We start from the raw sequence: 57,039 nt of genomic DNA, 5'->3' as shown, positions 1-57,039 counted from the left end.
TTGCAAAGTAATTCTCCATCCACAAATGTTGCAGGCAAGGCTTCCATTCCTTCTGACATTAATAGTTGATTGATTGCTTCGTTTTCTACAAAAGCATTTGGCTCGTTTGTAAGATTAAATCTTTTTGCTTCTATGTTTGTTTTCTTTAAATTATTCATAATAAATGACATACGCAATAATTCTGGGTCTATAGAGGGTCCACATAAGCCTGTAGAACAGCACATTGCTGGCTCATAGATATGAATTTTTTTCAATTTATTTCAGCTCCTCAGCTACAAATTGTTCAATGCGTTTACCAATTGCATCACGAACATTTTGGAATACAGCCCACTTCTCTTCATCAGTACCTGTCGCTTTCGCTGGATCTTCAAATCCCCAATGCTCACGACGAACGTTAGGAGGTGTCATTGGGCATTTATCAGCTGCATCCCCACATAAAGTGACAACTAATGTGGCGTTGTTTAATGTCTCAAAATCAATTAAATCGGATGTATGATTTGAAATATCAACCCCTACCTCCGCCATCGCTTTAATAGCATTCGGATTGACGCCATGTGCTTCAATACCAGCACTTTTAACTGTCCAATTGGTAGGGAGTAATTTCTTTGCCCATCCTTCAGCCATCTGGCTTCGACATGAGTTTCCTGTACATAAGAAATAAAGTGTATTTGTCATAGTAATTGCTCCTTATAATTTAATGGTTTTAAAGTATTTTTTCTGCCAACGTAAGGCAACCCATACAAGTCCAATGAGGACTAGTACTTCCACTAGTGGTCCAATAACAGCGGCAAATGCCACGCCACTATGCAGACCAAACACACCCACTGAAACAGCAATTGCTAACTCGAAGTTGTTGCTAGCAGCTGTAAAAGAAAGAGCTGCTGTGACAGGATAAGATGCCCCAACTTTACGGGAAGAGAAGAATGACACAGTAAACATGATCACAAAGTAAATAAATAATGGAATAGCAATCCGCACTACATCAAGTGGCAGTTCTACTAATTGCTCTCCCTTTAAAGCAAACATCATCACAATCGTGAACAGCAGTGCAATTAGAGTCAGTGGTGAAATTTTCGGTAAGAACTTTTCCTCATACCACTGTTTTCCTTTTGTTTTAATCCCTACCCATCGTGTGAGGAACCCTGCAGCAAATGGTATTCCTAAGTAAATTAGAACGCTCTTTGTAATCTCCCACATAGAAATAGATACATGGAAATTCTCTAGACCAAACCAACCAGGTAATACATTTAAGAAAAAGTAAGCAAAAATAGAATATGTTAAAATTTGAAAAATAGAGTTAAATGCAACTAAACCAGCTACATATTCACGGTCTCCACGCGCTAAAACATTCCACACAATCACCATGGCAATACATCGAGCTAAGCCAATCATAATGAGTCCAGCCATATATTCTGGGTAATCATGTAAAAAGATAATCGCTAAAAAGAACATGAGGAACGGGCCTAGTAACCAGTTTTGTAAAAGTGATAGTAATAGCACTTTCCAATCCTTAAACACTCGCCACATTTCTTCATACTTTACTTTTGCTAATGGGGGATACATCATGACAATTAACCCGATAGCAATCGGTATAGACGTTGTGCCAATAGACATGGACTCTAACGCTTCACCAACATTAGGCATGGTGATACTTAATACAACACCTATTCCCATCGCAACGAATATCCAAAGGGTAAGGTAACGATCTAAAAAAGAAAGCTGTTTGGTTAATGATTCATTACTCATTTGTATTTCCCCCTACATGGCAGCAATCTGTGCCACAGTTGCACCCGTTTAAAGGCTGAATTTGTTCTAAAATCCCCTTCATCAGTGGCGTTTGTTCCTCTACTAAACGGTAATGTTTCCAAGTCCCTACTTTTCGTTCCGTAATAATGCCTGCCTCCTTTAATTTTCGTAGATGCTGACTAACGGCTGGTTGTGATATTCCTAGCACATCCACCAAATCACATACACATACCTCCCCATTTTTCATGCATGCAAGTAATTTAATACGATTTAAATCAGCTGCTGCTTTTAGTTGTTTTTCAATTAGTGTGTTTTCCATTTATCTGAGCTCCTTATATAATTATTTGCTTATATATCAATTTATATAAAATCACCTCGTTAAGGAAAGGTGAATTAATATGTATATAACTATATTCTTATATTATGTTTTAAAGTTTTGAATTGCAACAGAAATTTGCCCAATTTGAAAATTTCTTATTTCAACTCTCTTAAAACAAATTCATTAGAATTAGGATTTGTTTACTTTGCCTTATTTATCGATATTACTGTATCTTTATGAAATATAGTTTGATTAAAAAATATCTCTCAATCCTTATCTAATAGAAACCTCAAAAGCTCCATTTTAAATAAGTATGAGAGTTTAAGTACTTTTCTTCACAACCTCCGCGTACTATTTAATTATTGTATTTTATTCAAATTATGGCCCTATAACAAGAAAACACCCATTTCTACATGAGTGTCTTAATTGAATGATATCTGTATCCATTATCTTTAAAAGTTTTTCTACATATTTTTGCTTTGTTGTAGAAGTTTAGATTCCCCTGTCCGTTCCCATTCTTCCACTGTCTCATATGCCTTTTCTGGAGAATATCCTTTTCCTACTAGAACCCCCATAAGAATAAATTCCTGAAGAATGTGTGTTGGATTTATTCCTCTTTGAACATCCTCTAATCCTTCATTTACCAAGAATTCCGTGTACCGCACCCATTCATCTGGAGTCTTGCCAGAAATAACGGTATTTCCATTACTGTTATTGTTACCCTTTTCTCCAGCCGTTGCTGCAGCTTTAGTAGGGTGAACGGTTCCAAACGGATGGTTAGGCGGGGAATAGATTGAATACAGTTTTAGTGGAATACTTCCTGTATTTGTTAAGTTATGCCATGTTCCGGCAGGGATAAAAATGGAAAAATCATCATGGACATTTCTTTTAAAGGTTAAATTATCTTTACTCTCGCCCATTTGAGTTACCCCTTGACCCTGCTCTATACGTAAGAATTGATCGACATTAGGATGCATTTCTAGTCCAATATCTTCTCCTGGATTTAGACTCATTAATGTTAGCTGTAAATGCTTTCCTGTCCATAAAGCTGTACGATACGTATTGTTTTGCTTTGACGCCTCGTTAATATTAATGACAAATGGGTTAGCCCCATAATCTTTTAACATTATTTCATTATTACCATTGGTAGCATGATAAGGATTTAATTGATTTGCAGGAATTGCCCCATAAGGGTATGTCCAGTAATTCGGGTATTCCATATAATGATGCATTGATGCATTTCCATAATAAGGGGTTTGATATGGATACCCGTTAGATTGATAATACATTTAATCATTCCCTTCACAGATTCATCGTATTATCATATGCAATTGTTTTAGAAACGTCTTTCATTGAAAATTAGTTGTATGTTTATCCGTAAAAATAAGAAATATTATCAAAGTAGCAGTGATTACTGTTTAAAGAAAATTTCCGAATGCATCTATTAGCTATATTTATTGCACAATCTGGCCCTTTCTATGAATAAAGACGCTTTCCTTATTACGGAAAGCGGCCGATTGTTGAACAAGATTCCTAATTTTCGGAATTAATAATAACTTCTGTTTTCGATCACATTTCACTCTTAGATATAGTCAAGCCACGAATGACCAGTTGGAAATTGTCTTTTCAAAGTCATTTTTAACCAATCCCTTTGTTCAGGCAGTAAATGTGGAAGCATAATTTGTAAATCTTTAAAATCTTTTTCTCTAACCTTTGAACTACCACCTTTATAAAGGAGTTGAATTTCGGGTCTCAGGTAAGGTATCTCATCATCTGTTCTTAAAAATATATCCTCTAATCTTCTTCGAATAGATTTTTCTCTCCTGTAAATCCAGGATTGTTGCTCTGTCTCTACTAACATAATTTGAAAAGCCCAGGGAGAACTACTGCTTTTTGTAACCCAGATATCATTTGTGGTTTTTAAAAACTCACCTTCTTGCCAAGGAACAAGTTTCCCATTCTCTGCTTTGTATAACATCCAATCACTTGACAAATGATTATAGGCGGTCAATTGTTCCTCTCGAAGTAATATTACATCAATATCATCATGTGCCCTTGACTGTTCGCCTAAATATAAATCTAAAGCCCATCCCCCTCCAATACCCCATTTAATCGGAATAATAGAAAAGAGCTTATTAATTTCTGTTGTGGTGATTGATTCCCAATTATCTATATCTGTCCGCAAATAAATCTCCTCCGGTAGCGTTGAAATAATATTTGAATAAAAGTATCCTGTAACCTTTTAATTTCGTTATAAAATCCACCGTTTTAAAATTAACGGTGGAATTCTATTGATTAAATAGGTTTCTTAAAAAGTGGAACAAGATTTTTAAGAAAGTTATCCTATTATCTAAATGATTCGTATCATTTAGAATGTGAATTACCTTTTCCTTTTCGTAAGTTCAATTAGGCTAATTCCCGTATCTCCAATTTTAAAATAATAATCCATATTGATTGGCATTTGGTAAAAAGCACGTAATATATTATTAATTACTCCACCATGAGCAACAATCGCTATACTTTCATATGTATCTCCTATCACAATCTTTGAAAATATCGTTTCTATTCTCATTCGAAATTCTATGAATGTCTCTCCATTCTCAAAACTCTCCCTTCATGTACGTTTAAAATATCTGCTTCACATTCTCAGTGGCGAATTAACAGTATTTGCATGCCTTTTCCTCCTTATATCTTTAAATCCCAAAAATATAAAACTAAACTGCTTCCTTTAATTGGATAGACAGTTCTCTCAAAGATTGTTGCTTCGGGGTTTTGCTATCCTTTTCAATTAAGGCGCCCGTTTGTGGAAAAACATTGACTTATAATCTTACTTTCGTTTCGTTTGAACCAGAAATTTACACTTTCGAAGAACTTTGCGCCATTTTCAATCATACCTAAAGCATCATTAACCGATATTTCATCAGGGTAATACCTTTTAGCACATTCATAAAATTGAATTGCAAATTTTTTCATTTCTTCGGGTAATAAGTGTATTGCCTTATTTTTTGGCATCTGCCATATTGCAATGGCATCTTGATGTATTAAAGTGAGGACGTGATAAATGGTTGGAGAAACTTGTGTATTGAGTAAACGTACAACTCTCGTTAGTCTCTCTTTTCCGTGGTCTAATAGTGTAGAAAAATACTTAGGAACATCAGTTAAATCATTTAATGATTGTAATGCCGTTTGCTTCAATTGTCCATTTGATGCTTCCTCTACTGGTAGCCTTCCAGCCACAATTTGATAAGTGCCAGGAACTGGACCAATAAATCCCTCTGGCAATTTATCTGTTAATGCATCACATTGAATATACCTAAATGGTTTTATATCAATTTTGCTTAAGTCTCGATGAATTTTTAGATATAATTCCAATGGCAGTATACCTTGTTTTTCAAAAGCCGTTTCCTTCAAATAAAGATGAAAATCAATATCGCTTGAACCTGGAATAATGCCACCTTTTACAACGGAACCGTGAACAATTAAACCTATAAAATCCTCTCTTGTATGATATTGATAAATATAAGCAACTTTTTCTACAATTTTTTTTGCTTCCTCTTGTATATTTAAAATATTTGTCTTCATATATACCTCCTAATTATCTCAAATACATAATTATACCAGAAAGTGACCTTACTTCCTTTATTATTTATTTTTTGGAATTATATATGCATTGAACTAACCTGGACATTAGTGGAAATCTTCGCTTCTATTGAACAATCACACCCGTTAGTTGCACAACATTTATAATTTGCTTTCTAAATTTGACTTTTAGACGAAGAAAGACGCATTCCAGAAGAAAGGATTGCGCCATTTACAGTATAATAATAAATATTTTTTATTCAAATTTCACTTATTTTTTTACAATTGAATTTTCTATTACGCTAACCATATCATCGTTAAAAACATCAATAAGATATTGCTTCGTTTCTCGCATTGTCGTTTACGCAACATACATCCCTTCTATTTCTTTACAAGGTTCAATCTTGTGCAAATAGTACTATAAGAAGATTGTAATTCCACTATGATTTCAGGTCTTTATCTTCGTATTCTTCGATAACACCGTTCCTCTATTTTATCGCCTCTTACTTCGTGTAATTCCGAGATAAACAAATACCATACATACTATAAGACCAAATGTTGCTGGAATAATTATAGATTTGCCAGAGTTCCCTACAAATAGGATACTCCATCCTACTTTCCCTATTGCTATAAAGGCCATAATCGAGAAGCCGAACCAAATGTTTCGTTGCCAGAAAGCAAGAGCTAAGAGGGTTAAAGATAGTGGTACCATTAATGTAAGCAAAATTTTACCCAATTCCCAATCCCCAGTTAAATAATCGACTTCATATTGAAGAAATTCTTGCACTATTGTATCTACAGTAGTCGGTTCAGGGAACCAAAACATGGATGTGAAAATGCAGAACAGAGTAAAGGAGATTCCGGCAAGGCTCCTTTTGAAGGCAAAAAAACAAAAAGGAATTATAAATATAGGTCTAATATACCAAGAAAACTGATTGTGATGTCTTGCAAAAGCCCAATCAAGTAAATCGTGATTAAATATAAATGCAATCAGTAAACTGGTGGAGCATAGAGCAAAGAAAATAGCCAAAGGCGTATCATATTTACGCATCAGAAGTTTTCTCCTTCCCTTGTATTGGGATTAATAGACCTCACTATTTCACAATTAACGCTGGGCAATGAACATGTTTCATAACTTTATGGCTTACACTTCCTAACACCATCTCTTGTAATGAATTTAAGCCTCGGCTACCAATGATAACTATATCAACTTGCTTTTCATCTGCGTACTTTACAATTTTAGGACCAGGTGTACCATGTAAAATCATTAATTTTGTATTACTACCAGCAACTCTTAAAACTTCTTCTACTGGTGCTACCTTTCGTTTACGTTCTTTCACTAGATGCAGCATGTAACACTTCTGTTTTTGCCTTTTCAAAATCTGCCACATACACCATTTCAATCAATGAATTCTCAGAAGCAATTTTGACTGCCTCTTTTGCGGCACGCACTGAATTCTCAGAACCATCAACAGCCAATAAAATATGCTTATACATAAAGTATCCCCCTTAATGTGATACACTTACATTTAATAGTTGGTTATATAATTTTTCACTCGCTGGGTTCATGCCAATGACTTTGACTGTTTTCCCCTGCTCTTCTAACTTCGTGACGACTTTTACGACTGCACCAACTGCTGATTCATCCCATAAATGGCTACTTGTTAAGTCGATTGTAATGATATCAGCCTTAACTGCTTCAAGTGTTTGGACAAATTTTTGTGTAGAGGCAAAGAATAATGGACCTTCTACAATAAATGTACCGTTATCTTGATGTATTCGTACCTTTGAAATCGTTGCTACAAAGAATAATGAACTTAAAATTACTCCTAATACTACTCCAATCGCCAAGTTATCTGTATAAACAACTACAGCTACCGTTGCGAGCATAACGAATGCCTCACTTTTAGGTGCTTTGACAATATATTTAAACGATCCCCAATCAAATGTACCGATACTTACCATGATCATAATCCCAACAAGTACTGGCATTGGAATATCGATCACGATTTTGCCAAGTACTAGGATTAAGAACATTAGGAACATCCCAGCCACAAGTGTTGATAGGCGTCCTCGTCCACCTGATTTTACGTTAATCATCGACTGTCCGATCATTGCACATCCCGCCATACCTCCAAAGAAACCATTAACGATGTTTGCAATTCCTTGTCCACGTGCCTCGATATTTTTATTGGATTTTGTATCCGTCATATCATCAACAATTTGTGCAGTCATTAGTGATTCCATTAATCCAACAAGTGCTAATGCTAGTGCGTAAGGGAAAATAATCGCTAACGTTTCAAAATTGATTGGTACGTCTGGAATGATAAAATGCGGTAAGCTCTGTGAAATCGCTCCTAAATCACCTATTGTTTTTAGTTCAAAATTAAAAATGAACGTTACAGCCGTTAACAGGATAATCGCAATCAAAGGTGCAGGTATTGCTTTAATGAATCGAGGTAAAATGTAAACGATACATAATGTGACCACGATAAATAAATACGTTATATACCCTTCCCGTAAAAAGTGTGGTACTTGAGCCATGAAAATTAAGATTGCTAGTGCATTAACAAAGCCAATCATGACGGAATTCGGTATAAAACGCATGAGTTTAGCAATTCCAAATACACCAAATAAAACTTGAATAATTCCTGTTAAAATTGTTGCTACTAATAAATATTGTAACCCATGGTCTGCCACCAGATCTGCAATCACGAGTGCCATTGCTCCTGTTGCGGCAGAAATCATTCCCGGTCTTCCCCCAACAAATGCTATAATAACAGCAATAGAAAAGGACGCATAAAGTCCGACCATTGGATCGACACCAGCAATAATAGAAAAGGCTATTGCTTCTGGTATAAGTGCTAAGGCGACGACAATCCCTGACAAGATGTCACCACGCACATTACCAAACCATTGTTGCTTTAAACTTTGCATGATATTCTCCTTCTTGACTACAATATAATCTTTGAAAATATCATAGCACACTTTTCCCAAAAAGGAACCTTTATGGAACTGAAATGGAGTGAAATTATATGATTTACGGTTATCAACGACCCTTATATAATGATGAGGATATGCAAATTCAAACTGCTGCTTTAAAGAATTGTGACCATCTATTTACTGAAAATCATGGTCGTGCGAAAAAGCGATTAGTTCTTGAAGAATTACTCATGACCATAGAAAAAGACGATACCATTCAGGTACTTCGTTTCTTTAGCATCGCAGATACAACTAGGCATTTAGAAGACTTACTAAAAATTTGTAAAAGAGATCAAGTAACAATTCATTTTATGGAGGAAAATATTACGTCCAAACAAATTCTTGAAATGCAACTAGGACAAGTTTTACAATTCTTTTTAACATTTCAACGTGATATCATAAAGCAATCAACTACTTTGGGAATGGCTGAAGCGAAAGCAAAAGGAAAGTCAATTGGGAGACCTAAGAAGTCAGATGAAAATGTAAAAAAGGCAATTGAGATGTATCAGTCTGGAAATAGCACATTACTGGATATTAAGAATGAAACAGGTATTAGTAAATCAACACTTTATCGTTATCTAGAGTCAATAGAATAAAACAACAGAAAACTGAAATCTTTATAACCACTTTTAATTAAATTAAAAACAAGCCTGCTTATGCGTTAATTTGAGCAGGCTTGTTTTTTGAGTGAATTAAAAATCCTTCGTTTTTACTTCCCAAAAAGTCATACAAGAATGGTATTCAATAATAGGCTCGTTACAACTACGTGTTCTTCAAGTAAAGCACCGGTTAGCCTAAATATACTCTTTCACAAACTTTTGCTTGGTGTTTAACCGATGTAATAACCTTTTGTTCAATTCCCATAACGCCGTTTTATTGCTATCCCATTTCAAAAGCGTTACTGCCTCTTCAAAACATAACCATTTATAGTGAAGGTGCTCTTTGGATAAAGATATATCTTTTGTAGGAACTTTAACACCAAAAGAAAATTCTTTTAATACATAAACGTCTTCTCCCCAAAGGAAATTCCCAACTACATCTTCTACTGGTAGTGAAGACATAGAATCTAATTCAATATATGGATGATCTCTGGTAATGCCAGCCTCTTCAAATGCTTCTCTTTTAGCTGATTCGATAGGAGTCTCACCCTCTTCTCCACCACCAGCTAACCCCTGCCAATACCCATAATCACTTCTCTTAAAAATTGCATATTCAACGGAATTGTCAGTGATTGTATAAGGAAATACCAAAACTTGGTAAGGTGCCCTCATTGCTTATCTCCTCCCCAAAATAACCTTAAAATAAATTTGACCTTTCTTTAACCAACTAATTTACATATGTATCGAACTAACCTAGACATTAGTGAAAATCTATTCAATTGAACAATCACACCCGTTAGTTATGTCTTCTTTATTGTAACTTTTCCCTCTTTATTTTCTGCATGATTCCATTCAACTTGTATTTCAAATGTCCCTTCTTTAAAGAATAAAGGGAATCTTCTTCGAATAGATTCCTGCATCGGAAGGTTATATGCTTCCCTTATATTTACCCAAACTGCCTTTCCTTCTGGTGCATCTTCAAGTAATTCTCCTTTGAAATCTTTTGTGATGTAGTTAAAAATCATATATCTATCCATAGCAACTGGATTTACATATTCATAGAGACCTTTAAAGATAAGGTTATTTACTTCTAAACCCGTTTCTTCTTTTACTTCTCTAATTGCACTTTCCACAATACTTTCTGGAAATTCAACTTTTCCACCAGGTGGAATAAACCCTTTGAAATGATCATGTTGTCTATCAAGTAGTAAAACCTTGTCTTCTTTTTGAATCATGCAAACAGTCCATATTTTAACATTTACATAATTACCCATTTATTCACCCACTAATTTTTGTTTTAATTTTACCATATATTTCTTAGGTCTTTTACATGTAAATGGCCTGTTCGTTGAACTGTATAATAACCTCTATTAGACTACATTAAAATTCTATTTTTTTATATAGATATCTAAAAAGACCAAGCATATTTATCAAATAAAATATGTTGATTTTTTAATTTATTTAACATTTTTCGGTTTTAGTCTTGATAAGAAAGATAGTAAATATATTTACATTTAGCTAAAGGTTTGAACAAACAATCCATCATTTTCTAACCATTCAGCTATAAAAACATCTCTAATATCCATTACGTTTTGGGTCTTAAGTTGAACCTTCAACCATTCCTCATTTTTCCCAATATCCCTTAATTCATTGACTAACAATTTACCGTCTCTAATTATGGTAACTGGAACATGCACTTTTTTTAATGGTTTATTAAAATCTTCTCTTGTAGTTTTTTGATAAGGTGATTTCTTCAATATACTAATAGAACCATTGGATTCTAAATAACAATAAGCTACTTCTCGTATAGAAAATGTTTCGGATTGACGCAATAGACTTTGAAGTTGATTAATATTCATCCTATTTTTTTTCAACTGTTCCCTATTTATAACTCCATCTCGTATTAAAACAGATGGTTTTCCTTCAAATATTAGATGCAGCTTTAGAAATTTCTGACCTAAAATTTCAACAATTAACAAAAGTAATGCCCATAATACCATAGAGTAAATAATGTAAAGAACTCCTACTTTTTCATCATAAAGAGCATTACCTAATAATTCTCCAAGTACTATAGCAGCTATGAATGTAAAAGGAGATACTTGATTTATTATTTTCTTCCCCACGATTTTCACAAGAATGAATAACAGAAAAAAACCAATAACAATTTCTATTGTTAAATAAAAGACGTTCAAAATTTAACTCCCTTCTAAAAAAGAACTATTGACATTATTAACTTCTTTTTAGGGATTAAATCATTTAAAGCTATAAATCACTGCTCTTTTTTAAAGGGATTTTATTTTTTCTTTATACTGCACAATATCTATTTCAAGTTTTCTTTACCTAAGTGTGTATAGGGGCTCACTAAATAACAATTGTCATTATAGCAAGACTGTAAATAAAGGGAATCACTCCTAAGCATTCCGCCTTCATTATTGTACAAAGTATTATAAATCCTTAATTTAAAATCAAACGAGTTACTTATAGTGATCCTCTATTTTCTCTCTACGCAATATTTATCAGTATCAGCCTCATTAAGCTGTTGACTTGTACAATTCAACCCACTTTAATACATCTTCCTTGGAAGAAGATTTATGTAGTGATTCTTTCGACATTTTTTTCCACTTGCTCCCTAGTGACATACTTTGTCATAAAGACAGTTACGCCACCATCGTTATTGATCATCACCTCATCCATCAAAGTTTCCATTAAATAAAGTCCTAACCCACCTTCTCTTAGCCCAGCAATATTTTCCTCAGGATGGTACGGTCCAATCTTAGTCTTAATTTCCTCGAAATTAAAACTATTGCCGTAGTCAGCAATCATCAATTCCATTTTATTGTCGTATAACGCACATCCGATGACGATTTCACCTTCTTCATCTTCTTTATAAGCGTGATGGACGACATTAGTGACAGCCTCACTTGCAGCAATTTTTAAGTCTTCGATATCATTATAATTAAAGTCAATCCGGCTTGCAAAACCAGAGACAGTTAACCGAATAACACTGACAAATTGTGGTTTAGCAGGAACCCTAATTTCAATATAGTCAAATTTCTTCATTATCTTAATCCCACCTTTTTATAGTTTCGAAATCCATCAAACACTTAGTTCAGTAATTTCAAATAATTTTTGTAATCTAGTCGATAAACCAACTAGCTTCACTTTGCCATTTTTACGTAATGTTCTTTTGTAAAAAGCTTTGTTCACTTAATCGCAAAGGATGATGATAAAATGTTATTCACTAATGAAACAACTAAGGCAGCAGTACGTGACTACATTAAACAATCAGTTGATAAAAAGAAAATCGATAAGTCATTGCTTGATAAATTCGACCAAGGTACGATGACCAATGGTGATTTGAAGGATTAAAGATTATCATTACACAACGTAGCACCTAATAGCAAAAACCCGGAATTAAAACCGATTATTGTGAAGTATAATTCGAATTCACAACACTAAACCTATTAGAAGTCTTCAATGAAGTAATATAAATGAGGTGAATAAATGAAAAAAATTGTTTTTAGCGCACTTACATTAATACTTTGTACGGGATTATTGTTTGGATGTGGAAAAGATAATGATGAAAAGGAAATGGATTCGTCTGAAGAGTCTCGTAAAAAAGAACATAAAGACGATCCACAAAAATCATATTTTTAGTAAAGTATTTTTTAATATTGCCCAGATACTCATTAATTTGAGTCTAGGCTTTTTTTATTTCCACAAATTAATACTTGTCAAAACGCAAAGGCGTGTTCTGAAATAATACAAACGAAAGTTCTTATCGAGAGGATGGGGTTGTATGTTGAATCCTGAACAACGGCGACTATTTCATAAATTTTTAATTCTAGAAATGGAAGTTCAATCATCTCAACGTGACTTCTCTGTAATTGAAAATTTGAAAATGAGTAAGGTTTATTTACCAATCCTTGATAAGTTACTAAAAGACAACACCCAAGATTATTACAATTCAAAAAGATTATTGGTGAAAGAGAAAATAAGGTTATTTAAAGTAGAAAATATTGATGAGTATTTCAGTAACATGCATATAGTTATAGCAGGAAATGACGTAGTGCTACGCTATGATAATATGGCTTTAAAATCACAGGTAGAAAAATTATTTTTCAGTCAACCAGGCGCTCAATGATAGTGAGTACCTGTTTTTTTATTCCCCAACACTATCTTGAAAAACCTTTCTCCCTGAAAGTATTTTATTTACATTTATAGTTATTTTACTAATCGAATCTTTAGTCAGAGGTATTTTTCCATCTTTCTCTATTATTTTCCATATTTTTACGTTATCTCGATAGAGATATTCTGATAATCGGTAAATATCTATGTCTAAATTTAATCCTTCTTCATATGTTGTCTTTATTTCTTCTTTGACTTTTTTTTCTATGCCTTTTTCTAACTCATTTACATTTAAATTACCTTTAAAACCATTGAGTATAGCTTCAAAATCAATTTTTATTTCAAATGTTACTTCATTTCCTTTTACAATTGGTATTACTTCAAGGTTTAATTTTTCAATATCAACAGTAATGTAATTACTTTCGTTATTGTCTAAATTAAAGGTTATATTTCCAAGGTTTTTTTGACCTGTCATCCAGCGATTCCCACCAACAAGATTATTAGTTATAGCACCTTTAAATCCATCCTTTGAAATTACGCAGACACCATTTATGGCTGTTTCGGTTGAGGGATTCTCTTTTTCAGATACCCAATTTTTATTGATAGAAACCAATGATAAAGCTACCTCATGACTTGGTTCATTCAACCCTATAATTAATTTTCTTAAATCAACTGGTTTTGTAAATGCCTCTAATGTATTTGTGTTCAAGGGGGTGCTTAATTTTGAATTATCAAGTGGCTTATTTAATATAGGGATAACTAGAAGAATTTCTTCAATAAAGTCCGATGTACAATGTACGTAAATTTGATATCTTGTCTCCCTAAATCTTGTGAAAGTGTCTAGTACCGAATTAGCAAGTTCACTTTTTAAAGCATCCTCAGATAATAGTAAATAAGTCATATGCCCCAATAAATTTCTTGGTCAGCTGATAGATATAATTTATAAATAGCTTCTTCAATAGTTTTTCCATTAGCATGTGCAATTTCAGATGGGGTGGCATCAGGACTGGTTTTTTCAGATTTCGCAACATTGGAGAAGTTAATGAACTGTAAATAAATTACATACTGATTATCTATATAATCTACCCCGACTCCATAGACATAGTACATTTTCTGTCCAACAGCCTGTAAGTAGAAAAAGAGTAAAAGGGGAAATTAATAAAAATACTCTAATCATCGGCATTTTTCTCCTGATTTTTAAATTGTACACAAGTAAATAATTAACATTATAAAGATGTTCTATGCAATTATAAGTAACTTAATGCTTGTATCATTCTTGGATAGTATAAACTCCTCTTAGATAGAACAAAATAATGAGAAGAAAAAGGATAAGGAGTAAAGAATTGCCGATTAGAAGATTTTATTTCATGTTATTTTTATTCGTATACGGTCTAATATTCTAGATAAAGTGGGGTTAACTTCATTAATGAGTTACCATATTGGACAAGAAGAAAAGTACAGGCTGCACTAGAAAAGGACATTGAAAAGAAGCTTAAAAAAGAAATATCTAGAGTAATTGATCGTATTCAAGAGTTAGAGTCAGATATTTTTGGGTTTTGGGGAAAATATAGAAGAACTGTGAGACAATCAAAACTAACAAAAGAAGTATAAAAATATGAAAGTAAATTTACATATTGCCTTTATTCGAATAAGTATTCAAATACTATATAAGATATATTCAAAAAAATCTAAGCATTCATTATTAAAAATGATTACCATTGTTGACTATAAACCGAAAATGGGTGAACTACGTTTGTGCGCAAATAATAATTCAAATATATTGAATCGCTACCATGTTATCATATTAGGTCAAAATATAATGATGGGCACAAGTATCCTTACTTTACCACAGAACCTTAGTTCAATGGGATATAGTCAGGCACTTATGCCACTTTTATTTGGGATTATTGCAAGTGTGAATTTATGGCAGATAATTTGGCTTTGTTCAAAGTTCCCAAATGATAATTTATTTCGTATAAATGAAATTTTGTTAGGAAAATCTTTTGGTAAAATAATTAACCTATTTCTTATTATTCAATTCATTGTTTTTAGCGCAGGAATAATAAGTGATTATATGCATCTTATACAAAGTTCAGCACTACAAGAGCAAACAATTACTTTACCAGTTATTTGTTTTTTATTAATTCTTGTTTACATTGTTAATGGAGGTATAAAATCTATTGCAAGATTTAGCATATTTTCCTTCTTTTTATCAATTGCTTTATTCTATTTTTTACATTGGGCTATTGAAAAAGGGAATATAAGTCATTTATTTCCATTATTTAATTTCAATACTAAAGAATTTCTTACTGCTTTTAAAGAAGGCTACCTTTCTATTCTAGGTTATGAACTAATCATGTTTTATTTCCCTTATATTATAAATCAGAAAAAAGCATTCCGCGATTCTTTGATAGGAATTTGGATAAGTATACTCTTATTCTTTTTTACAACTGCTATAAGTATAATGTACTATTCAGAATGGCAATTGAAAAACGTAGAATTTTCCGTTTTAAATTTATTTAAAGCAGGGGAACTGTCTTTTGTAGAAAGAATCGATATTATTGGCATTACAATGTGGGTATTTCTAATTTTATCAACGGTTGGTGCTTATGTATGGTGTGCAAAAAAAGGACTAGATTCACTTTTAGTAAAGCGAAGTAAATATAAACTTATATATATTGCAGTGATTATTTTTTGCCTTATAAAATTACCACTCTCAAAGGAAATTCAAACAAAACTTATTATGGCTAGTAACTATATTGGATATATTGTAATTCTTTGGCCAGTCTTTTTAGGAATTATATTTTTGTTACGAAGAAACCACATACCTCATGGAAGTTAAAAGGCAAAAGCATTAGAAGTTAGGGAACTTTAGGGAACCATGGAGATTGATGTTACGCGAACAAGCTATTTTCTCTGTACAAGATGTACAATATGCATAACTTGAGACAGATGGTAAACTTAGTGTTTTACAAAAAACTTCTGAACAGGTTGCGACGAAACTGGACGTGAAAGCAGGTGTATCACCACTAACCTACCAACAGAAGTAATTTCAGTTGGCCAGCTTATTTACGAAAACCTAGTGGAACTTGATTTGACAGAAGATTGGCTAATGAAAAAGTTAAAAAAGCAAAAGATGTCTATTTTGCACAGATTCAAACGAATGGCTCCTTATACATCAGTTTGAAGGACAAAGCTAGACCATCAAATCCTTAACACTTAACTAAGTTCTCCCTCTCTCCATAATTTTTATGAAATGCAATTGACCAGGGACTCACAATATAATTTGCTCTTCATTAATAAACTAGTTTAATTTGGTTCGGTTCCTACTTTTTATCAACATCTTTTTGTATTGTGTCACCAGAGGCAATTTATTTTTGTGAATCCCCTATACCTTCGATTTTTCAAGAAAAGTACCTCATTTTTTGGATAGGAAGACTTAAATTTATGTTATGTTCCAACAACACACCGATATAGTTAAATTCATTAACTAATAGGAATTTTACCCCTTTTCTCGCCACCTGATTGTATAATTATCTATTAAAAAGAAGTACCCAATGGGCTACTTCTTCACTTTTTCAAGATATTGTTCTGATTTCTAAAGATTGTTGTGCTCGATATTTTCATGTGCTTTCCAATCGCAGGCATGCTATTTCTATACTATGAAGTACCATATTTCTCTGTAACCTTGCACTTAGTGCTATTTTTGCAAGTTTTTCAGAAGACGTAATTTATTGCTTCTTCAAAAATACAAGTTAAGTTTAAATTTAATTGTAAAAATTATTCGTTGAAGTAGTAATACTTTCCTCTTAATGAATACTTTTAAATAGATAAAACTTAAAAAGTTGTAAAAGCTTTTTAGATTAATCATTTATAGTGCATTACTCCCTTTCTAAATGTATAAGAATGTTCTTATTGGGAAATCTTTATTTATACCCTATTGTAGAAGGTGTTTTAACAATGAGTGATCAAAATCAAGTTCCTAAAAAGATTCAGAATGAGAAAATGGGATTAGATCAAGGAGCCGTTCTCACTACCATACAGAAAGAAAAGTACATCCAAGATGGATTACATCACACAGATGATTTATTTATAAGAGAGTTAAAAATAAATGGAAAATTAATCAAAATCTTTTTTTTAGATTCTCTTACTGATAAAACAAGCTTGGAAACTAATATCATAAAACCGTTAATTGACTCAACTTTGAATGACTTTAAACATGTGATCACGAGCGCAAAGTTAGTGACGACAACAAATCTTGACATTGCAATTGAAATGATCCCTGAAGGCTATTGTGTCATCATGGAAGATTTATCAGATACCCTATTGCTGGTTCCTTTTCCTAACGAGCATTCTGGTAGAATAGAACCAGAAAATGAAAGAATCATTAGAGGTTCACATCAAGGGTTTGGAGAAAAAATTTCGGAAAACATTCAATTCATTCGTGAAAGGATCTCTAGTTCAAAACTTACGATTACACTTTCCACTATTGGTGAAACATCAAAATCCAAATATGCTTTGATCTATTTATCTGATATAACAGATCCCGAAATCTTGAAAAAAATTGAAAATCGAATCAGTTATATCCAGACTGATTCGATTCAAGCACCAGGTGGATTTGAAGAATATATTCAAGACAATACTTATTCTCCTTTTCCACAATTTCTTAATACCGAGCGAGTTGACCGTGTCGTGTCCAATCTGATGGAAGGAAGAGTCGCACTTATTATGGATGGTAGTCCAACGGCATTGATTTTTCCAGTTACATTTTTTAGTTTCTTTCAAACGGCTGAGGACTACAATTCCAGAACCACAATTAGCTCTTTTTTTAGAATGATTAGAATTTTTAGTTTCATCACAACCGTGTGTCTTCCTGCTTTTTACATTGCTTTAATTTCTTTCAACTACGAAATTATTCCAGTAGAGATTGTGTTTTCTATTAAGAGTTCTTTGGAATTCGTCCCCTTCCCTCCCCTATTAGAAGCAGCGATTATGCAATTAACGCTTGAGTTGCTTCGAGAAGCCGCCATCAGGTTACCTAATCCGATTGCACAAACCATAGGGATAGTAGGAGGACTGGTTATAGGAACGGCAGTTGTAGAAGCTAATTTCGTATCCAACACAATGGTCATTGTGGTGGCCATCACGGCTATTTCTTCATTTGTCATTCCATCAAATGAATTAAGTACTTCTAGTCGGATATTGGGATTTCCTCTCATGATAGGGGCAGCACTGTTTGGGGTTTTTGGAATTGTTATAGGGTTGACACTTATATTGATTCATATGTGTAAACTAAAATCATTAAGTCATCCCTATCTATACCCTTTGGCACCTTTTGATTTTTCTGCTTTAAAAGATACAATTATTAGAGGCCCTATATGGTCGATGAAGGCAAGACCGAAAGATTTGAACACCCAAAACCGCTGGAAGACGTCTCATGAAAGAGGATGGAAAAAAGATGAAAAGTCTGACTAACCTAACCACTTTGACTACCTTTCAGTTAACATTTTTAATTATGCAGGCACAAATTGGAGTAGGGATACTTGGTTTACCATCTGATGTTTTTTCTATGTCAAAGCAAGACAGCTGGATGTCAGTCTTGGTTTCAGGGATTGTAATCCAAATTTTAATTCTAATGATTTGGAGTCTTGGAAGAAGATTCCCTTCTAAGTCACTGTTTCACTATTCTACCCAATTAGTTGGAAAAGTTGCGGGAAACAGCATAAACATTGTTTATATTATTTATGCGGTAATGGTCGCTAGCCTCGTATTGATGTACTCATCTGCCATCATTAAAATGTGGGTTTTACCTCTTACCCCTAGATGGATTGTGATAGTGCTTCTAACACTAACTGCTATTTATATAGGAAAAGGAACTGTGTCAGAAATCAGCAATTTTTTTGTTATGGTTTCCACCCTCATCATCTTATTGATTATTATTTCCTTTATTGTTATGTTAACTTATCCAGCAGAGTGGAGGTTTTTATTTCCTATTGGGCATTCTGGATTTGGAAATATTCTTAAAGGGGCCAAGGAAGCTTACTTTTCAATGCTTGGATTTGAGTTATTACTCATTCTGTACCCATACTTTCAACATATAGGAGAAAAAAAGATTTTATTCTCAGCATCAATAGCTAATCTTTGTGTAACATTGTTATACACCTTCCTAACAGTAGTCACAGTGGTGATTTTTAGTCCAGAGGAGTTGTTAAGTATCCCACAACCCGTTTTATATTATGTAAAATCATTATATCTACAAATTGTTGAGAGGATTGATCTCTTGTTCATCTCTCTTTGGGTTATCAATGTCATTACTTCATTAACAAGCTACATTTTTTTAGCTACCGAAGGATGTTCAATCACTTTTTCAAAAAAAAGACGTACAGTATTTATCTTCTTAATAGGTATCATAGCGAGTGGGGTCTCTATAATTCCTAATAAAGAGTCGGAAATTGATTTAGTGAATAAAGCTGTCATTATAATGTCGTATGTCACGTTACTGACAATTCCTTTATTCTTATTTGTAATCTCTCTTTTATTCAGAAAGAGTGAAAGGGCTTAGGAAAATGATAAAAAAATGTATGATTTGGGTAATAATTGTAGTGAATGCATTTTTCTTAGCAGGGTGTTGGGATCAGAGACTCCTTAAAGAAGGAAGATTGGTTTATGCCTCTGCCTTTGATTTAGAGCTAGATGAAAAAATTAAAACGACGGCCATTGTTCGTGATATGAAAAATGGAGTTCCGACTAATTTCATAATCCAAGGAGAAGGGAACACCATTCGAGAGACCAGATTAGATATGGACAATAAACTATCTGGCGATTTTGATCCGACTAAAAATCGTTTATTCTTATTGGGAGAGGAATTAGCTCATAAAGACATTTATCAATTCTTAGACATCTTTTATCGTGATCCAAATAGCTCTGTCTCAGCTAATATCGTTGTTACAGAGGGAAATGCTGAAGATATATTGAAAAAGATGACACAAAAAAATACACTCATCGCAGAATTCATCATTGAATTGTTATCTAGTGCAGAGAAATCAACGCAAATTCCAAAACTTAATGTTCAATCCATTAGGACAAATATGTTTGATCCAGGGAAAGACTTTGCATTACCCTTAATTTCATTAAAGGATGACGAGGTGATTTTAGCTGGCACAGGATTATTTCATAAACACGAATTAGTGGGTTCTCTAACTTTGGAAGAGTCTACCTTATTTCTTATCATGTCTAATCAGAAAAAAAAGGTTGCTCGATTCGTTTCAGAAATCAGAGATGATAAGGAACTAAGAATTCAGAACTACATTTCGTATAACTTTAGCAAAGTAAATTCCAACTTAGCTGTCCTATCCGCCTCACCCGAAAATATTAAAGTAGAAATTAATGTGAAAGTAGATGTAAACATTTTAGAGTTTCCGGAGGATAAGTTATCCAATGAAGAAAAGATACAGCAACTCAATACTCTATTATCAAAGGACTTGACTGCTAAAGCAGAAAAATTAGTAAAAAAACTCCAAGCCTCCAATTCTGATCTATTCGGAATAGGGAGAGAATTGATTGCATATCACCCTAAAACATGGAAACAAATAAAGTGGGAGGAAAAATACCCTAATATAAATATTAGACCTAAGTTTGAAGTAGAAATCGTGGGACATGGAGTCATCAATTAAAATGATTCTCACTAGTTCGGTCTACTTAACTGTTCCACCTCCAAAGGGCTGGGACAAATGTGTTTTTTCAAACAACAAAAATACCGAACTGTTCAATGAAACACTTATGAAATGTCTCGGAATAGTTCGGTTTTCTATTTTTTGTGTTCTGTTAATATAAAAATTATTCTACTTTTCGAAGGAATCTTTTAGTTATGTCATATTCTCTAAAGTCTAACTTTTGGGTTCATACATTATAGGTGTCTTTTTCAGATAATGGATGCTCATTCTTCCCGATTTAGACGATTTTTTATTTAAACAATTTTGCATCTGCCCAGTTGGCATGATCATTGTCAATATTATCGTTAGCATTAAACGTTACTAACTCAAGTGTGCTTTTCCCTGTAATATTTACTTCGACATGTTCGGCTGGTTCATGAGATTTTTTAACCGGACTTATATATATAATTTTTCCATCAGCGATTATTACAAAATTCACAGAACCATGACCCGACGTTACTTGATCATCTATCCCTACATCGACTGTAAATTTAGTATACTGTCCATTCAAATTATACTTAATTGTGCTATTTGCATGTGAGCCAATCCCTTTGTCATATTTCAAACCATTGATAGATAATTGTGTTTTATAAAACGATTGGTCTTTATTATATGAAAAATAATTAGACGTTATTTGCTCGATATCTCCTGTAACTGAAATTGGCGTTAACTCATCAGTTAAATACACGGATACAGGTGCAGCTAATGTAGTTGTATTACCACTTACAAAAACTGTACAAATAGTCACCATTAACACCATAGCTAAACTTAATACATTAAATCGAAAACCTTTTGAATTAAAAACATGCTTCTTTTTGTTTTTCATAACAAATCCCCTTTCGATTTCGAATTACATTACCTATCTTTACATAATAAACCATTTTTTCAAGATTTTTAATGATTGAATTTTTAAAAAGATAAAATTGAAAACGTTACTCCACTTACTTTTAGCAAGTTGGCTTCAATTAAATAACCTAAAATCAAAAATAAAGTTTCGTTTTATTTTTTGTTTTTTGTCTTGGTTTAGCACCTAACATGTATAGTCTCCTTTCTTAACGTTCCACATTTCGATCTAGTCTTACCATTTCATGATTCTTAATTCTTAACAGCATACCCTGGAGACAATTTACAACCAAACGAGAGGAAACACGATTAACTAAAATCGAATTCAACTTTGAAATCTTTATTTAATATTAATTTAGCATCAAATTCCTTCCCTGATTTACCTACAAAACCTTTTATTTTCCCTGTTTTTCCTTTTACCACCAAATCAGTTAGTTGTTTTTCAGAAAGGGCTTTGTTACCCACTGTTTTAAAAATAGAGAAGTTGCAACTAGTTTTTGAAAAATGAGTGCAGCCTACTAATTTCCCTAATTTCCCTTTATCAACAACCTCACCTTTTTTGCATTTTGGAATTTTGAGGGAAAATAAAATTGATTGTACCATCCTTATTTCGTTTTAAGATTGCTGCAAACTCTTTATCTTCTTTCGATTTAAAACCTTTAATAATCCCTGTCTGCCCTTTTTCAATCAAATCAAGAAGTTGTTTGTCAGACAATGTTTTTTTAGCAATTGTTTTGAAAATGGAGAAATCACAGCCTGTCTCATTAAATTGAGTACAGCCTACTAATTTTCCTTTATCAACAATCTCACCCTTTTTACACTTAGGACACATAGGATTTTGTGGAAATATGAAATCTATTTTACCGTCTGCCTTTAATTTTAAAATTGCTGCAAATTCTTTATCTTCCTTTGATTTAAGACCTTTTACAACACCTGTTTGCCCTTTTTCAATTAAATCTCGAACTTGTTTATTTGATAGTTCCTTTTTAGCAATTGTTTTAAAAATGGAGAAGTCGCAACCAGTTTCTTTATATTGGGTACAACCAAATACTTGCCCTTTATTTATAATCTTACCCTTTTTACATTTTGGACAGGATGGGGCGTCCTCATCTTTTGCTTTAAATTCAGTTGTATCAAGGTTTTCAGTGATTTTTTCGTTAATGTTTGTTACTTCTTTTTCGATTGTCATAAGAAATTCCACACCTTTCATAGTCCCATTTTCGATGTCTTTTAAGGATTTTTCCCAATTTGCTGTAATTACATGGCTTACAAGACTAGTACCCTCTACCAACTTACATAAAGAAATCCCTGTATTTGTTACATTCACAATTTTTTTATCTGTTAAATCCAAGTATCCGTTGTTGAATAATTTTTCAATAGTTCCACTACGAGTGGCTGCTGTTCCAATCCCCTTAATTTCTGATAAATCATGTCTTTATAATCAACGTCTTGTAAAATTTCCTTCCACCCTCGTATCTTTTCGATACTACCTGTTGTGTGAAATGGCACATCATTAATAGTTGTGACAATTTTTGTTTCCTCATACTGGTAAGCAGCCATGAAAAGAGCTGTGGCACTTTTAACAACCTCTAAGTAAATGTTGCTTTCTTGAACCGATAATTCGGATAGATTCGCAAGTTTGCGAGTCGGTAGAAGAGCATAATGATCAGTTACCTTACTGGCATCAACATGCTTTTTTAAAGGTTTATAGATTGGTTCAAACAATATTGAGTAATATTTTTAAATCACTCACCAAATCTTTTAAATACTCATATTCATTCTCGCTAATGTATTTGCTATCCGTACGTGGGTATGATAAGACGCGTTTTTCATAGAGACCTTGAGCAATTTTAAGGGTCTTATCTGGACTATACTTATACTTTTTAAATGCTAGTTTTTGAAGTGATGATAGACTTAGCAATGTAGGCGCATTTTGGTTCTTAGTTTCTTTTGTAATACTAGAAACCGTAGCTTCAAAATTTTTACCTGGAACCAACTTATTTTTTTCAATGAAAGTATTTAACTCGTCTTTAGTATCGAATTTTAGCTTAGATCTTCCTCTGTAATCGCCTTGATCGCTAACAAAATTAGCATCGAGCTCGTAGAAAGATTTAGAAACAAAACTTTCAATTTCTTTTTGACGTTGATAAACCATAGATAGGACCACTTGCATATTTCTACCGATTGCGATTTTAGGTATATTAGGATTTTTCTCTTTTGCTTTAAGTGTTGCAAATCCACTTGTGTTCATACCTAAATACCAATCGCTAATCGCTCTTGCTTTCCCTCGCTCAAAGCGTAGTAAATCCTTTTCTATTGGCTCTAAATTCCGGATTCCGGAAACCATGAAGTACCTCACTTTTTTCTTCTGACGAAATCCATAAGCGTTTAAGCGTCTTATTTGTTGTGTCAATTTTCGCAGTTTCAAGAATTGAAAAGAAGATATGAGTACCTTCGATTCCAGCATCTGTTGCATTAATTATTATTTTGGCTTCAGCCAAATGCTTTTGCATAGTATTGAAAAGATCTCGTTTACTCTCATCTACTTTATATTCGTATCTTTCAGACTTAATCGGTAGATCTTCTAATCGCCAAGTTTCATATTTGTCATCATACTCATGTGGTTCTTTTAGTGATACTGAATGGCCGACTGACCAAACGAGCGTAGCACCGTTGGGAAGTAGCCCTGATTTTTTAATTTCAAAATAATGATCATGCTTACATTCAATACCTAATGTGCCACCGATATTTCTTGCCTGTGATGGTTTTTCATATAATATAACTATACTCATTTCAGTGACCACCTTTATTTACTAATTTATTTGTACTTAAATTATTCAGTTTCAGATTTTTTCGTAGTATAATTTTTGAACTATGAAGAAAACCGTATTTACAGCAAGATAAATTGCAATTATTAATGTTGTACGTTCCTGGTTTCCTAAAAACGATAATCCTAACAATGTATAAAAAGATAAAAGATAGAAGAAGTATTCTAATAAGGTTTTAGACATCCGCAACGCGAATTTAACACCTAGTGACACTGCTAAGGAGATCGTAACTAAAATACTCATAAGGCCCTCGACAATTTCACGTTCTCTCCCACCATTATCACTAATAATGGTTGTTAAACACACATTCCATCGATACTCAAATAAAGCATTGCTAATATCAAGAACCACTCACTCAACTTCTTCAGGGGGGTTAAAATTGCCATGTTACTTTCTCGCTCCTTTTTGATAAGAAAAAGGACTCACCATTTTTGGTGAATCCTTAACTTTAGATAGATTTTAAAAATCTTGCCTGCGTTAATAAAAAGCTTTAACACTAACGTTCATAAAATCCATTACCTTGATTTCTGATTGTTTTTTGCTCTTTCATTGATTTATTTTCTTGCTGCAGATAATCCCTAATAGGCTCTTTTAACAAAGAATCTAGTAATTCAAATAAATCCTCATTATTTTTAACTAACATCTAACACCCTCCTCATATAATAAAGGAATATTTTTATTGTTGCATTATGTTTAAATTAAGATTAAATAATTTAATCTATGGTAGTAGAAAGTGCATCATTAAAAATGATTTAAAATACATCTAGTATTCATCCTATCGAATAAAACGATTCTAATTTAAACAGCTATATGCTTTGCAATTTTAAATTTCATAGTTTTTCCTGTATGCTAAATGATGATCGACTTTAAAGGGATTTACATGGATTGTAGTAATTTTTTTCATTAGATTATTTTCTATTTCGTATACAGTTAATTCAAAAAGGTCGTTGTTTCTCAAAATAAAAATTAGCTAAATTTGTAGCATAAACAAATAACGCAGCACGTGTTGCTTACTATACATAACGTGTTTATTATCCCTTTCTAGTTTACTAGCCATAATACTTCCCTCGAGGGTTGCAACAATAAAGGAAGCTACCTCCTCTGTATTGATATCCGGTTTTAACTCTTCATTTTGAATACCTTCTTCTAAAATCCCTTCAATTATATTGAGAAATGTATAGAAAACTCCAAGTGCCTTTTCTCTTAACAGTAGATTCGTATCGTCACTGTCTACAGCAGTATTCAGCAAAGGACATCCCCCTTTTATTGGTGGATTATTTATTACATCTTCATATACATTAAAAAAAGCACCAACCTTTTCCAATGTTGTATTAGCATTGCGTATCGCCTCAGAAAAATGTTGAGAGACAGTATCAATAGCATATTCAAATGCCTCTATAGCAATCTCATCTTTACTTTTAAAATTACGGTAGATACCACCTTTTTGTAGCCCTGTAGCCTCCATAATGTCATTTATTGAACAGCCAGCATAGCCTTTTTGATTGAACAATTCTGCTGATTTTAATACAATATGTCTCCGTGTTTGTTCACCTTTTTGCATAATATCCTCCATTATTATTGTTGATAAATTGTAACATGTTTTAGTTGTACATTAACATATAATAAGTTATCTTAAAAGAGACCGAATGGTCTTTTTTAAAGATGAGAGTAGAATTTCTAAAAGAAGAGGGTGGGAGAATTAGTATTTGATTAGCATGCAATTTTATAATGCTTTTGATATTTGACATGAATTTATTTAAAAACAATTAAAACTAAGGAGGAAATTATGCATAACATTATTATTCCAGATAGTAAGGTAGCAAAAGAAGCTACTCAATTAATTTACGAGATTTCTCCAGAATTTCTTTATAATCATTGTTTACGGACATATGCCTTTGGTGATGCATTGGGGAAAAAATATGGATTTAAATATGATCAGGAGTTATTTTATCTTGCTTCTGTCTTACATGATGTTGGTCTTACAGAGCATGTTTGTTGTAAACATTCATTTGAATATGAAGGTGCTGATCATGCAGAAAAATTCCTTCATTCTCATGGTTTTTCACAAGATAAAATTGATGTAGTACGTGAAGCTATTATTCTACATACCTCAGAAATTGCTGAAGAAAAACAACCAGAGATTGCTTTAGTTCATTTCGGGGCGGGAATGGATGTAGTTGGTTTACGTATAGAAGATATTCCGGAGGAAACATTTAATTTTATAATTGAGGTTTATCCTCGATTAGGTTTCAAAAAATCTATGATTGAACTTATTAAATATGATTCCAATTTAAAAAATGCACAGCAACAGCCAAATAATTTGAGTTCTTCTATGCTTCGTATGGGGTTTGTAGATTGGGTGATGAATGCTCCTTTTAAAGAATAGAGAATAAGATTTAAATTGTCATGAGGCTTAGGATTAAATCATTTCCTTAAGAAAAGAAAAAAGCTACCCTTTCAGTCGTCATTTAACATGAAAGGGTAGTGCTTCCTATAAATACTTCGAATTAAAATGAATTTTACTTATGATAAAGGACTACAGTAACCTTCAAAAAGGATGGAAAAAATGAACCAAGTAAAAAAGGTAACAAATATTTTTATTATAATTATCCCTATTATGTGGGTACTACATACGCTTTCAAAAAACTTTATAACTGACCCGTCGTTTCAACAGTTTCTTTCCAATAAAGATCAATTCCTAATGAACCAGTCATTATGGATTGTGATGGTTCGTGTTCACATTCTTCTCGCTATAGCAGCTCTCATGACAGGATTCTTAGGTTTGATTAAACGAATTCACTTGAAATCGTTACAGTTTCATCGTTGGAATGGACGTATTTATGTTTTGTCGATTATTTTGAACTACATTCCTGGATTCTATGTGTCTTTCTTTGCAACAGGGGGATGGCCCAGCACAATTGGGTTTCTCATTTTAAACACCTTATGGATTTTGACAACACTCAAAGGGTATTTATTTATTAAAAAAAAACAAATAATTCCCCACAAGCATTGGATAATTCGTAGTTTTTTCCTTTCTTTTGCAAACATGACCATTTACGTGATTGTCACAATTATTCACCATGTAGTAAACCTTTCATACGTTACGTCATACACCATTGCTGTGTGGCTTAGTTGGATTCTCAATTTATGTTTGGCGGAAATCTTTATTAGAAGGAAAATGTAAGACTAAAGCATTTGATTTATATAAAAGAGAAGACTTGTCTAGATAAATTGCTGTTAGTTTAAGTAAAAACATACCAAAACGATGAGTAATATCGGTGGTACTCTAAGTGAAAAAGTCGAATGAATCTTCCGCAGTTTTGTAACCTATCTCAGGATAAGTGATCTATAATCTAGAAGGAGGATTTCTAGTTCAGTTCTCCTATGAATTTTAAGCTTTCTCAACCTTTTACGTAAAAAACGAACGGTGATTTATTTTTATTTTAATATTAAATTTTCATCAATGGATTCCAAATTTCTACACATAGTTTGCAAAGTTGTTTTGCCATAGCACTATATTATATAAAATTTCTTTTCTGATTCTTTACCTAACTTCCCTTTCATCAAGTATAGAATGGGAAATTGAACACAAAATATAAAGATTTATTAAGAAAGGATATTAAATAGAATGGACTTAAATTTAATTTGGCAAACAATACTTATTTTTATTGTGGGAACTATTTATTTACGAATCAGTGGAAGAAAAACTATTTCTCAAATGACTATTCCTCAAACGGTAATCTTGATTGCTATTGGTACGTTACTAATACAACCTGTTTCTGGACGAGGACTTTGGGTTACTTTTGGTATCGCAGGAATATTAGTACTAAGTTTACTTTTAACAGAGTATATTCAATTAAAATTTGACAAGGCAGAAACAGCTATATCTGGAAAGGCAGTACCTGTTATCCAGAATGGAATATTAATGGAGAATAACTTAAATAAACTTCGATTAACTGTTGATAAATTAGAAGAACGATTACGACAAGTCGGCGTTACAAATATTCATGATATACAATATGCCACTATCGAATCAAACGGACAATTAGGACATACATTAAAGCCGGAAAAACAGCCTGCCACAAAAGAGGATATTCAAAATCTTATTAAGTTATTTCAAAGTAGAGAATTGTTAAATAGTAACAAAAATTCAACAGATAATATCTTCACTGAAACCCTAAATAAAAACCTTAATACAGATAATACACCTAAACATTTACAATAGGCATATAAGGCATCATCCTTAATGGGTGATTTTACATAATAATGGGTATTTACACTCAGGAAGATATTGCTTTAATGTATGGCCAATTCCATGCGGCAAAAGACATTATCGGTGCTAAACTACTGCGTCTTAACAAAAATAAAGGTTGGTTAGTTCCACCACCACTCCATGTAAATTATCCTGAAAAATAATATTTACTTTCCTGGCAAACCGTCTCTCCAGTTTGAAACTGAGGTTTTTTCTTTGTTAACAATGTATAGGCTTGCACAAATTAAAGTTGAGTGTATCGCACGCACTTGCTGTGGCGCTGGTTGACCGTCACGGCCTCCAAATTACTTAGGGTCCTACCAGCTAAGTGACCTTTTTTTAGTTTTTTCCTCAAAATGTTCAGTAATACAAAATGGTTTTAACATCCAATTCATATTAATCTTAAAGCGAGATGTAATTTACATAAATTAGAGGAAACAAATACCTGGAAATTTACGTTTTATTGTGCAAGTTGTTTCAACAATTTTAGCTATCATCTTTGTTTTCATGAACTTTTTGGGGCATCGGACAGCAGACAGATTCGTTAAGATCATATTTTTTATTGGTATGATATGATATTCGCTATTTTTAGTGTAGGTATTGAAACGGAAAAAAAGCTAGGAAACAGAAGCTGATTGGAATATAAGCCAATTGGCTTTTTTTACTGAACATTTTCCTCAAATTGTTCAGTAACACCTAAAATTATACCTCCCTGTAATTTTTATTTTAATTCTCTTTCATAGACACTCTACCAATCATCTTCCAATTACATTCATACGATAAAAGTGAAAACAAGATATATTATTTCGAAAATCTTTCTTGTTACAAGTGCCTATAACTTGCGGGGTCACACACATATTAAAAAGGGAGGTGAGAAAAAATTGAGTAGAAAATTGGACCCGCAAAATTTGATTGACGACATTTGTTGTGAAACTGATCGTGTTTTTTGGCCCCGTATAAAAGCTGTTGACATAGGTACTATTCAACCTCCTCCAGTCGCTATCCCTGAAGGAACTATTATTCCAATAATAAATAGATATTTCTATCTTGTTGAAGAAGATATTAATTTATCAAACGGAGCAACACTTGCAGCTAATTTATTCACAGATGATAATGGCGATCCAGTAACCGAATTTACGCTTTTTAACCCTAACGGCTACGTAAATCTTTATATAAATGCCGTCATGCAAGAGGGCGGCGCATACAAAGTAACCCCTGATTCATTAACTCTTAACCCATTTAATGCAACTATATTTGCTGGAACTCCAATAATTATAGAATCATTAGGCTTCCAACAAATGTAATAACAACATTCCTTAAACTTTTTCTTTTGAAAGGAGGTGAAAAAATGGCACTTTCAATTATCAATATTCATGTAAATGTTACAGGCACTTCGACTAGATTCTTTAATGTTTTAGCAGCAAATTTAACTGTCACAGACGGTACTACTGTTGCTGCAACTGCCTTTCTAGACGATAGTGGAAATGCCGCAACTGCTTTCCCAATAGTAGCGAACGGATACTACAATTTCTATATAAATGGAGTATTGCAGGAAGGTGATTCTTATACAATTTCTGCAACAGAGTTAACATTTAACGGCGTTACTGGTACAATCACTGCTGGAACTCCATTAGTTATGGAAGCCGTAGAATTAGTTACAGAAACTTAATGATTGATTTTTAATTAACAATCAAAAGTTTTAATAATTCTTTCTACTATTTGCTTAGGGTCACTTGTGACCCTTACTTTATTGGTTTAATTGGTTTCTTTATATCCTCATGTTCATATTGTGCAGTAAACTACTGTTGAAGCTACATACTTTTAAAGGGATTGTTAATAATAAATTTATAAAATATTTTTAAAGAGGTGTATTTTATAAATGAAAAAGAGTTTATCTGCTTTAATAATATCAATTACTCTTGTTTTATTTTTCCTTCCAAAGACAGGATTCGGGATAAATGAACCCACTCAAGACTCTAACGCACTTAGAATAAAGGATATGCTCATGCTTATGCTTACTCCTTATATTGAAAAAGATTTGACTAACTATTATTATCCAAAGATTTTAAAGGATTTTTCATCTCAGGTTACTCCATGGAAAATTGAAATTATCAAAACTAGAAGAGTAAATGATTTTCGTGGCTTTATATTGCAAATTACATTTGAAATTGAACCTACAGGTATTCAGTATAATCCCGTAGGCAAGGATCGAATGACCTATGAAATAACTTATGGACCTGAAGTTAAATTGATAAATCACACTCACCTAAAGACTTATAAATATCCACCAGAATAGTCAATTCTATCAATTTAATAAATCTTTACTGGTTGAATTATTGGCGGATCTGTAGCATTGAAATAAAGTTTGATTAAATTAACTCTATAACCCTTGATAAAATAGCAATTAAAAAAAGCGTGTTTTGAAAAAAGATTGATCAAAACACGCTTTTTCTATATTTAATTGAATCATTCTTTTATAAAAAAGATTGATCATTTCTATGATCCTTATTCCATTAAAGCGCCCGTTCGTTGAACAACCTGGTTTTCCAGTCATCCCTGTACATGTTTTCTAACCATTTCAATAAACGCTTTGACCGCAGGAGACAACCATTTGTTCTTATGATACATCAAATAAGTAGCAATTTTACCACCGGTTTGATACTCCATCCCCGATAATTTTTTTTCACTAAGCTCATTTTCCACAGTAACGTATGGAAGCATGGATATTCCAAGTCCACTGATTATTGATTGTTTAATAGCCTCAATACTCCAGAATTCAATTGTCGATTTTGAAGGAATATTATATTCCTGAATATACTGTTCAAACAGAAAGCGATAGCTGCACCCCTTCTCTGTGTAAAGTAAATTGCTACAAGTATTATTCCAATCAAAATCATTCGGATACAAAAACATCATCCGTTCATTCCAAAGTTTTTCTGTCAGTATGTCTACATCATTCAATTCATTCCCCAATAAAAACGAGATATCTGCATTCCCAGTAATTAACTCTTCTTTAAAATTCATTGGATCTAAATGATGCCATTCAATATTTACATTTGGATATTTATCCTTAAATTCTTTAATTATCGGTGGAAAACGATAAATCAATAATGCTTCAGGTGCCGAAATAACAATATCTCCACCAACCTCTCCATTTACGGAAGTAACTTCTTTTATATCTTTGTAAAGTTGAAGCATTTTATTGGCATAGGGTAATAGTTGTTTTCCGGTTTCTGTTAAAATGATTTGTTTACCGATTCTATCGAAAAGTGGTTGATCGAGTTCAATTTCAAGGGATTTAATATGTGAAGTGATTGTTGATTGTGCATATCCTAGTTTGTCTGCAGCTTTTGTAAATCCACCAGTTTCAACTATCGTTTTAAAAGTTTTCAAGTGGCGTATTTCCATTAACCAATTCCTCCTTTCAATCCATCAGAAAACATGATGGATATAATTCAAATTATCAATTTTATTAATTGAATGCAAATACTTATACTTGAAGTTATATTACATAAAGGCGGTGATGAATGATGAAAATAAATATAGTTGGGATATTTTATGCTTTTATTTGGGCGAGTGGAGCAATCGCAACAAAGATAGGTCTTTTTTCAGCCAGCCCATTGATTTTTGCTTCTGTACGATTGCTATGTGCAGGAATTATACTGTTTTTGTTCGTATATATCTTCAGAAACTATCGATATCCTAAAGGGTCGGAATGGGCAAATTTAATTATACTTGGTATTTTAAATACAACTCTTTATGTTGGCTGCTCGTTCCTATCCCTTGCATATGTGGATTCCACAATTTTTAATTTATTTATTACAATAAATCCATTTATTGTAGCTTTTCTTTCCTCCATTTTTCTTCATAGAAAGATCGGACAAAAAGAAATTCTAGGAATGGCCATTTCTGCATTTGGAATCATGATTGCTATTATTCCCTATTTAGAATCATTGAATGCCACATTATTTGGGCTAATTACTCTGGGAGTAGGAGTATTATCCATGGGCATTGGAAGTGTGTTTTATAATAAAATACAACTGAATCTGCCTCAAATTGTCGTTAATACCTGGCAAATTATTTTCGGCAGTTTAATAGCAATCCCCTTTGTTTTCTTATTAGAGCCGAATTTTTATATTCAGTTTGATCCATATTTTTTGAGCGGACTTTTTTGGCAGGTTGTTATGACTTCTATTATTGCCATGATCCTTTGGTTTTACCTGCTTGAATTTGATGCTGTTAGAGCAAATAATTTTTTATTTCTAACACCTATTTTCGGTTACATCTTATCGGCAATATTCTTAAATGAGATGCTTACTGTTTACCATTACGTGGGTGCTTTATTCGTTATTGCAGGTACATTCTTTAGCCAGTCAATGAAAAAACGACAACATGGAAATTCATAGCTTGTAAGTGAATTATTCTTCAAAAGCCAACAAAAATCTTGGCTACTTACTTCACTATTAAGCTATAACTGTTAAAAAGAAATTAATTTTATTTTTGCACATAAGTTTTTCGAGATAATAGCCCTATTACTGAAAAAGGCACAATTCCAATTCAAGAAGGAATCGCGCCCTATAATGGAATAACTAAATATGATTTCAATTATAAAACAAATTATTTCTCCCAAATTAATACAGCACGTTCTAAAACTGAATACTAATGACTTAATACACAATCTGTTCACATTACGTATGGTGACCTGAGCATGCAGCTATTCTACTTTATGGATAGTAGGTTTGCTGTTCCTCCCTTATAGAAAAATTTTTTATGACTGATTTTTAACACTTACCTTTATGTAAGTACATGTAATAAAAGTGCGTACTTACATATTTTTAGCTTGGACTTTACAATAAAAATGAAATCAGCTTAAGGAGGAAAAAACAGTGAAAACTCTTGTTATCATAACACACCCAAGCTTAGAAACATCTGTTATTAATAAGCGATGGGTAGAAGAATTAAAAAAATATCCACAAAAATATACTGTGCACGAATTGTATAAGGTATATCCTGATGAGAACATAGATGTGGAAAAAGAACAAAAATTGATAGAAACTCACCAGAACCTTGTTTTCCAATTCCCTGTATATTGGTTCAACTGTCCTCCTCTCTTAAAAAAGTGGATGGATGATGTTTTCCTTTATGGATGGGCTTATGGTTTAAAAGGAGATAAATTAAAGAATCGTAAAGTTGCTTTAGGGGTATCTGCTGGAATCAAAAATGTGGATTATAGTGAAGTTGGAAGATACCATTATTCACTTGAACAAGTGTTGCGTCCGTTTGAGACGACAGCCATCTATTGTAAAGCAGATTATCGTTCGTTCTTTGCGTTTTATGGAGCAGAATTTGAGCCATCTGTAAGTGAAATTGAAAAAAGCACTCAAGATTATTTAAATTTCATCGATAATATGTAAATGGAACTTTTATAAAAGTTAAAATAAGAAGTACCTCCTAAACAAGAAGGTACTTCCTTTTTACACTATGTCTATTTTGTTACATTCTAGAGCTTGAAAATTATTTTTCTCTCCCCAATCGCACATCATATCTAACAATGGAATAAGTGAACAACCACGTTCAGATAATGAATATTCAACTTTTGGAGGTATTTGGGGAAATTCTTTGCGTATAATAAGACCATCTTCCTCAAGCTATTTTAACATAACACTTAGTGTTTTAAAGGGAATAGTCTCAATACATCGCTTCAGCTCATTGAACCTCATAACCTTATTTTCAGACAACCAATACAAAATAATCATTTTATACTTACCACCTATTAAGGATAACGTATATCCAAAACCAGTGTTTTTTAGTTCTACGCCAGTCGGAACACAGGTTTCTCTCACAATCCCACTCCCCTTTTAATAAGAATACCCTATCAATATGAATACTTTATAGTAAATTACAATGCAATATTATCACAAGAATATAAAGTAAGCTCACTATAAAAATTTGTTATATCTTTAATTCGAATAAATAAAAACTTTAACAAAACACCCCTAAAAAACTTCTTCTTTATTCAACAATCCGGCCTTTTCCATGATGAAACACGCTTTCCTTATTTCAGAAAAGCGCCCTATTATTGAACAAACTATTGCATGATGCCCTCATATTGTGCAGTAATATATATTTATAATTCCCACCAAAACCTTCACAGAATTGTCACTTACTAAGTATTTATAAAATTTATATACTTACTCAAGTAACGAAAGGAGTGTTGACGTATGCCAACTACTAGAAAAGAAAGTCTATATTTTGGTTTAATAATGTGTTTTGGAATGGTACTTTTTATGACCCTTTATAACTTCTACCTTAATGATACATTTGGACAAATTTCTTTCTTAGGTGGAATTACTGATTTTTTAATAGGTTTTATTGTTGCTATCATTCTTGACTTGTACCTAGTGGGACCTATAGCTAAAAAAATAGCTTTCAAATTAACAGCAAATACTTCAAATGTTCTATTTAAGATTCTAACAATATCTACATGCATGGTTATTGGAATGGCTTTTTTTATGTCTATTTATGGTTTGATAACAAGTTATTTTCACAATGGATTGTATTCCAATTCGATTATCAAAGAATTCCTTTCTGTGTTTTGTAGGAATTTTATTGTAGCATTGCCTTTGCAAATTATTATTATGGGACCAATTGTACGTTTTTTATTTAATAAGTTTATAAAAACTTCTCAAAATAACTTAGTATTAAAAAATTAAGTTGAAACATATTATTTACGTTTCAAGTAACCTTAGAGATTTATTCTTTTTGGTTACTTTTTTATAGCAATAGGTAAAACTTTGAAGTTATCTCCATCTTTTCCCCTGCTCCACACCCAACGTGCAGCTTTCACCGCATTAGGCGTTCCATCTTATCCTTTTAGACTAAAGCAACTAAATTACATTTCTTACGAAATTGGTTTAATTTCTCCAATTGTTTACCATCCAATTGGAGAAGGCTCTTATATCGTTCAATCGTTTCTGTTTCTGTAGCATGGATTAATTTGTGAACATTACTATGCACTATTACGAGATTCTTGAATTCATCTGAACCTCCCATATAGCGAGGGATTCTGTGATGACAATGGACTTCTTCTGCTACTAAGAAGTCTCCTGTTATCGCACATTTCCCTGATTGCATGGAGTATCTTGAAATTCGATTATCAGCGTACTCAAGGTTATCGTTATAGGAGATTGTTTTTAATAGTCTGTTTATTTCAATAGCTACATCGTTCTTTAGCTGTTTATGTAGCTTTAGTCTTCCTTCTTTCGTATAGTTGCATAAATCTTGACTAAAATTTGTACTGTTCACAGTTTTTATATCCGCTATGGGGAAAAGGTGAATATTTTCTATTTCAAATGTCTTGAAATTATTTTTGTTAAACCTTTTATATGTTTCTGAGGGTTTAATAGGTATCCCGTAATTCCCAATAGATTTGAGTCGATTGTATAAAGTTCGAGAAAGCCGATAGGCTATTTCAGAGAAGTCAGTGTTCACATGCGTTGCTATCTTGTAGTAGTTTTTGATTCCAAGAACATATGCGTTATAATTCATAGCCATTTTAGCTGTCGGATTTTTTTTGATTTCATGAATTAACTTTCTGGCTTTTTGCAGAATTGTTTTCACTTTATCATCCATAACGTGTGTATTGGCTACATATCTCTTTCCTTTTTTGATTACTTTGAGTGAGAATCCGAGAAATTCGGATGCTCTTTTACGCAAGTTTGTAATCTTCGATTTTTCGTTAGATATGTCAAGATTTAAGTGATTCTTGAGGTAGCCCTTAACTGCGTGATAAAGTTTAATGGCGTTTTTATGGGACTTTGTAAATATCTTAAAGTCATCTGCATATCTCACGATATACATTTCCTTTAAGGTGGTTGTTCTCTTTATCATTAAAACTTTGTTTTTTCTTTCTTTATAGTTGAATTTAGTTTTCATGTTTTCCCATTGATTGCTTATCCACCAATCCAAATCGTTCAATACAATATTGGATAGAAGAGGTGAGAGAATCCCTCCTTGCGGAGTTCCTTTGGTTGGGATACCTATACCTTTTATAGGGGCTTTTAGCATTTTTGATACTACACTTAATACCCTTTTGTCACAAATTCCTATACTGTACATTTGTTTCAGCAGTTTTGAGTGACTGACATTATCAAAGAAGCCTTGTATATCTATGTCTACTACATGTTGATTTAATGCAATATTAGCAAGGAATTGGCATCTCCCCATTGCATGATGAGTTGACCTATTTGGTCTAAAACCATATGAATGGTTGTAAAATCTAGCTTCACAGATTGGTTCTAGTATTTGTTTAAACATTTGTTGTATAAGTCTATCTCTCATGGTCGGAATCCCTAGTGGTCTAGTTTTCCCATTTGGTTTTGGTATCTCTACCCTTCTGACCGTTTGAGGTTTGTAGTTCTTTAATGTTGCTCTTATTTCGTCCACAAATGTTTCTACATCTTCTATTTTATATTGCTCTATGGTGATACCATCTGTACCAGCAGTTTTTGAACCTGTGTTAGCCTTAATATTCCGATAAGCTAGTAGAATATTATTTTTAGATATGATATGTTCGTATAAATTTAAACCTTTAGTTGCATTATTCTTACTTCTTTCGTAAAGGTCGTCAAATATACTTTGCATATCATAATATTCTGCATGTCGTAGTGTTGTACTCACCGATGGTGTGTTACCCCTTTCATAAGAAAAGTCCCATCATCTTACTCGACCTTGTGAGTTTCATTTAGTTGATTTAGTTTTCAAAGAACAAGACTTGGGGTTATCCCTCTGCGGTCGTTACTCGCTTCATTGGTACTGTACCCCTACTTTCACAAGGATAAAGAAATTTCGGCATATACCTTATGTCCACCATCCCGATAATAGTCGTTAAATGGATGTTCCTTGCTTACAACGTTCCGATTAACCTAGCTTTCCATATATATCCTTAGGTGCTTGCTATAAGCCTGTTAAACTATATTCTCCTTGTCGAATATCCCGAAGTTCATATTCAGCAATCTTACTTTTCGGTGTTTAACTCTGAATAAACCAGACTATGTTTTTCAATCATAGTAATTGTCTAGACCCTTACATTCGCAAGTTTGTCAGCCCTGAAGGGCATTCTCACCATAGACATTTTGTAGCATCCCGACCTATCGAGAACCATATCCTTTCTTAGCGACTTAGGTACTTTTCAGCCGACTTCACCTAGCTTCATACATGTCTTGTCTATTACCATTTCATGCATGTAGGAGTATCAGATAATTCGTTTCAGCTCAACATGACGGCTTTCATTCCGAATTTTGGTTAATCAGTTGTGACTGTAGTGACAGCCCTCCCATTTCATGTATATACATTTATAGGGAAACGTTTCGCACACTGAACATTTTCTTTCAAGTATGCTAAACCACTTTTAAAGGTTAACTAAAAAGACACAACTCCTTTTATAGGAATTGCGCCCGTTTGCGGAAGATCGGTGAACTGATATTAGCTGGTATTCTTTGAGGAACAGCACTTAAAATTGTTCGAGTTAGAAGAACTACCGACACAGTCTAAAAGATAATAAATAAGTAATTTTAATTTAAATCTGAAAGCAACATTCCATACGTAATACTATCTGTCCATTCACCTTTATTCCAAAAATCCTGAATGAAATGGGCTTCTTTTCTCATACCTATACGTTCACATAATTTTTGTGATGCTTCATTTCTCGCATCAAGGTTAGCTTGTATACGATGCACATTAATTTCATCAAATAACTTTTTGACTAAACTACTCACAGCTTCCGTTGCATAACCCTTTCCTGAAGCTTCGGGAGAAAAGCTATAACCAATTTCAACAGTATCCTTCATATCTGTATCCCATACAGATAAATCACCAATTACTTTAGAATGGTTCACTACTACTGCCAAACTTAAAATTGTTTCCTTTGTGAGTGCACTATTTTCTAGCTTTTCATTAAAATTTTCCTGCATATTTTCATGTGTCCACTTATCATGCAAGAGATACTTACATGTATCATCGTTACTGTAAATGTTAAATACATCATGTAAGTCCTTACTCTTAAAAGGTCTAATATTTAATCTTTCAGTGCTAAATTCCAAAAAAACTCCTCCTTTGAATGCCAAAATGAATGACTCATTTGGAAAGCTACAACATCTTTTATACTTGTACAAATCAGAATTTTACATTAATAACAGCAAATCCTTATTATGGAATACAATTGAATATATATTATATTATCTTATCGAAATTACCGCAAATTGTTCTTATGAAATTATTTGTAAACTGTTTCTTTTTAATATAGCAGTTGTAACTCCATTCCCAGCAATTTTCTCCCCTATAAATTCACCCTTATAAATCATTGAATTTCCGCAGGATGGACTATACTCCTTAAGAACAACTACTGTTGCGTTAACATCTTTAGACTTTTTTAAAGTAGTGTAAGCTCCTTTTAAGTATAATTCCGTAACGTCTCCTCCTGACTTCTCGACTACTTTAGCTTTCCCATCTAATACATCATCCCCGTTACCGCCTATTATTTCAGCAGGTTCTCTGAGGGTTGAAAATCCATCAAGCAATTCCGGGCATACAGGTATTGGCTTATTCTCTTCTATTAGTTTACTGATCTTAAGATCTAAACTATGCGTACCGTTATATCTTACCTGTAATCCTGCTAAACAAGAACTCACTAATATCATTAGTATCATCCTTCTTTCATTAGTTAGTGGAAAATTACAACTTAATTTCATACTCCATTCGTTTTGCTGTCTCTACAGCTACATCTTTTCTATACAGTCGAGATATCAGGAAATTGATTCAATCATTCCTGCTTTTACGAGATTGGTTAAAATTTTGGACAGATAAGTTGTTGAAACACCTTGGGATTCTACCAGTTGCTGGACACCTATAGGCTCAATCGAAGAAGCAGTAACGAGAGAATGCATGGTGTGTAAAGCATAATTAGTCGCTTTTTAAAACTTCATGTTAACACCTCTATTAGAGATTTATTATATCTACAATATCCTTAAATATATTAATCTTTCAAGATTACTGATTTCTAAATAAAAATGTAGACGAACAAATCTTCACAATTTTGACCCTATATTTTAGTATTAATCTTCAATTGTATTGAAAACGTTCCTGACCAATCTGGCCCTTTAAAAGAAAAAGACGTGTTCCTAAATAAAAGCGCCCGATTGCTGAATATCAAGTCAGTGATTAGTCTTTTGCTTGTAAGTAAAGCCCCTGCGAAGTTTTTCTTTATTTACAAAGTTTAAACCTTATTTAAAGCTTTTTAATTTATTAACAAGTTTAGATGTATCTGTATCTCTTTCATCTAGATAATACTTTCCAATTAATTCTCGAATTTTTCCTGCTACATCTGCTCTTTCAATGTTTTCTTTCGCATAACGTTTAACTTCATTATTGCCTACGCATACACTATGAACTGCATATTCAAACAAGCATTGATCGTTACTATCGTTTCCAAAAGCAATAAACTGTTGAATATTCAACATATGAAGTCCTCTAACTTTATTAATACCTAGAGGACTAATGTCGAGGGCATGCTCTGTTTTATAGTGTGTAACTGATACAGGAATTACTTGAAGAGCTTCTAATACTTCCTCATTCGGTTGGAATAAAACTAATTTGCAAACTGGCAGTAATTGTTCCAAAGGAATGTTCGTTGAATTAGTTTTATCGATATTTTGATAAATAGGATGTACAACATTACCTGAAAAGGCGTAATTCCACTGACCATCTGCTAAAAATTCTAATTGATGTAGATGAATGAGTTCAATGAGTTTGTCTAATATTTGTTGTTCGAAATTTATCACTTGAATATGCCCATGATCATAAGTAAATGTACCATTTCCTCCAACTAATAGACCTTTATGGAAGCTACTAGGTATAACAGGTAATAAATCACGAATCGGTCTAGCTGAAGCGAAAATCACTTGATGCCCTGCAAACTTTAATTCTTGAAGTGCATCAATTATTTCTTTATCAATACTCTTGCCATTAAAACAAAGTGTTCCATCTAAATCGAATACAAAGTTCATTTGAATCCCTACCTCTTTATTAATTGACTATACCTATATTAAAATAAACAAAAACAAACAATAAAGGACAGATGTCCCGGAGGAAAAAATGAGTCAAAATCTATTTCGATCTATATATGACTACACTTTATCAAAAGAACTAATATCGTCCATTTCTGTACGTACTTTTCAACCAAATGAGATTATTTTAAAAGCAGGGGACAAGATAGATGGCCTATATTTTTTACTTTCAGGTAGATATATGGTGTCTAGCTTAGAAGTGACTGGAAAAGAATTACTCCTACGCTACTGTCAACAACCAGCGATTATGGGCGATATCGAAATCTTTGCAGATTGCTTAGTTGCATCAAACTGTATTGCAACAGAGCCGTGTGAAGTATTATTTATTCCTATAGAAGTGTATGAAACAAATTTAAAATTTGATAGTAAATTTAATCAACTATTGTTGAAAGAGCTAGCCTATAAGCTTTTAACTTGCACAATTTCATCAAAAGTAAATGCACTCTCTCCAGTAAGCGTACGTCTAGCTGCTTATTTATGCTCGGTTGAATTCCCTTCACATGTAAATCAATATATAAAAACAAATTCTTTGGATGATGTTGCCTCATTGATTGGTACTACAAAAAGACATCTAAATAGAATACTTAAGGACTGGACAGAGAAAGAGATTATAAAACGAGAAGAAAAAGAAATTCAAATTTTAGATTGGGACAAGGTTAAAGAAATCTCAGAAAATGTACGTTTTGAATAGTTTTAAATCACGAAAAATTTTATAAAACATTCTAATTTTAACAAAACTTTTTTAACCGAGGTCAATTCATTTCTTTCAATTAGTTTGTTCAACTAAACTGCACCGTTAATTAAAGTGAGAAACTTCTCAATCTATTACTCTTTAATTCAACAATAATATTCAATTTTATTGAAAATGTTCCTCAACTATCTGGCCCTTTAAAAGAAAAAGATGCGTTCCTAAATAAACGCGCCCGATTGTTGAAGATATCATATCTATTAGCTCACCAAACATATAGCTATTCACTTCAGTAAACCCTTAAACTTCAAGGGCTTCTCCTATAACTAAAGTGGAAATAAGCGCTGACCCTTGCTAGGATCAACGCATCTCGTTAGTAATAATCGAAAAATATTTACCTTCTAAGGTAGAGTTACTGTAAAGCTTTTAAATTTAATGTCCGTTTCATTAAAAGGTTGAATATTTGTTTTTGTTTCATTGCCTTTAAGGTCAACTTCCACACTAGTTCCTCCTTGGTGGAAATTAACATATGGTATAACTGTCAATGTTTTAGCATTATCTGTGATTGGGTCTATTAGTAGACTACCTGTTAATTCTTCCTTTGCATCGACATTTTGAATTTGACTACCACCCGAATGTGATATAAGTTCGTTTCCTTTATCATCAATCACTTTGAAATCTAGGTACCCATTAGTTAAATAATTTATTTTTTCTGTGTCTGCATTAAAGTTAAAACGTAATCCGGCTGCACTTATTTCTAAATTAGAAACTGTTAAATTAATGTCTTTTACAGTTTGACTGTGATTAATAGTTACATATTCTACTTCTGTTTTCATGCTAACAGGAGTAGAGAAATCCCACTGCTTACCGTCAACACCCGTAAAGTTTACACCTAGAGTAAACGCTTCAGACAAATCATCTAGAGAGTCAATGTTAATGATTCCTGTTCGATGTGTAGGTGATATTTTTGTTTCACTATAAGTACTGGCATTAGAAAAAGCTTGTCCATTAATTTTGATTTCAGGCCCGGATGATAAATAGGATTCTTCAATAACTTTCTCTGATGTGATTGAAAATCCAATAGTAAAACGTGTCCCATCATAGAAAACTTCATCAAGTGTAATTGATGTTCCTCCTGTATTTTTGGTATCAGCTATTAAATTTGTTAATCCTTGCTCATTAACTTTCTCTAAACCAGGATCTCCAGAATCACTAAATACAGCACCAATTATTGGTATTTTTGAAACGATATTAGCCATAACAGGAGAGAAAGTTGTGGAACTAATAAACAGAATAGATGCTACGGCAACTGAACTTAAGCTATATACAATCTTAATTCTCAAAGACTTTTTTCCCCTTTGAACGTTCTCATGAATCGTTTTTGAAATAATTGTATCCAATTTATCGAGTGGAACGTGAATATTATCAATTCCTTCTTTAAACGATGGAATTTTGTCTGTCATCGCAATAAACCCCCTTTAATTTTGTTTTTAATAGATCTAATCCACGACGAATATTTGTCTTCACAGTACCCTCGGGACAATCAAGAAACGCTGCAATTTGCTTAACTGTATAATCTTGATAAAAACGCAGTAGCAAGACCGTTTTATACTTTTCCTCAATATCGTCCATTGCTTGAAGAAGATCAAGATGTTCCTCAGTTCCAGAATGCTCTGTATCCTCAATCTGATCAAAGATTTCCATATTAATCGAAACAAGCTTTTGTTTCTTCTTTAAAGTTGCAATAGCTGTGTTAATTAAAATTCTCATTAACCACGTTGAAAAATAACCGTCATTTTTCAATGTATTAATTGCATTTAAAGCTTTATATAGGCTTTCTTGAAACACTTCAAGCGCATCATCTTCATTTCGCATATACATATAAGCCATTCTGTACATTTTTTCTTTTTCTTCATGTATTAGGATTTGAAATGCCTCGGAATCGCCTTTTTTAGCACGATTTACTAACATTGATTTTATCTCCAATTAACAAACCTCCTTTCCTCTTATACTTATTAGAGAAATTGGAACAACAAAACGATTCAAATTTATTTAAATATATACAAAAAAATCGGTATCCATCTATTCTTGAAGCCGTAACCCGATTAAATTAATAATATAAAAAATAAGTACAGTATCATACAATACCTTTGGTAAAACTAAACTCCATAATCTAGCCCATTTATAAAGAAAGACGCTTTCCTATTTCAGAAAAGCGCCCGTTTGTTGAACAGTTAATTTACACTTGACACTTATCTTTGTTAACCGGTAAACTACTATTATTAACCAGTTAACAAAAATAAAAAGTTAGGTGATACATTATGAATCATATAGACAAAAAAATGGAAGCGTTGAATGCTTTGCAACGGCTTATCCAAGAAAGAGAAGCCGTTCAAAAGAGAAAAAGCTTCAGTAAAAAAAATGAGGAAAACTCCATTATGATGGATTGGACTCTCACTCAATTACACATTGTTTCAGCCATCAAGGCGCAGGGTTCTGCGAATAATACATTCCTTTCGGAAACGTTAAACGTCTCCAAGCCCGCCATTACAAAGGCAATCAAAAAAATGCTCGAGAAGAACGTTATTGTCGAGACCAGACAGGAGGCCAATCAAAAAGAAGTTCACTATCTCCTTACTGCTTTCGGGAAGCAACTTTCCTCTATCCACGAACAATTGCATGAGAAGGCAAGAAATCGATACCTGCGCCTATTGGATAGTTTCAATACAGACGAGTTAGAAACCATTGTAACTTTTTTAGAAATGATTACTGATAAACTAAAAGATGATGACGTTCCAGTTGGAGAATAAATATGCAAAAGAGTGTAGCGCAAGAAAAATCGTTTGTCTTATATGCCTTGAGTATTAGCACGTTTTTTGCTTCTTTAAACCAGAACATCTATACACCGATCATTCCCCTTATTCGGGATTCGTTTGAAGTTTCAATCAGCTGGGTGAATTTTACGGTCAGTAGCTTTATCTTTATTATTGCGGTGATACAGATTGTTCTGGGGACTGTGGTTGATCATCAAAATAAAAAAAGATTATTGCTCATTAGTCTTGTTTTGATGGGCGTATCAGCAGTCATTTGTGCTTACACCAACAGTTTTATATTGTTTACGCTGTTCAGAATGATTCAGGCAATCGGGGCAGGGATAATCCCTTTAGTTGCAATCAGTATGATTGCACAGTTATTTGAAGGTGAAGCAAGAGGAAGTGCCATGGGAACGTATCAAATCCTGCTTACCCTTGCACCTGCCGTTTCACCTGTGGTTGGAGGTTTTATTGGAGAGTTTTTTGGTTACGAGGGAATTTTCCTTTTTCTTTTGTTCATGGCGGTTTCATTGCTGATGTTCATTGTTTATCTGCTACCAAGTGAAAAACAGGATGAAACTGAAGAAAAACAGTCCAAAGGATTTATCCATTCCTATAAGGCAATCTTTTCACATTATATTGGAACAAGTATTATGACCGTCAGCTTTTTAGTGTTTTTTATCTATTTTGCTATTCTCGTCTATCTGCCAGTCTTGCTCCATGATCATTATCATGTATCTTTACAGTTGATTGGATTATTATATTTACCTTTGACAGTCAGCATGATTGTCGGAAGTATTTTATTTAAAAGGTTGCAGAAAAAAATATCCCTAAATACTTTGTTTATCTTACTGTTAATTGTTATGCCATTGCAGGTCGTACTATTTGGTGTACTTCACGCTCAATCACTTGTGGCGTTAAGTATTATCCTATTTGGTTATGGAATTATGGTTGGATTTTCCGCCCCCCTTTTCTCAACGCTTATTAGCAATGAGTACAGCGAGCACCGAGGGACAGCTTTAGGAGTTTTTAACTTCGTCCGTTATTCAGGAATGGCGATTGGCGGAATGTCCTCCGCATTATATCATGTACTGCCTGGTTCTGCTTTATTTGTGCTGTTTGGTGTTTTACTGCTCTTGGTTTCCATTCTGCCTTATAAAAGATTTCAAAGCAGGAATGCTTCATAAACAAACAAAAAGACAACGGATATAGACACTTTTAATATCTGTTGTCGTTCTAGTTTTTACTTCACAATCTGGCCCTTTCCATGAATAAAGATGCTTTCCTTATTTAAGAAAAGCGCCCTTTAACAGTAGACTCGATTTCAAGATAATCTTCAAAGTTTATTATTATCTAATTTTTCTTTTATTAGCATCATTGAATTACGAATTTCATTGATCTCACTATTAGTTAGTCCATTAAACAATTGATTTACTTGTTCATCTGACTGTTTGTTAATTTTATCTAGTAGTTCTTCCCCTTTTCTCGTCAAAAACAGGAGATTTTTTCTACTGTCTATTGGTGAGCTTTTTTTCTCTATTAATCCTTCCCTCTCAAATTTACGTAAAATTCTGCTCAAATAGCTTCTATCAATATTAAGTTCTTGCACGAGATTATTTGCAATACATTCTGTTCTCTCGCTTATTTCAAATAGTATTCGTGCTTCAGTTAATGAATAATCTGTATCTAGAATTTGGTTATTAAATAAACCAAGTACCTTTGTATAAAAACGATTGAATTGTCTGATATCATAAATAATTTCTTTATCCATACTTTCTCCTTTAGTTGACTTAGTCTACTTTTAATATTAATATAAATGTACCCCTAAAATGTGGACAAAGTCAACATTTTAGAGATACTATTTTCAAAAACCTGTGGCAATCATTAAAACCTAAGTGAAGGAGATCGTATATGATTATTCAAGAAATTAAAAAAGAAGACAATGCAAAAGTAAAAGAAATTATACAAGATTCATTAGAATCACTTGGATTAGCGGTTCCTGGATCAGCTTATTTTGATTCTCAACTTAACGACCTTTACCAATATTATAATAATTTAAAACATGCGAACTATTGGGTAGTAGAATTAGATGGGAAAGTTGTAGGTGGAATTGGTATAGCCCCGTTCAGCGAACAGGATAAAGTTTGCGAATTACAAAAGCTATACTTAAGTCCAAAAGTACAAGGTTTGGGGATTTCTAAGAAATTAATGGAAACAGCTTTGTCATTTGCCTCTAAACATTATGAAAAGTGCTATTTAGAAACAATGCATGAATTAAAAACTGCATGTATTTTATATGAAAAATTTGGATTTACACTTTTACAAGAACCCCTACCAGGTTCTGAACACTCTGCTATGGATGCGTGGTATTTAAAAGATTTGAATTAGTCATAAGAAGTTCATTAAGTCGATTATAACTAAAAACTAATATATAGAAAAAAGCCGATTTTGGACTTACCCCTGTCAAGTAGACAGTTTTAAAAAGACTAAGCAGCCATCTGATGTCGATATTTTATCGGTGTCAGATGGTTGAGTCATTTTTGAAAGCGTTATAGTTATAAAAATAGATATACTGCTCAACTGCTCGGATCATTTCCTCTTCTGAATGATCTTGTAGAAGATACAAACATTCGCTTTTAAAGTGGAGAAGAAAGATTCAATGCAGGCGTTATCCTGGCAGTTCCCTTTGTGGGAATGGCTACCTATCATGCCGAGCTGTTCAACTGTTTGATGATATTTAAGAGATGTGTATTGAAAGCCTTGATCCGAGTGGATGATGCTTCGATACACATTTCTTTTGGTCGTTAACTCGCTTAATGTGTCCATCACGAGCTGTAAATCATTCCGTTTGCCTACTTGCAAGCCACAATTTCATTGTTGTATAAATCTTGAATGGCAGACAGATATAGAAAGCCTGTTTTTGTCGGTAAATACGTAATGTCTGTGACGCACACTTCATTCTCTGCACGGTCTTTAAATTGGCGCTCTAACACATTCTCAAATGTACGTGATACTCGATTTTTCCATACGCGACGTTTCTTACGAATAATGGATTGGATGCCTAATTCGCACATCAATCGATACACTTTTTTGTGGTTTACCTTCAATCCTTTATCACGCAAAGCGATTTTTACGCGTGGATAACCATACATTTTATTTGCTTGATGAATGGTTAAAATGTGTTCTTTTAAAAGGATATCATCCTGTGTCCGCAACGATACCTTGCCATTTTTTAACCACTTATAATAGCCAGAACGTTGGATTTTCGCCATCTCAGCCAACCATGTAATCGGATAACGATTCTTCATTTCATCTATTATTTGATAACGATCTGGATAAGTAGGCATTCCTCCATTTACAGATTTGGATATTGCTTTTTTAAATAGTCTACCTGCGCCTTGTAATAGTCGCGTTCTTCTTCTATATCTTTGAAGTGAATCCGTTTGCCTTTTAATGGATTTTTTACGCCTTTCGCCCCTGATCCAGCAGATGGAAGACGGTTAAACGCGTCAATCGACCCTACTTCTTTAAACTTTCTCACCCATACCTTCACTTAGGAAACATTACGAATCTCGTATTTTTCCGCAATCTTTTGCATACTTTCTTCTCCCGCCAAATAAGCCTGTACAACTTCTAATTTCAAGTCATTTGAATATGTATTATTTTTTCTCGACATCGAAAAATCCCCTTTACGTATAATGTTATCTACAGCGTACTGTAGTTTTTTTAACATTGTCTACCTAAAAGGGATAATATCATTTCCAAATGTGGAGTTCGGCTTTTTGTAACTATATGAAAGGTTGTACTTAAACTAAACTGACTGTTAGTTTGAGTGTAATCCTTCACAATCTTAATTATATGATAAATAAATATGTGTTTTGAAAGAGTTAGAAGAACAATCAGTAGAGGTTTTCAGTAGAAGTTTGGACTGCGGAACTGGGGCTAATTAATGTAAATGTCCGTGTAAACGTTGATAAATCAATGCTTTTGTCAATTATTTAATGTTTCACGGACTAATTTTTTTATTTTGTAATATGTACCCTACAAAGCCCTCAAAAGCCTGTTCTATGCAGCTTTTGGGGTTTTTCATTTATTCTTTACAATGCAGATTAACGCAAAGTAAATTTATGTAGTAATGCGTATTAACTTTTGGCTGCATTAACTGTGCATCCACCCATCGCCTTTATGAGTATCGATTTCTGCATCAAAATTGGACTAATTTTCTCGTTTAATAAAGTCTCTTTTTCTTTGTTGTGAACCGACTACATGCACGTTTAAAACATTGGATAAATCGTTTTAAAGGAGTTGTTTGTAAATACCTCAATCATTACTTAGAGCGGTTTTTATTTGTAGATAGTCATAGCAATGAAGGCACAAAAAATGACAGAAACATATCGTAGTGGACACTGTCGTATTTTTTATTTAGTAGCTCAATGACTATTGAAGATACTTTTAATAAAAATTAGAGCCACAGTTTAGTGACTCTAATTTTATGTCTATTCTTTACAAAAATCCACAAATTTTTTTGCCTGTATTAAGGACATATCGGTTTGCTCTCTCACAAACTTCACCGCTTTAATTTCACCGTCGGACTTTATTTTCTCTTTTACTAAGGCAATCAGTTCTTTATTATAGATTTTAGTATAATCCATTTTTCCGACCTCCTCTAATCTATAATACCTTATACGACTACTTTAACCATTTAGTTTCAAATATATATTAATACCACAAAAAGGCATTTTTAAAAATAAGGAAAAATCGATTGTAAGGGCTCATCTATACCAGATAAAACAACATTAAAATTTAACAGTGCCTTATGTTTTAAAAAATTCTAAGTATTTAAATGATCCAGTATGTCATGCCAATAGCTGTTAGAACAGCCACTCCAAAAGATCCCAGTACTAACCAGCGCGGAACATGATTAGTCTTCTTTATTGTCACATATTCTATCACTCGAACTACTACGTAAATAAAAGCAGCCGGCATAATAAGCGTATCAAAAGTAATAGGTCCATTCAATGCAATCATTAAAGCAATAAATAGCATCCCAAAAACTAATAATGACATGAATCCATGACTAATTGGATCAAAAATTCCACTTTGCGAGGTCCTAGGGTTCTTCATTTAAACACCTCTCTTATTCAAAGCAATAGGTTTGAACTCCATCGATACCTAAAATTTCAGCAGCCGCTCCTCCACCAATTGCTAACCAATCGCTAGTAGTTGATGCTTTAGCTAATAATTGAACAGTAGCTTTAACTCCGCCTAATCCTTTAATTGCTTTATAGGCAGCCGCTCCTGGAACAAATACTGCTGTAATGGCAGCTCCACATTTAGCTATATCCCAAGTTTTACCAGCTATAACCTTTATGTCGTCCCAAAGATCTCCCCAAAAACCTAATGGCATAATTTCATTTTCCCCAGATTTTTTAATAGCAACTAAATCACCATTCTCCTCTACTATAACAGATTTGACATCTGCTGAAAAATGAACAGGAGATCCAAGTTCTTCAAACATGTCATTTAAAACCGTTACTTCTTTAGCATTTTCTGCTAATACAATATTACTATCTAATTGATCTGTACTAAAATTAGGGTCAAATAGTGCACCTAAAAAATCTTCTTGTTGTTTCTCAGTGTCTAACCCTATTAATACTTCATTAATTGCTTGAAGTTGTGTCACCACTTCATCTGCAATATTTTGTTGTTCTGGTGTAAACTGTGAAATTTGACTCGCCTCTAAGCTAATAGTATCCTTTTTCTCTGCGGCAAATGATGTTGATGTGCCTATTAAACCGAAAGTCATAACTGCGCATGAAACTGAAAGTACTAATTTCTTTAAAACCATGATATCATACACCCTTCTAATTAAATTATAATGAAATAACGACAGAGTCATATAATTCTAGTCTATTGATGTTTTTAGCCTGTCAACCAAATAACTAGACTATTAAAATAATTACTTTCACTTACGCAAATAAACACCCTCAGTAACCCATAACATTAAGTATCTAGTTACAGATTACAGCAACTTCAAAAATCAACCATTATAAACATAGATTTTTGATTTGCGTACCAATAATGGCTTTTTCATCATCATTTCCCCCCTTTGCGTTTAAGGATGTACTCATAATAATACAAATATTGTAAAAAATCATTTCGATCTGAAGTGAAAAATATAAAGATACTTATATTTACCCATTTAGCCTTAGAAATGGGTAAGAATAGGATATAAGAATGTTTCACTAGGAGGTATATGAATTATGAAGAGTGGGTAAATAAAAAAAAGCTCCCCTTTTACCTGATTCATAGGGTAGCAATTTTTTATACATATCATGTGAACAAGTGCCTTTGCTCATGGTAGACAATTTGATAATACAAAGAATTATTTAATAATTTAAAGAAGAATCCTGCATTCTTATAATGCGTGTTTATTAAATCCTTATTTTCTCCAACACGTTCATAACATTTTGCTAAATAATAATTATAGTGACCAAGAAAAGACATATTTTCTAATTTGACAGATCGTTTAATCCCTTCTTGTAGTAAATCTATTGCTTCCTTATATGACTTCATATCATAGAAAGTTTTGGATTTATTATAAATAACTCTTAATATATAAACGTCCCTGCTCATTTTTGGTGAAGTTTCATTAAGTAGCTCTAAATTGATTTTATTATAGTAAACCAATGCGGATTTATAATCATTATTCGTTGCATAGATAAACTTTACCTTTAAATATACTTAAAAGGAGAATATCAAATGAAAAAATTAAAAACAGTATTAATTCTTGCTCTATTAGCTACGCTAATTGTTACTGGTCACGACTCAATTATTACAACACTAGATTTACCTTATGAAGCTTAAGAAATCCAATATATAGTAATTAAAAATTTTATTTCTCAGGACCCACTCATCGTTGAATTAAACCTAAATGAAAAACTATGTGCCCTCTTATATGGAAAGCGCAAGGTTTTTCATTTTTTTACAATTGCTTTTTAATACCATTCAGTTCATTGTAAAAATCGTAGCAGCACGTTGGACATTCTTCACATTCCTTATTAAAGAAATGTTCCCGATTGTTGAATATCGTTTATCACTTAAAGACCCTATAATTGAAGTATAGGAACGATAGAAAATGTAGTTTTAAAGCGTCAATATACAGGTTTTTATTCAGCAAACACACTTACACATCAAAGCTGTATAAACAATAATCAAAGGAAAATCCATGAAATGTTGGCTTAACAGCATTTCTCGAATTTCGATTTCTCTCCAAACTTTAATTTGGGAATGTTTTTAAGTTTATCTATGTATACGTTAAATCCTCTTTTCATTAAAGCACCACCCGTGTGCCTTCCTTGTAGGGCCAAGTTAGCACGCCATCACAGAAATTGAAAGCTGGTTAAGTTCTCGAGTTTAATTTCGTTATATGCGAGTTAACGGTGTTTCTGGTCGACTAGAGCAATACTTGCAAGTAGGATCACTACATGTTGATTCAGTCCAACTATTACATTTAGGACAAAAATAAGCATCAAAATCATCGTAATATAATAAATTACATTTGCATTTAGAACATTTATCTTGTTTCATTTCACCATAAAATTCAAAATCATCTATCATCACTTTGCCGTAGCCTTCTGTTATTTTCATAAATAACCTCCTTGAAATCAATTAATTGGTAATTGATTACCATATTAGAATATATTATCCATGCAATTATTTCAAATATTTTACATTATTTTTCACCTTTCTACTTCGTTAAAGAGCGATTTGGAAAGCTTTCCTCGTAGCGTCACCACAGTAACCTGCAAAAATTTTTGAATTAAACTATTAATCTATTGGAGGGCATAATGAACACGAACAGAAATGAGGGCCCTATAAGCTATAAAAATAAAAAATTCTCTATTTATTCATTGGAAGAAATTGAAAAACTGCTTGAACATTTTTTATCATAAAAAAATTATCGATGATAGTTGTTTTCTATTGGCAACGATAGATGTATCTAGCACATAAAATTAAGCCAAAAAAAGTCGGTTTCCTGTGCGTTCAGGAAACCAACTGCTCAATCTAAACTGGTCTATTAACATATGATTTCTATAACCAAACTTTAAGCACATGCATTAGCCGTCCTTACTACATGCCTAGCCTCTTAACACCCACCAATTGCTGTCCCCTAAATTCCATTTTGTATATATCCGGCTTGGTTGTTTGTAGCAAAAAATCTAAATTGTACGTTTCATGAAAGTATCCCATCATTAAGGTCATGACTAATGCATGAGTTCCTATTACTACTTTTTGTCCCTCATAAGTAATTAATAGCTCTTTTAAAGCTCTTACAGCTCTTGTTTGACAATCGGTATTCGATTCTCCACCCTCTATTGCAAAATTGGGGTCCAAGAAGGATTTCTCCAATAGAGGAAATAATTGACTATCAGGTAATCGCTTTTCTTCTGAAGAAAAAATTCTCTCTTTTAATTCTTCACAAACGATCACTTCCTGACTCAATTGTTTAGCTAATGGCTCAACAGTTAATATTGAACGAGTATATGGACTGGATAGGATAATATCGATTCCTTCACTCTTTAACACATCAGCTATACTTTGAGCACCTAAATGTCCTTTCACAGTTAACCCTCTTGTCCGTTCATTTCCAACATACGGAGATTCACCGTGCCGTACCATATAAATGAACGTCGTTTTTCTATTATCAAATGCCACCACACTCACCTCGTGTATTATTTAGCAGGAATAATATATTAGATTAGATTCCAAAAATATATTCTTTATCCTTTTTTTAGTACCATTTTATAGAACGAATCTTAATGAAATGAGTTTCAAGAAATGTAATTTAACACCATCAATCAGCTTACATTGGTAATTTGATAAAGAATAAAGAGCTTTCTATTCGACTCGATCTGCTCCAGTTCCTATTCTAAATTAAAAATAAAGAGCATCATCCTTTTCAGGAATGATGCTCTTATAAAACCATATTTACGTATGTTCAGGGTCTTACTATAACTGATAACTGCTATATTATGCTCCAACGGCTTGTTTATATATACCCTAGCTTGTTAAGGAGACAATTCATTATTATCGCCAATTCTGCACGGGTTGTGGTTGAAGTCTTTAAAAATCACCTTTATTATCCCCTATTGCGATACCGTTGGAAATGATTTTTTGCATTACCTCAGTAGCCCATATCTAACAATTGGGGTGCAGCTCATTATTATTCGCAAGGGTAGTATTTTTATTGCCAAGCTTGCTCCTTACTATTCCATTGTTTAAAAAACTCTCCATCTGCTATCATGGCTTCATATATGGGATCGAAAAATTGCTTAACGATTCCTTTTTCTAGTATAGGTGTTACCTCTAATGTCAGACGATGTTGATCAAGCATTTCTTCAAGATAAGCCTGTAATTTACGACCTTCTATGTGTTGTGTTTGTAGTACCCTCTCTATATCCAATACGACCTTTGAGGTCACAGCTGGATATTGGTAAATGTCAAGCAGGGCTTGGGCAACTACATATTCAATTGGATATGTATAGAGCTCCGCTGGCTTCATGTCTAGCACTGATGGGGAAGTAATGATCTGTGGTGCGACTCGATTTTCTATAAAGGTTATTTTTACTTCTATGTATGTAGTGATAGAGCCCAATGTAGCTGGTATTTTCAAGTGAATACTCGTATCCATTATGATACTTTCTATGTCATTTTCGAAAAATTGAACACCGTCCTCTGGTATCTTAATCGAACAAATTTCTGCAAATGCCTGTTGAACCAAGTCGTTTTGATAAGCGCTTTGTTGGGCTGTAAGCGTTAGTTCATTTGGTGGCATCCCTACTCCTTCAGCCAATGTAAAGAATAAAAAATCCCCTTCTATGTAAAATTGATCATAATAGGATGATGTTGATAAACGGTTGAGAAGTCTTTCCTGACAATAAAACGGTATTAATTGCTCAATGCTTGCATTCTTCATTTCTGCCATTTTTGTTAATTGTGTGATTACATCTGCTGATTGTGTATTGATTTTCTCCATAAACTTCCCTCACCTTTTTGATTTTTCAGATTTTCAACTATAGAATTTTGACTTTTACTAAAATTCTTGCTTTCATTATTACTTATTTGTCTAGCATAGTAAACGGCAATGTATACCAGCATAATTTTGGCAACAAAAAAAACTGCCAGCAACTCTTGCGACAGCGTTCATCAATTAGACAAGGGGCAGCCTCGCTCATGCGAAACTACCCCTTTAGTATTTATAGGTAACATTTTCGTAAATTGTAAAAGTCTCAACCCAATCATCTGGGGAATATTATCTTGAAACAATAGTTGTTTCATCACCGCGGTAAAATTCCACTGTGTGCTCTCTAACTTAAGCAACGCAAACCCTACCATCTTTTGCGTCCTTGCAGCCCCAAAGCATGCGCCAGTGTGAATAAGTATCTACAAAAACAAAAAGCAGAATGCCAGATTACTGAAATATGCCACCTAAAATAGCACGTTTCCAATTATAGCACTCTACATTAAAAATGTAAAGCACTAATTTAAAATCTGTTAGCACCATTCGAATTATAGGACAAAAATCAATTGAGTTCCTATATTGAATGGCATTCTTTTCTTGAATAGATGAAGGCACCACCTGATCCCATAATCATTACATGTTTACCGGAAGGAGAAAACCCACATTTTATAGCACCATCCAAACGCTGTATATCAATAGCTGTAGCATGGTTCAAATAGCTATAACGAGGTGTAAATAGATAATCGAGTACTACTGTTGCACGTGGCCACCACGGGTAAATGACTTCAACCTGCCAGCCATCCGGTGTCACATGTATCCCATCTCCCGCTTCCAAGCCAAAAATGGCGGTAGGCTTTTTTGATATCGGAGAGTGAAAAATTAAGCGGTCTTCACTGACACAGTCCTCCGTCAATTCCTTATCTCGTTCTCGATGAAGACGAAGACCCGTTATCGGTTCAGTAACACTAAAGCCAGACCCACTTATGAGGATGATATTTTCATCTTGATCCCATCCACATGCTAGGACACCATTGGCAGTAATTACCGTTTCATGTTCCCATGGACTCGGAGGCTTTGTAGTTTTCAAAGATTGTGCTTTGGCTAGTAAATCTAGTTCAAAAGGGGTTCTAATTTCGTTAATCGTCATATGGGATTTGGAGCCTCCTTCTTATTACAATCTAGTTAAATAGAGGCCTGTCTAAAAACAAGCCCCTACACTTCCAGAACACCATAATGAAACTTAGCTGTCACTCGCTCATATTGCTGAAAATGATATTTCCTAAACCATTCTGATCGAAAATGGGCTTTCAGCACCACTCTCTTTTTAGCGACCCGCATCGCTTCTTGCACCCATTCATCGGTTAAACTAACATGCTCACCTGCTAAGCGCAATGCCTCGAAATTATTGGACTCTTCAATCACTTCTTCGAACATAGGATCCATATAAACGACATCAAACGCATTCGCTGGCAATTCTTTTAAATAACGGACTGCCTCGGCATGGACGACCTCGATTTGTCGCATACAGGCCGTTAATGGTAGCTCTGTTGTATCATAAGTTTGCATCCCTTGCCCCACAACGAAGGCCACATTTGGATTCGCTTCCAAGCCTACTATGCGCCCTGTTTCCCCGACGATATAAGCCGCCAACATGGCATCCGCCGCTAGCCCAAGCGTACAATCCAGCACTGTATCACCTAGCTGAAGCTGGGCAGCCTCTAAAAATGGCTCCGCCTCACCTCGAGCGATCCGTTTTAAGCGAAACGCCGCAGAATTAGGATGGAAGAAAAACGGCTCTCCTGCCCCAAAAGCATAATAATCATAGCGATTCTTCCCTGCTACTAGGATATTCGCCTGAAATTCCTGTGACATCTTCCAAACAGAGCGCTTTTTCCTCGGCTCAAACGCAGCTCCTAATGTTTGACATGCAAAAGCAGCGAGCGCCATCGATTCCTCGTCTGGTCTGCCCGCTGTTGTTACAATCGTATTTATTGCTCGCATGTTTGCTCTAGCACGCCCGTTAAATGAGCAACAATTTGCTCCACAGGGAAGCCTTCAATTTGTTCACGTGGAATAAAGTAAGCCAATTCTCCATCCTTTAAAATCGCCATGGAAGGTGAGCTTGGTGGCACATCTTCAAAGTAACCGCGCATCGCCGCAGTCGCCTCTGGGTCCTGCCCCGCAAACACTGTCACAAGATGATCTGGCTTCACTGCCGCAATCGCCTCTCGCGCTGCTGGACGAGCAAGCCCTGCCGCACAACCACACACCGAGTTAATGACTACTAACGAAGTCCCCTTCGTCTCAGCCATAAATTCATTTACCGCATCAGCCGTCGTCAGCTCCGTAAACCCAGCTCCCACCAGCTCCTCACGCATTGGTTTCACAACCTGCTTCATATATT

67 protein-coding genes and 7 pseudogenes (2 of these 74 only partly in view) are annotated in these 57,039 nt (G+C 33.5%); 25 read left to right on the top strand and 49 right to left on the bottom strand.

Features of this window, described 5'->3' with window-relative positions:
* The 11 genes and pseudogenes from arsD to A2J09_RS06125 form a co-directional block, all read right to left on the bottom strand.
* A protein-coding gene (gene arsD / locus A2J09_RS06175) for an arsenite efflux transporter metallochaperone ArsD (protein WP_036161513.1) crosses the window boundary here: on the bottom strand, positions 1-254 show its 5' portion. 106 nt of this gene lie to the left of the window's left edge; only the first 254 of its 360 coding nucleotides appear in the window; the start codon lies at positions 252-254; the stop codon falls past the left edge of the window.
* A 1-nt stretch (position 255) separates the two neighbouring features.
* Positions 256-675 carry an arsenate reductase (thioredoxin) gene (arsC, locus tag A2J09_RS06170; RefSeq protein WP_036161510.1) on the bottom strand — a complete coding sequence of 140 codons (420 nt, stop codon included), beginning with the start codon at positions 673-675 and terminating at the stop codon, positions 256-258.
* Between the two features lie 12 nt (positions 676-687).
* Complete coding sequence (gene arsB, locus A2J09_RS06165) at positions 688-1,746, bottom strand: ACR3 family arsenite efflux transporter (protein ID WP_012294253.1); 1,059 nt, start codon at positions 1,744-1,746, stop codon at positions 688-690.
* Positions 1,739-2,065 carry an ArsR/SmtB family transcription factor gene (locus tag A2J09_RS06160; RefSeq protein ID WP_012294252.1) on the bottom strand — a complete coding sequence of 109 codons (327 nt, stop codon included), beginning with the start codon at positions 2,063-2,065 and terminating at the stop codon, positions 1,739-1,741. Before A2J09_RS06160 ends, arsB begins: the two co-directional genes overlap by 8 nt.
* A gap of 464 nt (positions 2,066-2,529) precedes the next feature.
* Entirely contained in the window at positions 2,530-3,354 is an 825-nt protein-coding gene (locus tag A2J09_RS06155; RefSeq protein ID WP_012294251.1) for a cupin domain-containing protein, read from the bottom strand.
* Between the two features lie 293 nt (positions 3,355-3,647).
* Positions 3,648-4,250, bottom strand: a complete 603-nt coding sequence (locus A2J09_RS06150; protein ID WP_012294250.1) for a nucleotidyltransferase domain-containing protein — start codon at positions 4,248-4,250, stop codon at positions 3,648-3,650.
* Between the two features lie 103 nt (positions 4,251-4,353).
* Positions 4,354-4,676 (bottom strand): annotated as a pseudogene (locus A2J09_RS06145) (histidine phosphatase family protein); the annotation flags it as partial.
* Between the two features lie 173 nt (positions 4,677-4,849).
* Positions 4,850-5,647: a hypothetical protein gene (locus A2J09_RS06140; RefSeq protein ID WP_012294248.1), complete on the bottom strand. Its 798-nt coding sequence runs from the start codon at positions 5,645-5,647 to the stop codon at positions 4,850-4,852.
* A gap of 490 nt (positions 5,648-6,137) precedes the next feature.
* A complete protein-coding gene (locus A2J09_RS06135) occupies positions 6,138-6,695 on the bottom strand; it encodes a hypothetical protein (protein ID WP_012294247.1) in 558 nt (185 codons plus the stop codon).
* 43 nt (positions 6,696-6,738) lie between these two features.
* Positions 6,739-7,141, bottom strand: a pseudogene (locus tag A2J09_RS06130) (universal stress protein).
* 12 nt (positions 7,142-7,153) lie between these two features.
* The gene (locus A2J09_RS06125; protein WP_139015360.1) at positions 7,154-8,584 is read right to left on the bottom strand and encodes a SulP family inorganic anion transporter; all 1,431 of its coding nucleotides are present in this window, start codon (positions 8,582-8,584) and stop codon (positions 7,154-7,156) included.
* Between the two features lie 95 nt (positions 8,585-8,679).
* On the opposite strand from A2J09_RS06125, the gene A2J09_RS06120 reads away from it, so the two are divergent.
* Entirely contained in the window at positions 8,680-9,222 is a 543-nt protein-coding gene (locus tag A2J09_RS06120) for a recombinase family protein (RefSeq protein ID WP_012294243.1), read from the top strand.
* A gap of 198 nt (positions 9,223-9,420) precedes the next feature.
* Here the strand turns inward: A2J09_RS06120 and A2J09_RS06115 are convergent, their stop codons facing one another.
* From A2J09_RS06115 to rsbW, 4 genes are all read right to left on the bottom strand, one after another.
* Entirely contained in the window at positions 9,421-9,897 is a 477-nt protein-coding gene (locus tag A2J09_RS06115; protein WP_036161500.1) for an NUDIX hydrolase, read from the bottom strand.
* A gap of 128 nt (positions 9,898-10,025) precedes the next feature.
* Positions 10,026-10,499, bottom strand: a complete 474-nt coding sequence (locus A2J09_RS06110; RefSeq protein ID WP_012294241.1) for an 8-oxo-dGTP diphosphatase — start codon at positions 10,497-10,499, stop codon at positions 10,026-10,028.
* A 240-nt stretch (positions 10,500-10,739) separates the two neighbouring features.
* Positions 10,740-11,417 carry a YetF domain-containing protein gene (locus A2J09_RS06105; protein WP_012294240.1) on the bottom strand — a complete coding sequence of 226 codons (678 nt, stop codon included), beginning with the start codon at positions 11,415-11,417 and terminating at the stop codon, positions 10,740-10,742.
* A 397-nt stretch (positions 11,418-11,814) separates the two neighbouring features.
* A complete protein-coding gene (gene rsbW, locus A2J09_RS06100; RefSeq protein ID WP_012294239.1) occupies positions 11,815-12,285 on the bottom strand; it encodes an anti-sigma B factor RsbW in 471 nt (156 codons plus the stop codon).
* Positions 12,286-12,456: 171 nt separating this feature from the next.
* Here rsbW and A2J09_RS23370 point away from each other — a divergent pair, with 171 nt between their 5' ends.
* The 3 genes from A2J09_RS23370 (at position 12,457) to A2J09_RS06095 (ending at position 13,369) form a co-directional block, all read left to right on the top strand.
* A complete protein-coding gene (locus tag A2J09_RS23370) occupies positions 12,457-12,594 on the top strand; it encodes a hypothetical protein (RefSeq protein WP_012294238.1) in 138 nt (45 codons plus the stop codon).
* A 135-nt stretch (positions 12,595-12,729) separates the two neighbouring features.
* On the top strand, positions 12,730-12,882 hold the full coding sequence (locus tag A2J09_RS23660) for a hypothetical protein (protein ID WP_012294237.1): 153 nt from the start codon (positions 12,730-12,732) through the stop codon (positions 12,880-12,882).
* 142 nt (positions 12,883-13,024) lie between these two features.
* Positions 13,025-13,369, top strand: coding sequence for a YhjD family protein (locus A2J09_RS06095; RefSeq protein WP_036161498.1), 345 nt, complete (start codon positions 13,025-13,027; stop codon positions 13,367-13,369).
* 18 nt (positions 13,370-13,387) lie between these two features.
* On the opposite strand, the gene A2J09_RS06090 is transcribed toward A2J09_RS06095, so the two are convergent.
* Together A2J09_RS06090 and A2J09_RS24100 are read right to left on the bottom strand one after the other, a co-directional pair.
* Positions 13,388-14,254 carry a Ger(x)C family spore germination C-terminal domain-containing protein gene (locus A2J09_RS06090; protein ID WP_227256835.1) on the bottom strand — a complete coding sequence of 289 codons (867 nt, stop codon included), beginning with the start codon at positions 14,252-14,254 and terminating at the stop codon, positions 13,388-13,390.
* Entirely contained in the window at positions 14,251-14,463 is a 213-nt protein-coding gene (locus tag A2J09_RS24100; RefSeq protein ID WP_012294234.1) for a Ger(x)C family spore germination protein, read from the bottom strand. The genes A2J09_RS06090 and A2J09_RS24100 overlap by 4 nt, the downstream gene beginning before the upstream one ends.
* Positions 14,464-14,775: 312 nt before the next feature.
* On the opposite strand from A2J09_RS24100, the gene A2J09_RS24520 reads away from it, so the two are divergent.
* From A2J09_RS24520 to A2J09_RS06070, 6 genes are all read left to right on the top strand, one after another.
* A complete protein-coding gene (locus A2J09_RS24520) occupies positions 14,776-14,964 on the top strand; it encodes a Ger(x)C family spore germination C-terminal domain-containing protein (RefSeq protein WP_080695246.1) in 189 nt (62 codons plus the stop codon).
* Positions 14,965-14,968: 4 nt separating this feature from the next.
* Positions 14,969-16,195 (top strand): GerAB/ArcD/ProY family transporter, encoded by a 1,227-nt coding sequence (locus A2J09_RS06085; RefSeq protein ID WP_012294232.1) that lies wholly within the window; start codon positions 14,969-14,971, stop codon positions 16,193-16,195.
* A 240-nt stretch (positions 16,196-16,435) separates the two neighbouring features.
* Positions 16,436-16,540 carry a hypothetical protein gene (locus A2J09_RS24515; protein ID WP_324611342.1) on the top strand — a complete coding sequence of 35 codons (105 nt, stop codon included), beginning with the start codon at positions 16,436-16,438 and terminating at the stop codon, positions 16,538-16,540.
* Between the two features lie 773 nt (positions 16,541-17,313).
* Complete coding sequence (locus tag A2J09_RS06080) at positions 17,314-18,828, top strand: spore germination protein (protein WP_051563234.1); 1,515 nt, start codon at positions 17,314-17,316, stop codon at positions 18,826-18,828.
* A complete protein-coding gene (locus A2J09_RS06075; RefSeq protein WP_036161495.1) occupies positions 18,791-19,915 on the top strand; it encodes a GerAB/ArcD/ProY family transporter in 1,125 nt (374 codons plus the stop codon). The genes A2J09_RS06080 and A2J09_RS06075 overlap by 38 nt, the downstream gene beginning before the upstream one ends.
* A gap of 4 nt (positions 19,916-19,919) precedes the next feature.
* Entirely contained in the window at positions 19,920-21,026 is a 1,107-nt protein-coding gene (locus tag A2J09_RS06070) for a Ger(x)C family spore germination protein (protein ID WP_036161492.1), read from the top strand.
* A gap of 289 nt (positions 21,027-21,315) precedes the next feature.
* On the opposite strand, the gene A2J09_RS06065 is transcribed toward A2J09_RS06070, so the two are convergent.
* The 10 genes and pseudogenes from A2J09_RS06065 to A2J09_RS06030 form a co-directional block, all read right to left on the bottom strand.
* Positions 21,316-21,891, bottom strand: coding sequence for an NPCBM/NEW2 domain-containing protein (locus tag A2J09_RS06065; protein ID WP_012294229.1), 576 nt, complete (start codon positions 21,889-21,891; stop codon positions 21,316-21,318).
* 326 nt (positions 21,892-22,217) lie between these two features.
* On the bottom strand, positions 22,218-22,511 hold the full coding sequence (locus A2J09_RS06060; RefSeq protein WP_036161489.1) for a topoisomerase C-terminal repeat-containing protein: 294 nt from the start codon (positions 22,509-22,511) through the stop codon (positions 22,218-22,220).
* Positions 22,459-23,097, bottom strand: coding sequence for a topoisomerase C-terminal repeat-containing protein (locus tag A2J09_RS06055; protein WP_158511880.1), 639 nt, complete (start codon positions 23,095-23,097; stop codon positions 22,459-22,461). Before A2J09_RS06055 ends, A2J09_RS06060 begins: the two co-directional genes overlap by 53 nt.
* A gap of 60 nt (positions 23,098-23,157) precedes the next feature.
* Positions 23,158-23,286, bottom strand: a pseudogene (locus A2J09_RS24620) (hypothetical protein); the annotation flags it as partial.
* Positions 23,250-23,633 (bottom strand): DNA topoisomerase, encoded by a 384-nt coding sequence (locus A2J09_RS24415; protein WP_036161485.1) that lies wholly within the window; start codon positions 23,631-23,633, stop codon positions 23,250-23,252. The pseudogene A2J09_RS24620 and the gene A2J09_RS24415, both read right to left, overlap by 37 nt.
* A complete protein-coding gene (locus A2J09_RS24410) occupies positions 23,626-24,255 on the bottom strand; it encodes a DNA topoisomerase (RefSeq protein ID WP_036161483.1) in 630 nt (209 codons plus the stop codon). The genes A2J09_RS24415 and A2J09_RS24410 overlap by 8 nt, the downstream gene beginning before the upstream one ends.
* Positions 24,200-24,700 carry a toprim domain-containing protein gene (locus A2J09_RS06040; RefSeq protein ID WP_036161481.1) on the bottom strand — a complete coding sequence of 167 codons (501 nt, stop codon included), beginning with the start codon at positions 24,698-24,700 and terminating at the stop codon, positions 24,200-24,202. Before A2J09_RS06040 ends, A2J09_RS24410 begins: the two co-directional genes overlap by 56 nt.
* Before the next feature lie 51 nt (positions 24,701-24,751).
* The gene (locus tag A2J09_RS06035; RefSeq protein WP_139015332.1) at positions 24,752-25,087 is read right to left on the bottom strand and encodes a hypothetical protein; all 336 of its coding nucleotides are present in this window, start codon (positions 25,085-25,087) and stop codon (positions 24,752-24,754) included.
* Positions 25,088-25,232: 145 nt separating this feature from the next.
* Positions 25,233-25,379, bottom strand: coding sequence for a hypothetical protein (locus A2J09_RS23655; protein WP_012294227.1), 147 nt, complete (start codon positions 25,377-25,379; stop codon positions 25,233-25,235).
* A gap of 327 nt (positions 25,380-25,706) precedes the next feature.
* On the bottom strand, positions 25,707-26,297 hold the full coding sequence (locus tag A2J09_RS06030; RefSeq protein ID WP_036161480.1) for a TetR/AcrR family transcriptional regulator: 591 nt from the start codon (positions 26,295-26,297) through the stop codon (positions 25,707-25,709).
* A 225-nt stretch (positions 26,298-26,522) separates the two neighbouring features.
* On the opposite strand from A2J09_RS06030, the gene A2J09_RS06025 reads away from it, so the two are divergent.
* The 7 genes and pseudogenes from A2J09_RS06025 (at position 26,523) to A2J09_RS06000 (ending at position 31,284) form a co-directional block, all read left to right on the top strand.
* On the top strand, positions 26,523-27,122 hold the full coding sequence (locus tag A2J09_RS06025) for an HD domain-containing protein (protein WP_012294225.1): 600 nt from the start codon (positions 26,523-26,525) through the stop codon (positions 27,120-27,122).
* Positions 27,123-27,302: 180 nt separating this feature from the next.
* A complete protein-coding gene (locus A2J09_RS06020; RefSeq protein ID WP_139015331.1) occupies positions 27,303-27,920 on the top strand; it encodes a DUF2306 domain-containing protein in 618 nt (205 codons plus the stop codon).
* 444 nt (positions 27,921-28,364) lie between these two features.
* Positions 28,365-28,961, top strand: a complete 597-nt coding sequence (locus A2J09_RS06015; protein ID WP_012294223.1) for a DUF421 domain-containing protein — start codon at positions 28,365-28,367, stop codon at positions 28,959-28,961.
* A gap of 41 nt (positions 28,962-29,002) precedes the next feature.
* Positions 29,003-29,152, top strand: a pseudogene (locus A2J09_RS23365) (DUF3231 family protein); the annotation flags it as partial.
* Between the two features lie 717 nt (positions 29,153-29,869).
* Positions 29,870-30,292 carry a DUF4183 domain-containing protein gene (locus A2J09_RS06010; RefSeq protein WP_227256834.1) on the top strand — a complete coding sequence of 141 codons (423 nt, stop codon included), beginning with the start codon at positions 29,870-29,872 and terminating at the stop codon, positions 30,290-30,292.
* 44 nt (positions 30,293-30,336) lie between these two features.
* On the top strand, positions 30,337-30,657 hold the full coding sequence (locus A2J09_RS06005; RefSeq protein ID WP_036161476.1) for a DUF4183 domain-containing protein: 321 nt from the start codon (positions 30,337-30,339) through the stop codon (positions 30,655-30,657).
* A gap of 210 nt (positions 30,658-30,867) precedes the next feature.
* Positions 30,868-31,284, top strand: a complete 417-nt coding sequence (locus tag A2J09_RS06000; RefSeq protein WP_036161473.1) for a DUF3888 domain-containing protein — start codon at positions 30,868-30,870, stop codon at positions 31,282-31,284.
* 254 nt (positions 31,285-31,538) lie between these two features.
* Here A2J09_RS06000 and A2J09_RS05995 read toward each other — a convergent pair whose 3' ends face one another.
* Positions 31,539-32,396, bottom strand: a complete 858-nt coding sequence (locus A2J09_RS05995) for a LysR family transcriptional regulator (protein WP_036161467.1) — start codon at positions 32,394-32,396, stop codon at positions 31,539-31,541.
* Between the two features lie 119 nt (positions 32,397-32,515).
* On the opposite strand from A2J09_RS05995, the gene A2J09_RS05990 reads away from it, so the two are divergent.
* Positions 32,516-33,394, top strand: a complete 879-nt coding sequence (locus tag A2J09_RS05990; RefSeq protein ID WP_012294215.1) for a DMT family transporter — start codon at positions 32,516-32,518, stop codon at positions 33,392-33,394.
* A gap of 480 nt (positions 33,395-33,874) precedes the next feature.
* Positions 33,875-34,402, top strand: coding sequence for an NAD(P)H-dependent oxidoreductase (locus A2J09_RS05985; protein ID WP_012294214.1), 528 nt, complete (start codon positions 33,875-33,877; stop codon positions 34,400-34,402).
* A gap of 60 nt (positions 34,403-34,462) precedes the next feature.
* On the opposite strand, the pseudogene A2J09_RS05980 reads toward A2J09_RS05985, so the two are convergent.
* A pseudogene (locus A2J09_RS05980) lies at positions 34,463-34,831 on the bottom strand (winged helix-turn-helix transcriptional regulator).
* Between the two features lie 378 nt (positions 34,832-35,209).
* Between A2J09_RS05980 and A2J09_RS05975 the strand changes: the two are divergent.
* Entirely contained in the window at positions 35,210-35,701 is a 492-nt protein-coding gene (locus A2J09_RS05975; RefSeq protein ID WP_036148639.1) for a DUF2798 domain-containing protein, read from the top strand.
* A 160-nt stretch (positions 35,702-35,861) separates the two neighbouring features.
* Here A2J09_RS05975 and ltrA read toward each other — a convergent pair whose 3' ends face one another.
* From ltrA to A2J09_RS05955, 5 genes and pseudogenes are all read right to left on the bottom strand, one after another.
* The gene (gene ltrA / locus A2J09_RS05970; RefSeq protein ID WP_012291752.1) at positions 35,862-37,667 is read right to left on the bottom strand and encodes a group II intron reverse transcriptase/maturase; all 1,806 of its coding nucleotides are present in this window, start codon (positions 37,665-37,667) and stop codon (positions 35,862-35,864) included.
* A gap of 893 nt (positions 37,668-38,560) precedes the next feature.
* Positions 38,561-39,088: a GNAT family N-acetyltransferase gene (locus A2J09_RS05965; RefSeq protein ID WP_036161465.1), complete on the bottom strand. Its 528-nt coding sequence runs from the start codon at positions 39,086-39,088 to the stop codon at positions 38,561-38,563.
* A gap of 165 nt (positions 39,089-39,253) precedes the next feature.
* Positions 39,254-39,685 (bottom strand): 2-thiouracil desulfurase family protein, encoded by a 432-nt coding sequence (locus A2J09_RS05960; RefSeq protein ID WP_012294211.1) that lies wholly within the window; start codon positions 39,683-39,685, stop codon positions 39,254-39,256.
* Between the two features lie 108 nt (positions 39,686-39,793).
* A pseudogene (locus A2J09_RS22810) lies at positions 39,794-39,958 on the bottom strand (Rrf2 family transcriptional regulator); the annotation flags it as partial.
* A gap of 309 nt (positions 39,959-40,267) precedes the next feature.
* On the bottom strand, positions 40,268-41,050 hold the full coding sequence (locus A2J09_RS05955; RefSeq protein ID WP_012294209.1) for an HAD-IIB family hydrolase: 783 nt from the start codon (positions 41,048-41,050) through the stop codon (positions 40,268-40,270).
* A gap of 88 nt (positions 41,051-41,138) precedes the next feature.
* Here A2J09_RS05955 and A2J09_RS05950 point away from each other — a divergent pair, with 88 nt between their 5' ends.
* Positions 41,139-41,801, top strand: coding sequence for a Crp/Fnr family transcriptional regulator (locus A2J09_RS05950; RefSeq protein ID WP_012294208.1), 663 nt, complete (start codon positions 41,139-41,141; stop codon positions 41,799-41,801).
* Between the two features lie 398 nt (positions 41,802-42,199).
* Here the strand turns inward: A2J09_RS05950 and A2J09_RS05945 are convergent, their stop codons facing one another.
* Positions 42,200-43,261: a DUF4179 domain-containing protein gene (locus tag A2J09_RS05945; protein ID WP_036161461.1), complete on the bottom strand. Its 1,062-nt coding sequence runs from the start codon at positions 43,259-43,261 to the stop codon at positions 42,200-42,202.
* Positions 43,236-43,769, bottom strand: coding sequence for a sigma-70 family RNA polymerase sigma factor (locus tag A2J09_RS05940; RefSeq protein ID WP_012294205.1), 534 nt, complete (start codon positions 43,767-43,769; stop codon positions 43,236-43,238). Before A2J09_RS05940 ends, A2J09_RS05945 begins: the two co-directional genes overlap by 26 nt.
* 350 nt (positions 43,770-44,119) lie before the next feature.
* Between A2J09_RS05940 and A2J09_RS05935 the strand changes: the two genes are divergently transcribed.
* Positions 44,120-44,608: a MarR family transcriptional regulator gene (locus tag A2J09_RS05935; protein ID WP_012294204.1), complete on the top strand. Its 489-nt coding sequence runs from the start codon at positions 44,120-44,122 to the stop codon at positions 44,606-44,608.
* Positions 44,609-44,610: 2 nt separating this feature from the next.
* Complete coding sequence (locus A2J09_RS05930; protein ID WP_012294203.1) at positions 44,611-45,798, top strand: MFS transporter; 1,188 nt, start codon at positions 44,611-44,613, stop codon at positions 45,796-45,798.
* A gap of 149 nt (positions 45,799-45,947) precedes the next feature.
* Here the strand turns inward: A2J09_RS05930 and A2J09_RS05925 are convergent, their stop codons facing one another.
* Entirely contained in the window at positions 45,948-46,382 is a 435-nt protein-coding gene (locus tag A2J09_RS05925) for a MarR family winged helix-turn-helix transcriptional regulator (protein WP_012294202.1), read from the bottom strand.
* Between the two features lie 140 nt (positions 46,383-46,522).
* On the opposite strand from A2J09_RS05925, the gene A2J09_RS05920 reads away from it, so the two are divergent.
* On the top strand, positions 46,523-46,999 hold the full coding sequence (locus A2J09_RS05920; protein WP_012294201.1) for a GNAT family N-acetyltransferase: 477 nt from the start codon (positions 46,523-46,525) through the stop codon (positions 46,997-46,999).
* Positions 47,000-47,463: 464 nt separating this feature from the next.
* Here the strand turns inward: A2J09_RS05920 and A2J09_RS23355 are convergent, their stop codons facing one another.
* Both A2J09_RS23355 and A2J09_RS23350 read right to left on the bottom strand, forming a co-directional pair.
* Positions 47,464-48,066 carry an IS3 family transposase gene (locus A2J09_RS23355; RefSeq protein WP_231112987.1) on the bottom strand — a complete coding sequence of 201 codons (603 nt, stop codon included), beginning with the start codon at positions 48,064-48,066 and terminating at the stop codon, positions 47,464-47,466.
* A gap of 98 nt (positions 48,067-48,164) precedes the next feature.
* Positions 48,165-48,287, bottom strand: a complete 123-nt coding sequence (locus A2J09_RS23350) for a transposase (protein WP_139015328.1) — start codon at positions 48,285-48,287, stop codon at positions 48,165-48,167.
* A gap of 577 nt (positions 48,288-48,864) precedes the next feature.
* On the opposite strand from A2J09_RS23350, the pseudogene A2J09_RS24085 reads away from it, so the two are divergent.
* Positions 48,865-48,996 (top strand): annotated as a pseudogene (locus A2J09_RS24085) (IS1595 family transposase); the annotation flags it as partial.
* Positions 48,997-49,107: 111 nt separating this feature from the next.
* On the opposite strand, the gene A2J09_RS23905 reads toward A2J09_RS24085, so the two are convergent.
* The 10 genes from A2J09_RS23905 to A2J09_RS05860 all read right to left on the bottom strand — a co-directional run.
* Entirely contained in the window at positions 49,108-49,263 is a 156-nt protein-coding gene (locus A2J09_RS23905; RefSeq protein WP_012294197.1) for a hypothetical protein, read from the bottom strand.
* 187 nt (positions 49,264-49,450) lie between these two features.
* Positions 49,451-49,735 carry a hypothetical protein gene (locus A2J09_RS05905; protein WP_036161459.1) on the bottom strand — a complete coding sequence of 95 codons (285 nt, stop codon included), beginning with the start codon at positions 49,733-49,735 and terminating at the stop codon, positions 49,451-49,453.
* Positions 49,736-49,748: 13 nt separating this feature from the next.
* Positions 49,749-50,459, bottom strand: a complete 711-nt coding sequence (locus A2J09_RS05900; RefSeq protein WP_036161455.1) for a hypothetical protein — start codon at positions 50,457-50,459, stop codon at positions 49,749-49,751.
* A gap of 485 nt (positions 50,460-50,944) precedes the next feature.
* Positions 50,945-51,334, bottom strand: a complete 390-nt coding sequence (locus A2J09_RS24615) for a hypothetical protein (RefSeq protein ID WP_268988247.1) — start codon at positions 51,332-51,334, stop codon at positions 50,945-50,947.
* Positions 51,335-52,036: 702 nt separating this feature from the next.
* The gene (locus tag A2J09_RS05890; protein WP_031417169.1) at positions 52,037-52,261 is read right to left on the bottom strand and encodes a hypothetical protein; all 225 of its coding nucleotides are present in this window, start codon (positions 52,259-52,261) and stop codon (positions 52,037-52,039) included.
* A gap of 483 nt (positions 52,262-52,744) precedes the next feature.
* Complete coding sequence (locus tag A2J09_RS05885; protein WP_036162705.1) at positions 52,745-53,293, bottom strand: histidine phosphatase family protein; 549 nt, start codon at positions 53,291-53,293, stop codon at positions 52,745-52,747.
* A gap of 565 nt (positions 53,294-53,858) precedes the next feature.
* The gene (locus A2J09_RS05880; RefSeq protein ID WP_012294190.1) at positions 53,859-54,650 is read right to left on the bottom strand and encodes a nucleotidyl transferase AbiEii/AbiGii toxin family protein; all 792 of its coding nucleotides are present in this window, start codon (positions 54,648-54,650) and stop codon (positions 53,859-53,861) included.
* A 559-nt stretch (positions 54,651-55,209) separates the two neighbouring features.
* The gene (locus A2J09_RS05870) at positions 55,210-55,782 is read right to left on the bottom strand and encodes a hypothetical protein (protein ID WP_012294189.1); all 573 of its coding nucleotides are present in this window, start codon (positions 55,780-55,782) and stop codon (positions 55,210-55,212) included.
* 65 nt (positions 55,783-55,847) lie between these two features.
* On the bottom strand, positions 55,848-56,636 hold the full coding sequence (locus A2J09_RS05865) for a class I SAM-dependent methyltransferase (protein WP_012294188.1): 789 nt from the start codon (positions 56,634-56,636) through the stop codon (positions 55,848-55,850).
* On the bottom strand, positions 56,624-57,039 hold the 3' portion of the coding sequence (locus tag A2J09_RS05860; protein ID WP_012294187.1) for a BrxA/BrxB family bacilliredoxin. 16 nt of this gene lie beyond the right edge of the window; the window shows 416 of its 432 coding nt (coding positions 17-432); its start codon lies off the right edge, out of view; the stop codon is at positions 56,624-56,626. The genes A2J09_RS05865 and A2J09_RS05860 overlap by 13 nt, the downstream gene beginning before the upstream one ends.

The sequence above is a fragment of the Lysinibacillus sphaericus genome, assembly GCF_001629735.1.
GTDB classification, from domain to species: Bacteria; Bacillota; Bacilli; order Bacillales_A; family Planococcaceae; genus Lysinibacillus; species Lysinibacillus pinottii.
This window is presented reverse-complemented; position numbering and strand designations above follow the sequence as displayed.

Bases quoted from the DNA above. Each gene is read 5' to 3' on its own strand.
- arsC (WP_036161510.1), bottom strand. From the start codon at position 675: ATGACAAATACACTTTATTTCTTATGTACAGGAAACTCATGTCGAAGC.
- arsB (WP_012294253.1), bottom strand. From the start codon at position 1,746: ATGAGTAATGAATCATTAACCAAACAGCTTTCTTTTTTAGATCGTTAC.
- A2J09_RS06160 (WP_012294252.1), bottom strand. From the start codon at position 2,065: ATGGAAAACACACTAATTGAAAAACAACTAAAAGCAGCAGCTGATTTA.
- A2J09_RS06155 (WP_012294251.1), bottom strand. From the start codon at position 3,354: ATGTATTATCAATCTAACGGGTATCCATATCAAACCCCTTATTATGGA.
- A2J09_RS06140 (WP_012294248.1), bottom strand. From the start codon at position 5,647: ATGAAGACAAATATTTTAAATATACAAGAGGAAGCAAAAAAAATTGTA.
- A2J09_RS06135 (WP_012294247.1), bottom strand. From the start codon at position 6,695: ATGCGTAAATATGATACGCCTTTGGCTATTTTCTTTGCTCTATGCTCC.
- A2J09_RS06120 (WP_012294243.1), top strand. From the start codon at position 8,680: ATGATTTACGGTTATCAACGACCCTTATATAATGATGAGGATATGCAA.
- A2J09_RS06115 (WP_036161500.1), bottom strand. From the start codon at position 9,897: ATGAGGGCACCTTACCAAGTTTTGGTATTTCCTTATACAATCACTGAC.
- A2J09_RS06110 (WP_012294241.1), bottom strand. From the start codon at position 10,499: ATGGGTAATTATGTAAATGTTAAAATATGGACTGTTTGCATGATTCAA.
- rsbW (WP_012294239.1), bottom strand. From the start codon at position 12,285: ATGAAGAAATTTGACTATATTGAAATTAGGGTTCCTGCTAAACCACAA.
- A2J09_RS23370 (WP_012294238.1), top strand. From the start codon at position 12,457: ATGTTATTCACTAATGAAACAACTAAGGCAGCAGTACGTGACTACATT.
- A2J09_RS23660 (WP_012294237.1), top strand. From the start codon at position 12,730: ATGAAAAAAATTGTTTTTAGCGCACTTACATTAATACTTTGTACGGGA.
- A2J09_RS06095 (WP_036161498.1), top strand. From the start codon at position 13,025: ATGTTGAATCCTGAACAACGGCGACTATTTCATAAATTTTTAATTCTA.
- A2J09_RS06090 (WP_227256835.1), bottom strand. From the start codon at position 14,254: ATGACTTATTTACTATTATCTGAGGATGCTTTAAAAAGTGAACTTGCT.
- A2J09_RS24100 (WP_012294234.1), bottom strand. From the start codon at position 14,463: ATGTACTATGTCTATGGAGTCGGGGTAGATTATATAGATAATCAGTAT.
- A2J09_RS06085 (WP_012294232.1), top strand. From the start codon at position 14,969: ATGAAAGTAAATTTACATATTGCCTTTATTCGAATAAGTATTCAAATA.
- A2J09_RS06080 (WP_051563234.1), top strand. From the start codon at position 17,314: ATGAGTGATCAAAATCAAGTTCCTAAAAAGATTCAGAATGAGAAAATG.
- A2J09_RS06075 (WP_036161495.1), top strand. From the start codon at position 18,791: ATGAAAGAGGATGGAAAAAAGATGAAAAGTCTGACTAACCTAACCACT.
- A2J09_RS06070 (WP_036161492.1), top strand. From the start codon at position 19,920: ATGATAAAAAAATGTATGATTTGGGTAATAATTGTAGTGAATGCATTT.
- A2J09_RS06065 (WP_012294229.1), bottom strand. From the start codon at position 21,891: ATGAAAAACAAAAAGAAGCATGTTTTTAATTCAAAAGGTTTTCGATTT.
- A2J09_RS06060 (WP_036161489.1), bottom strand. From the start codon at position 22,511: ATGGTACAATCAATTTTATTTTCCCTCAAAATTCCAAAATGCAAAAAA.
- A2J09_RS06055 (WP_158511880.1), bottom strand. From the start codon at position 23,097: ATGACAATCGAAAAAGAAGTAACAAACATTAACGAAAAAATCACTGAA.
- A2J09_RS24410 (WP_036161483.1), bottom strand. From the start codon at position 24,255: ATGGTTTCCGGAATCCGGAATTTAGAGCCAATAGAAAAGGATTTACTA.
- A2J09_RS06040 (WP_036161481.1), bottom strand. From the start codon at position 24,700: ATGAGTATAGTTATATTATATGAAAAACCATCACAGGCAAGAAATATC.
- A2J09_RS23655 (WP_012294227.1), bottom strand. From the start codon at position 25,379: ATGTTAGTTAAAAATAATGAGGATTTATTTGAATTACTAGATTCTTTG.
- A2J09_RS06030 (WP_036161480.1), bottom strand. From the start codon at position 26,297: ATGCAAAAAGGTGAACAAACACGGAGACATATTGTATTAAAATCAGCA.
- A2J09_RS06025 (WP_012294225.1), top strand. From the start codon at position 26,523: ATGCATAACATTATTATTCCAGATAGTAAGGTAGCAAAAGAAGCTACT.
- A2J09_RS06020 (WP_139015331.1), top strand. From the start codon at position 27,303: ATGAACCAAGTAAAAAAGGTAACAAATATTTTTATTATAATTATCCCT.
- A2J09_RS06015 (WP_012294223.1), top strand. From the start codon at position 28,365: ATGGACTTAAATTTAATTTGGCAAACAATACTTATTTTTATTGTGGGA.
- A2J09_RS06005 (WP_036161476.1), top strand. From the start codon at position 30,337: ATGGCACTTTCAATTATCAATATTCATGTAAATGTTACAGGCACTTCG.
- A2J09_RS06000 (WP_036161473.1), top strand. From the start codon at position 30,868: ATGAAAAAGAGTTTATCTGCTTTAATAATATCAATTACTCTTGTTTTA.
- A2J09_RS05995 (WP_036161467.1), bottom strand. From the start codon at position 32,396: ATGGAAATACGCCACTTGAAAACTTTTAAAACGATAGTTGAAACTGGT.
- A2J09_RS05990 (WP_012294215.1), top strand. From the start codon at position 32,516: ATGATGAAAATAAATATAGTTGGGATATTTTATGCTTTTATTTGGGCG.
- A2J09_RS05975 (WP_036148639.1), top strand. From the start codon at position 35,210: ATGCCAACTACTAGAAAAGAAAGTCTATATTTTGGTTTAATAATGTGT.
- A2J09_RS05960 (WP_012294211.1), bottom strand. From the start codon at position 39,685: ATGATATTAGTGAGTTCTTGTTTAGCAGGATTACAGGTAAGATATAAC.
- A2J09_RS05955 (WP_012294209.1), bottom strand. From the start codon at position 41,050: ATGAACTTTGTATTCGATTTAGATGGAACACTTTGTTTTAATGGCAAG.
- A2J09_RS05950 (WP_012294208.1), top strand. From the start codon at position 41,139: ATGAGTCAAAATCTATTTCGATCTATATATGACTACACTTTATCAAAA.
- A2J09_RS05945 (WP_036161461.1), bottom strand. From the start codon at position 43,261: ATGACAGACAAAATTCCATCGTTTAAAGAAGGAATTGATAATATTCAC.
- A2J09_RS05940 (WP_012294205.1), bottom strand. From the start codon at position 43,769: ATGTTAGTAAATCGTGCTAAAAAAGGCGATTCCGAGGCATTTCAAATC.
- A2J09_RS05935 (WP_012294204.1), top strand. From the start codon at position 44,120: ATGAATCATATAGACAAAAAAATGGAAGCGTTGAATGCTTTGCAACGG.
- A2J09_RS05930 (WP_012294203.1), top strand. From the start codon at position 44,611: ATGCAAAAGAGTGTAGCGCAAGAAAAATCGTTTGTCTTATATGCCTTG.
- A2J09_RS05925 (WP_012294202.1), bottom strand. From the start codon at position 46,382: ATGGATAAAGAAATTATTTATGATATCAGACAATTCAATCGTTTTTAT.
- A2J09_RS05920 (WP_012294201.1), top strand. From the start codon at position 46,523: ATGATTATTCAAGAAATTAAAAAAGAAGACAATGCAAAAGTAAAAGAA.
- A2J09_RS23350 (WP_139015328.1), bottom strand. From the start codon at position 48,287: ATGTCGAGAAAAAATAATACATATTCAAATGACTTGAAATTAGAAGTT.
- A2J09_RS23905 (WP_012294197.1), bottom strand. From the start codon at position 49,263: ATGGATTATACTAAAATCTATAATAAAGAACTGATTGCCTTAGTAAAA.
- A2J09_RS05905 (WP_036161459.1), bottom strand. From the start codon at position 49,735: ATGAAGAACCCTAGGACCTCGCAAAGTGGAATTTTTGATCCAATTAGT.
- A2J09_RS05900 (WP_036161455.1), bottom strand. From the start codon at position 50,459: ATGGTTTTAAAGAAATTAGTACTTTCAGTTTCATGCGCAGTTATGACT.
- A2J09_RS05890 (WP_031417169.1), bottom strand. From the start codon at position 52,261: ATGAAAATAACAGAAGGCTACGGCAAAGTGATGATAGATGATTTTGAA.
- A2J09_RS05885 (WP_036162705.1), bottom strand. From the start codon at position 53,293: ATGGTACGGCACGGTGAATCTCCGTATGTTGGAAATGAACGGACAAGA.
- A2J09_RS05880 (WP_012294190.1), bottom strand. From the start codon at position 54,650: ATGGAGAAAATCAATACACAATCAGCAGATGTAATCACACAATTAACA.
- A2J09_RS05870 (WP_012294189.1), bottom strand. From the start codon at position 55,782: ATGACGATTAACGAAATTAGAACCCCTTTTGAACTAGATTTACTAGCC.
- A2J09_RS05865 (WP_012294188.1), bottom strand. From the start codon at position 56,636: ATGCGAGCAATAAATACGATTGTAACAACAGCGGGCAGACCAGACGAG.